The following is a 57,671-nucleotide window of genomic DNA, read 5'->3' as shown; positions in this document are numbered from 1 at the left end:
TGGAACTGCCGTTGAAGAATGGCTGCATTCAACGTTTTTACCGGTGCACAGGTGAGGAAACGGGCCAGTAATTCGCTGGCGTCAGAGAATAATATCGGGAGTTGCCTGGTTGTGGTAATCATCACGAGCCTCAAGCGTGCGGCGGCCTATTGAGGGCAACCGCACAGCAATCATCAGAACCTGACCCAATCGCCCTGGCCGTTATTGGTATCTATCGAACAATAACGTTATTTAGCGAAAATACATTGAAAATAAAAAGTAAAGATAACGATAAAAAAAGCCCCTCGCACTGCATGCTCAGGGCAAATACCTGGGTTGACATCACTCACTCAGGTTATCTATTTTCTCCCTTTTTTTGACAGCATGAGTTGGGAGTTCGCTCACTTTGTAATAAACGGGAATGACATCAGGATAATTGATGACATAACCCTGACCTCTTATATTAAGGATAAAATCCCTGGGTAACCCCAGCAGGCCAAGTTTATTATTAAGATTGTGCAGGACTTGCCATAATCTTTGCGCAGAGGGGCTCAGATTATGCGCTTCCCAGATTTTCTCAAATAATTCTTCTTTCGGTATCGGCTGGCTCCTGGCATTTATTAATAAATACAGGAAAAGCCTGAGCATTGTTTCATTAAAGTAAATTGACGCAAAAACGATGTTTTTCTCGGTATGGCTACCAGTAAGCCGATACAGTCGGCGATTAGAAATGTCAAAATGAATTTCAGCACCAATCATAAATCCATATAGACGATAGCCCATAACTTATACCCACGTTAAATGAAGACGAACATGCACCTCTACATATAAGCGTTGAGATAATCCATACCGTTTGTATGGTGGATTATATGACTGCTATAAATGCTTTCCAATCTTCATCCCAATCTACTATGAGGAAGCGGTCGTTTAGTATTCGTTTATGGTAGATTTAAGGTTATAAATGAAATTCACGATTTATTATTCTTCCTATGCGAAATTTTTAGCACATAGGCCATGTTTTCACATACGCGATCGAACGCTCAATTCTTAATGTCGAATTTTTAACATTTTAAAGAATTAAATTCTGAATCCGTGGGGGATGGGGAAGTGATCATGGTTTCTTCTGAGACAAATCCGCTGTCGAAGAAAAATGAGTTATTCAGAAAGTTTATCCCGGATTTCTTTCGGCACCGCGATCGCTGAATTAGATTGCAGATAATACCGGTAAACGCCACCAGCTATATTTTTACCTGGAGTGGCGCACCGGTTTTCTATTGCTCAAAAGCTGAATAAGATACGAGCGATTTACAGGAACATTCCGCCCGATACTTCGATACGCTGCGCTGTCATCCAGGCCAGCTCATCACTGAGCAACGCGGCAATCGCGTCGCCAATATCATCCGGCAAGCCCGCGCGTCCCAGCGCCGTTTGCGATGCCACATATGCATTCAGCTCTTTATTATTCCGCAGTCGACCGCCGCCAAAATCGGTTTCAATTGCCCCAGGCGCGATGATATTTACTGAAATACCCCGCTCTCCCAGTTCTTTCGCCTGATAACGCGTCAGTACTTCCATCGCCCCTTTCATTGAGGCATAGGCGGCATACCCTGGCAGTGCAAAACGCGCCAGTCCCGATGAAACATTCAGGATCCTGCCGCCATTCTGGATCAACGGCAACAGACGTTGGGTCAGGAAGAAGGGGCCCTTAAAGTGAATTTTCACTAATTGATCAAACATCGCTTCGGAGGTATCGGCAAAAGCGCCATACAGACCAATTCCGGCATTGTTCACTAAATAATCAAACGCTTCACGATTCCACATGCTCTTCAGCTGCGCTTGTACCTCATGGGTAAAGGACTCAAAGCCAGACACATCGCTGACATTCAGTTGTATTGCCGCAGCTTTTCTGCCTTTTTGCTCAATTTCAGCAACCACATCCAGCGCCGCCTGCTGCTGGCTGTTGTAGGTAAAGATAATGTCCGTTCCTCTGTCAGCCAGCTTAAGTGCGGCGTTTTTACCGAGCCCACGACTACCACCAGTCACTAATGCGATACGTTGCGTCATAAGAAACCTCATTTCCGACGTTGTGATGATTGAGATAAAGCTTATTAGGTGATAGAAAAACAATAAATGTCGTCTGTTGCGCATTACTGTTTCATTTGGAACAACAATAGGGCATAAGAATGGATAAAATTCACGCAATGCAGTTGTTCATCCGCGTCGCAGAACTGGAGAGCTTTTCGCGTGCGGCAGACACCCTTGGTCTTCCTAAAGGTAGCGTATCTCGCCAAATCCAGGCCCTGGAAAATCATCTGGGCACGCAGTTGTTGCACCGCACTACCCGCCGCGTTCAGCTCACACAAGACGGTATGATCTATTACGAACGCGCAAAAGATTTGTTGAGCAATCTGGATGAGCTGGATGGACTATTTCATCACGATCCGTCCAGCATCAGCGGCAAGCTGCGCGTCGATATGCCGGTTGGCGTGGCGAGAAATCTGGTGATGCCCCGCTTACCCACTTTCTTGCATCAGTATCCCGGCCTTGAGCTCGAACTCAGCAGCAGCGACCGCCTGGTGGATCTGGTCCGCGAAGGTTTCGACTGTGTGGTACGCGTAGGCACGCTGAAAGATTCAGGGCTGATTGCGCGCCCACTGGGGAAACTCACGCAGATTAACTGCGCCAGCCCGCAGTACCTCGCCCGCTTTGGTTATCCGGAAAGCCTGGAGGATTTAGCTTCACATGCAGTGGTGCACTACTCGGTCAATTTGGGAACGCGTGCGCAAGGCTTCGAAGTGGCGACAGAAAACGGCACGCAATGGGTTAAAACCGGCGGCATGCTAACGGTAAACAGTACCGAAACCTATCACGCGGCATGCCTTGCAGGTCTGGGCATTATTCAGGTACCGCGCGTTGGCGTGCGTGATGCCCTGCGCGCCGGTACGCTGGTCGAAGTGTTGCCGCAATATCGCGCCGAGCCAATGCCGGTCTCTTTGCTTTATCCGCATCGACGCAACCTCTCTCGCCGGGTACATCTGTTTATGGAATGGCTGACTGGCGTGATGAAAGACTATGTGGACTGACAAGCTATACTGTCCTGAGAATGAACAGAACAAGGATTATTGCCCTGATGACGCAGGAAAAAGAGATTAAACGCCCCATTCAGGAACTTGAGCACGCCCCCATCCTAAAAATTGAGCCCCTGGAGCAGGAAAATACAGAAACCAATGGTAAGACCAACCGGGCGTTGAAAACTGCCCTGACCTTCGCTGAAAAAGTTCAACGCCAGCCCATGATTGCCCATCTGATTCGGGCTGCGGAGCGGTTTAACGATCGCATGGGAAATCAGTTTGGCGCCGCGATTACCTACTTCTCGTTTCTGTCGATGATCCCGATCCTGATGGTGTCGTTTGCCGCCGCGGGTTTTATTCTCGCTTCGCATCCTACGCTGTTACAGGATATCTTCGGCAAAATTCTGCTCAACGTCAGCGATCCGACGCTCGCCTCTACGCTGAAAAACACCATTAATACTGCCGTACAGCAACGTACCACCGTCGGTCTGGTGGGGCTTGGCATCGCGCTCTATTCCGGCATTAACTGGATGGGAAACCTGCGCGAAGCAATTCGTGCCCAGTCGCGGGATGTCTGGGAGCGTGCCCCGCAGGATCAGGAAAAAATTTGGGTCAAATATCTGCGTGATTTTATCTCATTGATTGGCTTACTGATTGCGCTGATTGTTACTCTGTCCATTACCTCCATTGCCGGCTCCGCCCAGCAGATGATTATCTCTGCGTTGTATCTCGACGGTATCGAATGGCTGAAGCCCGCCTGGCGGCTGATCGGCCTGACCATCTCTATTTTCGCCAACTACTTGCTGTTCTTCTGGATTTTCTGGCGGCTACCGCGTCACCGACCGCGTAAAAAAGCGCTCATACGCGGCACATTTATCGCGGCTCTGGGGTTTGAAGTCATCAAAATGATCATGACATATACCCTGCCGTCACTGGTGCAATCGCCGTCAGGCGCGGCGTTTGGTTCCGTGCTTGGATTGATGGCGTTCTTCTACTTCTTCGCTCGTCTGACTCTGTTTTGCGCTGCCTGGATTGCCACGGCGGAATACAAAGACGACCCGCGTATGCCGGGGAAAACGCAGTAGCCACCGCCGGATTAGTTGTTAATTGCCGGATGGCGACGCACGCGTCTTATCCGGCCTACGGGTGAGTTTTGTAGGCTGGATAAGCGCAGCGCCATCCGGCAATTATAATGCCGCCCGATCTCACCGATTTAGTGAATAAATCCAACCTGTAACTTTTATTTAACCAAAAACTAGTTTTATCATCTAAGTTTTAAATTATGTGAAGCATTTCATGGAAGTGAAATCTCAAGCCTAAAAATTATCCCCTTTTTGCTCTATTTTTGACCATTCTCAAAGTTTGTTACAGATTGAAATGTCGCTTTTGCTGTGCGTAATATGGCCTTTCGTTCGGCCAAAAATAAGAAAATATTATGCAAGCAACAGCCACAACACTCGACAACGAACAGGAACACACCCCGGTCAACTCGCGCAATAAAGTCGTCGTCGCCTCGCTCATTGGCACCGCCATTGAGTTCTTCGACTTCTATATTTACGCCACCGCCGCGGTGATCGTGTTCCCGCATATCTTCTTCCCGCAGGGGGATCCGACTGCCGCGACGCTACAGTCCCTGGCGACTTTTGCTATCGCCTTTGTGGCACGACCGATTGGTTCTGCGGTATTCGGGCATTTCGGCGATCGCGTCGGCCGTAAAGTCACGCTGGTTGCCTCACTGCTCACCATGGGGATCTCGACGGTTGTGATTGGCCTGCTGCCGGGCTATGAAACAATCGGCATTTTCGCCCCCTTGCTGCTGGCGCTGGCGCGTTTTGGTCAGGGTTTAGGTCTGGGCGGTGAATGGGGCGGCGCGGCGTTGCTGGCGACGGAAAACGCACCTCCGCGCAAACGCGCGCTGTACGGATCATTTCCGCAGTTGGGCGCGCCTATCGGCTTCTTCTTCGCCAATGGTACCTTTCTGCTGCTCTCCTGGCTGCTGACCGACGAACAGTTCATGAGCTGGGGTTGGCGCGTACCGTTCATCTTCTCTGCGGTACTGGTGATTATCGGTCTGTACGTTCGCGTTTCGCTGCATGAATCCCCGGTCTTCGCCAAAGTAGCCGCGGCGAAAAAGCAGGTAAAAATCCCGCTGGGTACCCTGCTGACCAAACATGTTCGCGTGACGATCCTCGGCACATTCATCATGCTGGCGACCTATACGCTGTTCTATATCATGACCGTCTATTCGATGACGTTCAGCACCGCTGCCGCGCCTGTGGGACTTGGCCTGCCGCGTAATGAAGTGTTGTGGATGCTGATGATGGCGGTGATTGGCTTTGGCGTCATGGTGCCGGTGGCGGGCCTGCTGGCCGACGCATTTGGTCGTCGCAAGAGCATGCTCATCATCACCACGCTTATCATTCTGTTTGCGCTGTTTGCCTTTAAACCACTGCTCGGCTCTGGCAATCCGGTGCTGGTTTTCGCCTTCCTGTTGCTGGGCTTAAGCCTGATGGGGCTGACATTTGGTCCGATGGGCGCGCTGCTGCCGGAGCTGTTCCCGACCGAAGTGCGCTACACAGGGGCGTCGTTCTCGTACAACGTTTCGTCGATTCTTGGTGCTTCCGTTGCCCCATACATCGCTGCATGGTTGCAGGCGAACTATGGTCTGGCGGCAGTCGGTACGTATCTGGCATCAATGGCGGCGTTAACGTTAATTGCGCTGCTGTTAACCCATGAGACACGGCATCAATCGCTGTAATTTGATGGCCTGATGGCGCTATGCTTATCAGGCCTACAAACTGCAATCCCCCGTAGGCCGGATAAGGTGTTTACACCTCATCCGGCGCTCTCATCACTTCTTCATCTGCGACAGGATTGTCCGGCACTGATTAGCATCCCCTTCAGAAGGTGAAATCAGCGCCAGCAGGGCCGCCGCTGGCGTCACCAGCGTTGCCAGCGCAGCAGCAACCGCACCGCGCGCAATCAGCGGTCCGGCCTTCACGCCTGCCTGCGGATTCTTAAAGGTGCCGCGAACATACAACGGCGAACGCAGAGTAATAATACGAATCCCTTTACTCTCCGGATCGATAGTTAAATCCAGTTGCTCCGACGCAAAGCTTGCCGTACCGGTGACATTAATGACTGCGTTTTCCGTATCAAAAGCAAAAATCTGCGGACGCGCCACGCCGTTAACAATATCCAGATTCGCCGCCGCGCAGTTCACCCGCACTTCGTCATCGCCAAATATCTGCCCGACAAGATAGTTCCCCAGATTCAAGCCCACAATTTCCATCAGATTCCGGCTGATCAAACCGTCATTCATCAGCAGTTTCAGGTTGCCATTGCTGTTACCCAACAGCGCCGCCACCGAGTTTCCGCTCCCACTAAACCTGGCGTCACCGTTCATTTCACCAAGCGTTTTTTGCATCAGTTCCACATCCGGCATCAGTGCTTTAAGCTTCAGGCGGCGAGCCTGGATATCCGCCTGCCCCCGCATCGGCTTTTTATCCCCTTCCAGATGGATGCTGGAAACAATGCTGCCTCCCGCAAGACCAAATTTCAGCGGTTGCAGACGCAGGTCGGCATTTTTCAGGATGATATGAGTGGAGAGATCGCTGATCGGTAGGCTACTGCCATGCTCAATACGCCGTCCTTTGAAACGCACGTCAGCGTCCATTACGTTCCATTTGTCAGTTTCAAAACGGTCATACGGCAACACCTTGTCCGCAGGCTGAACGCTCTTCTCACCTTTGCGCTGTTCAGATTGTTTTGCCCGTTCCGCCCCTTTGCCTGAATCCACCCCGATCAGCGGCCCCAAATCGGCCAGCCTCAGCTGGCGTGATTCCACATCGCCCTTCAGCATTGGTCGCGGCTTGCCGGTGGTGTAGGCCAGCGTTCCGTGAATATCGCTGTCGCCAATGCGGCCATTGAAATCGCGATAATCAAAAACAGAGGATTTATCCGGGTCAATTTTCGCCACCAGACGTCCGTCGGTTTCAAACGGCGGCGTATCCGGGAGCAGCACGCCGGTCAAATCGTATAAATCCCCTAGCGAATCTCCCGAGAATTTAAGTCGTAGATCCGCCCCGCCCATGTTCATCGGATCGTTTATCGTGCCGATAAACGCTACGCGCGTATTGCCCGAACGGAAATCAGCCTGAATCGGGAAAGGCGTATCTTCACCACGCAGCGCCAGCATTCCGCCAATTTTTCCGCTACCGCTTAGCGGTTCGCCGTTATATCGCCCTTGCGCTTTCAGACCAAACACGTAGTCCTCGACGTGGGCGTTGCTCTCTTTACCTTTTGCGCCGGTCACTTCGCTAAAGGGCAACGGTTTGCCCAGCGGATCGACCAGGATCTCAATCTCCGACTTCGTCACCTTATCGTTAATGGCGATGCGTCCCTGGTCAAACAGAATGTTATCCAGCCGGAACGACCACGCGGATGGCGGCGCATTAGGATCGCGGTTTTCGTCCCCAGCTAAGTTAAAGGTCCAGTTATTGTTTTTCTCCGACAGGCGGATCAGCCGCGCATCGGGTTTGACCAGCTTGACCCACGGGAGCCAGACGTTTTTTGTCAGCAGTGCCAGTGGGGCGAGCGTAGCTTCAACACGCGGGAGATGCACCATGGTAACGTCAGGAATGTCTGGCGGGTTGCCGAGGATGATATCTTCAGCATGAACATGCGGCCACGGAACCCAGCTACGCCAGCCGGTTTCCTGCTTCTGGCGTTCCCAAACCACGCCCAGGTCACCCCGTATAGCAAAGGGCCGGTTGAGTTCTGTAGAGACTTTCTGGTTGATGGTCGGTTTGAGCCGGTTCCAGTCAAATGTCGCAATCACAATGATGAGTACGACGATCAACAACAAGAAAACCCCTATTACTGAAGTGGTTATTTTACCTGTTTTCGTCATGTCTAACCTCTCTACTTCCTTCCTTGCCTGTCCTAAAGATAGTCCAGCAGGATGAAAAGGAGGTGTGCTACGTCCTCATCAAAGCGACAGGATCACCTCTTCAAGCGTGTCCAGAGGCACTGGACGAGAGAGAAAATAGCCTTGTGCGGCAAAAGCCGGTGAGTTTTGCACATCGCGCCACTCTTCCAGCGTTTCAACGCCTTCGACAATCACGCCGCGGCAATAGCGGTTCATCAGCTGTAATAGTAGTGTGAAGAGATTACGTCCCTCCGGCGTCTTGCGCAGCATGACGAACAGGTCTCGCGCCACTTTGATATAGTCATAATTCACTTCACTAAGCGCCGAGAAGTTCGCCATTCCGGTACCAAAATCATCCAGCCAGAGCGGGCCAAACTCGCACATTGAGGCGAAGGACGACCCCTTCGGTAAGCGGATATGTTCCACTAGCTCAAAACGCAGCCACGGCAGGCCTTCAATGATTTTCAGGATTTCGGGATCCTGGCGCATCGCTATGAGCGTTGGTCCGTCGACGTTCACGGAAGCCAGCAGGTTGTTGGCTCTGAAAAAGTCCCCTTTCAGCTCAAGTTGAAGAAGTTGCTCTATCACCACATCAACACGATGTCGGACGGTTACTTCGGCAAAATAGCGGTCTGGCGCAATACGTTGGGATGGATTATCAGGATGGCTCACGACAGTCAGCAGTTCAACGGCCATCAGTCGTCCGTTGGTCTGGTAAATTGGCTGGTAGGTGTAAGCACGCTCGCACTGCAGCCAATAGCGTCTCTCCTGCAAGTTTTCAATACTCGCATCGAGCGTAATGAGCTGCTGGGTAACCTGCTTTATCATCTGAGATGTCCTGTAAATAAGAGTGTGACTGACCGGACTCGTCAAAGGTTATCGGCGCTCAGACGCAGAACTTTACGTTCAGCTGTGCGCAAAAATAAAAACTAAGCGGCAAAAACAACGCAGAACACGTGCTGGCTCAAAAAAATAATGGAACGTTGTTTTAATATAGTTGACCACTTAACACCCACAGCGCACACTAACGCTAATTTTTTTCAGAGCAGGTTACGACTATGTCCAGAAAGATTGCCGTGATTGGCGAATGCATGATTGAGCTGTCACAGAAAGGCGCTGACGTTCAGCGCGGATTCGGTGGCGACACGTTGAATACATCCGTTTATATCGCCCGTCAGGTCGATGCTACGGCACTTTCCGTACACTATGTGACTGCACTGGGTACCGACAGTTTTAGCCAACAAATGCTGGAGTCCTGGCAGGGTGAAAACGTGGATACCTCATTAACCCAGCGCATGGAAAACCGCCTGCCGGGTCTCTACTACATTGAGACCGACAGCACTGGCGAGCGCACCTTCTATTACTGGCGTAATGAAGCCGCCGCAAAATTCTGGCTGGAGAGCGAGCAGTCTGCCGCGATTTGCGAAGAGCTGGCGACATTTGATTACTTGTATCTGAGCGGAATCAGCCTGGCGATTTTAAGCCCGGCAAGTCGTGACAAGCTGCTGTCGTTGCTGCGTGAATGCCGTGCCAACGGTGGAAAGGTCATTTTTGATAATAACTACCGCCCACGTCTGTGGAGCAGCAAAGAAGAAACCCAGCAGGTGTATCAGCAGATGCTGGAATGCACCAATATCGCATTCCTGACGCTGGACGATGAAGACGCGCTGTGGGGTGAAAAACCCGTTGCTGAGGTGATTGCCCGTACTCACGCAGCTGGTGTACAGGAAGTGGTTGTGAAGCGTGGCGCAGACTCTTGCCTGGTTTCCATCGCGGGCGAAGCGCTCATCGACGTTCCGGCCGTTAAATTGCCGAAAGAGAAGGTGATCGATACCACTGCGGCCGGAGACTCCTTCAGCGCCGGATATCTGGCGGTACGTCTGACCGGTGGCGATGCTGCTGAGGCCGCAAAACGCGGCCACCTGACAGCAAGCACCGTGATTCAGCATCGCGGGGCGATTATCCCACGCGACGCTATGCCGCAATAACGTCGATTATCCGGTCTGCATACCGTAGGCCGGGCAAGCGAAGCGCCCCCGGCATCTCCAATGCCGGATGGCGGCGTAACCGTCTTATCCGGCCTACAGGTTATTGTACCGGCGGGATATCCGTCACTTCAGGGTGTGATTCATCCGTTTCAACAGATGTTGCCGCTGCGGTAACGGGCGCCATAATGCTATCCCACGTCGCCTGCAGATCCTTCATATTGAATTCAGGTTCACCCTTCGGCTGCAGCAGAATTAACGCCATATCTTGCGACAGCTGCTGTCGCAGGTCCTGATTCAACATCTCAACGCTCAGGCTGTTGAGGAAGCTCTGGCGTAAACGCTGATACTGTTCAGGCGCAATATCCACCACCTGATTTTGCAGCGAGCGCAAACGCTGGCTGATCAAAATATCGGTATCGGTACGACCATAGGTGGCAAACAGCTTCTGCAGTTCCAGATTCTTTTGCGCGACCAGCGCATTGAACTCTTCTTCCGGAAGTCCCTTATCACGCACTTTCGCCAGCTCACGTGCAACCGTACCCAGATTGGCGTTCAGCTTATCGTTTGGCGACTCAACGTTAATCGCACACTGCGCGCGCAGGAACAGCACCCGGCAGTCAAATCCGAGGCCAATGTCTTTGGCATTGTTTTTGGTTAGCTCTTGCTGAATGTGCCAGAACAGCGCCTCACGAGCTAAATCAGCGCGCCAATAACGTAACAACGCGGCAGATTCACGGATCGGTTGCCACGGCGTATCCCACATAATAGACAGGCGATCCTGGCGTACCGCATCGGTCATAATGCTTACGGCTTCTGCTCGCAGCGGAGAGAGCGTAGGTACCGGTGCAGGCGTTTCGCGTTTTCCTTTTAACTCGCCAAAGGTTTTATTGATTTGCTCAGCTACGCTGCGTGCATCAACGTTACCGACGATGATCAGCGTCATCGCGTCCGGGGTATACCATTTCTGGTAGAAAGACTGAATTTTCGCCGCATCTACAGGCGTTTTCAGCGGATCGGCGGGATCGTGTCCCAGCAGAGTCGATCCCTTCAGACGGTAACGCCACCACCCTTCTTTGGTATCTGACGGCCAGGTTGCAACCATATCTTCGCTGCTCAGCGCATGATTGACCGTTTCAGAGGTGATGCTCAGATTGCCGGAGATATTCGCCAGGTAAGAAAGTGACTCTTTCAGTAGATCGTTACGGCTGTTTGGCAGACTGAGGTTGTACAACGTGGAATCATAGGAAACGATAACCGGCGGCATGGGACGTTTGGGATCGAACCCCTGCTGCCACAATGAACGGGCTTGCGTGGCATCGAGGCCACCGCTTTGCGTCAGCGCGATACGTGGGATCGCATGGCTGAAACCACTCTGTTGCGTACTTTCGGTGAGTGAACCGGTATTAACCAGCAGGCGGACCTCAATACGGTCGCTGGGGCGCTGGGGAGTGGCTAACACTTGCCACTGTAGACCATTTGCCAGCGTGCCCTGTTGCCACGCCGGGTCAGGCTGGAGCGCATCTGCCTGCACATAGCCGGCAGTGGCCATCATCAGCAAGCCGCCCGCTAAAAGTCGAATTTTTGTGCCCTGCATGTGAACCCCTGATCAACTATCCTGGAAATAAAAAGACAGCCCTCGAAAGGACTCTCTGAATATGACGTTAAAAACACTTCGTGTTAGACCGCGAGAACATAAAAATGTCACGGAAGAAGTGAAAAAATCCCGAGCCGCCGAATCGACGGTTTCAGGCACAGGGGGTAATTATGCGCAAACGCCCGCAGTCCTGGAAGGGACTACGGGCATAAGTGACGAGATTAAGAGGATAAATCGTGCGTTTTGCCATCCGGCGCACGATTATTCAGCACATCGTCCAACTTTTTATGGTCCAGTTCTTTGACCCATTTAGCGACGACGACAGTTGCCACACCGTTGCCGACCAGGTTAGTCAGCGCACGTGCTTCAGACATAAAGCGGTCAATACCAAGAATCAGAGCCAGACCCGCAACCGGCAAATGGCCCACAGCAGAGATCGTCGCGGCCAGAACAATGAAGCCACTGCCGGTCACACCCGCTGCACCTTTTGAGGAGAGCAGGAGCACCACCAACAGGGTTATCTGATGGAAGATATCCATATGGCTGTTGGTTGCCTGAGCGATAAACACCGCCGCCATCGTCAGATAGATTGATGTCCCATCAAGGTTAAACGAGTAGCCCGTGGGTATAACCAACCCGACAACCGATTTCCGGCAGCCCAGTTTTTCCATCTTATCGAGCATACGCGGCAGCGCGGATTCAGAAGAAGACGTACCCAGTACGATCAGCAGTTCTTCACGGATATAGCGGATGAATTTGAAAATGCTGAAGCCGGTTGCGCGAGCAATGGAGCCCAGAACCACAATCACAAACAGAATACAGGTGATGTAGAAGCAGATTATCAGCTGACCCAGTTGCACCAGCGTTCCGACGCCATATTTACCGATGGTAAAGGCCATAGCGCCGAAAGCACCGATCGGCGCCAGACGCATGATCATATTGATGATGCCGAAAATAACCTGCGAGAAGCTTTCAATCACGTTGAAAATCATCTGGCCTTTGCTGCCCAGACGGTGCAGCGCAAAACCAAACATTACCGCAAACAGTAATACCTGCAGGATGTTACCGCTGGCGAACGCGCCAATCACGCTACCCGGGATAATATCCATCAAGAAGCCTACGATCCCCTGGTCTTTTGCCTGTTCAGCGTAAATGGCAACCGCTTTAGCGTCCAGCGTCGCCGGATCGACGTTCATTCCGGCACCGGGTTGCACCACGTTGACGATGATAAGGCCGATGATCAGCGCAATCGTACTGACAATTTCAAAATAGAGCAGTGCAACCGCACCGGTGCGGCCTACTGCTTTCATACTTTCCATGCCTGCAATGCCGGTCACGACAGTACAGAAGATGACAGGTGCGATGACCATCTTGATGAGCTTAACGAAAGCATCACCAAGCGGCTTCATTTGGGCGCCTAATTCAGGGTAGTAATGGCCAAGGAGAATACCAATGGCAATTGCTGTCAGGACCTGAAAGTAAAGGCTTTTGAATATAGAGGTCTTCATAGGGTGTCCTTAAAGTAAAAACCACAGGTCTTGTAAGGTTTTGTTTAACCTGCGGCCTTAAAGTAACACCCACTCAACATGACAGAAATGCACCTGGATCATAATTGATACAAAAATGTTAAAAATTTTGAGCTGGCTCGCACAAGCGAGACCTTTTTTAACTTTTGTAATCAGCGCTTTCCGGTGCCAGATAACGTTCTTCAAAGATATTTGCCGGAACGGGTCGGGCAAACAGGAATCCTTGCGCCACTTCCACCCCGGCTTTTGATAACCATTCGCGTTGCGCTTCGGTTTCAACGCCTTCGGCGATCATCTGCAAGTTGAGGCTATGTGCCAGCTGAATGATGGCGGAGATCATGCTGCAATCTTCGGGCACGCCATCGACAAACATCTTATCGATTTTGAGTACATCCACCGGCAGCGACTTCATATGCTGTAGCTGTCGCAGACCCGCATACCCCATGCCAAAGTCGTCCAGGGCGATGCGCACGCCCGCGTTGCGCAGCGGTCGCAAAATGGCCACTGCGGCGTGGGGATCGTCAATATGCCGGCTTTCAGTCACTTCCAGAATCAATGTGCCTGGCTTAATGCGATAGCGCGTTAACAACTCCAGCAGATCAGACACCATACTTGGGTGCATCAACTGGAGAGCGGATAAATTCACCGAGAGCGGCAGCATGAGACCGCGTTCTTGCCAGGCTGACAGCTGGCGGCATGTTTCTTCCAGCACCCAATAACCGACGGTCACCATCAGACCACAAGACTCAATTCTGTCGATTAACCCTTCCGGCAGCTCCCAGCTACCGTCCGGCTGCTGCATCCGCAACAATGCTTCTGCGCTCAATACCTTGCCGCTGGACATCTCAACCTGGGGCTGCATCCAGAGCGCAAATTGCTGGTTATCCATGGCGGTTAAAATATCGTTCTCTTGGGTTAAACGCTGCTGCGCCTCTTCCATCTGCAACGGATCAAAGAACTGAATTTGGTTTTTACCTTTATGACGCGACGTTAACACGGCTGACAGGGCGCGGCGGTAGAGCTGCTCTGCGGTTAAATCACCATAAAACATCGCCACCCCAATGTTGCAGGTAGGACGTAGTTGAATACCCTGAATCGGTAACCGCTCATTAACGATAGTGAGTACTTGCTGACCTAGCGTAATAGCGTGCCAGGGTTCTTTTACACCATGGGCGATAATGGCAAAGTCATAGCCACTCACCTGAGTAAGCACCATCCTGGGAGACAATACAGACTTCAGTTTTTCGACCAGCGTAAGTAACAGGATTTCTCGCTGGGTTTCGGTTAACACACCCGCGGTGTCACGTAGGGTTTCGCAGGTGACAATCATCAGCGCCGTCGTCTGTTGGCGGGTAACAACCTGCTCCAGCAGCCCCATTAAAAACGACTTATTGGGCAGTTCGGAAACCGGGAAACGCATTGCTAAGTCGCTTTGATCTTCGCTATGTCGCTGAATCAACTGCTGATTAAGATTGTAGCTACGCACCAGCATACCAATCTCATCATCCTGATGTAGACGCGGCAATGCCAGTTGATAACCAATCAGGTCCTGCTGTTGAATGTCGTTCAGCTCACGGGCAATTTTACGTAAGGGGTGCACAATCAAGCGGTTAATGCACCAGGAGATAGCGACGGTCAGTATTAGCGACAAAAGTAAGTAAATGGTCACTAACGTCGAGAGCGTACTCATCACGAATTTGTACATGCGGTACGAATCCGCCTGTAGCACCAGATACGCCAGCGGTTGTGGGTTAGCGGAACGTTCAAGAGAATAGATAGGCAGCGAAATTTGTACCGGAAGCTCAAACAGGCGAGTCACCGTAACCGGAACCGGACGTTCAGGTATAAAGCTCATCCGCAGCGCCTGAAACTGATTAGGCAGCACCACATCGGCGCGACTTACCACGCCTGCTGGCCGAATACTTCTTAAAATAGCTTCCGCTTCGGGAATATCCCCTTTCAGGATAGTGTTCGACAGAGGTTCACGAACGGAGCGAGCGATACTTTCCAGTTGCGTAGCCGTGTTATAGCGGTTTTGCTGGACCAGATGGAACAACAAAACGGTGCAAAAAATAAAAACGAACACCATAACAACGGCCGCAACCATTGCCATCTGCTTAATTGTTAACGAGCGACTGACACGCAAACTGACTCTCCACGGATAGACGAAACTGCCGTCAGAGTATACCCGATCGTAGCGGTATTAAGAGAGGCGGTATCTGAAAACTTCCCAGCGTGCATTATCGCGACAGGATAGGCACCTGGCGACGAGATTTATCTGCATTTAAGCCGAAAAAGGCCGCAAGGTTAACCCCTGCGGCCTGGTTCGGGCGCATGTTGCCATTACGGCAGGCAGACGCCCGCAAAGTGCATTACTTCCTGTTACGCAGCCAGTTCACAATCAAGCTGGCAATAATGCCAGCGATAATTGGAGCCGCTAAATCGTGCCAGAAAGCCACGCCTAACTGTGCGAGCGTCATATAGCCGCCTGTGTTGCAATGGCAACTGTTCGCGGCTATTCTTGAACTGTTGAGGATCAAGGTTAGCCCCCGTTTTGTTGCCAGGTTTATACCGAACAACGTGCGGGGGTTTTCTCTTTCCAGCAACCTATGCCGCCGGGGATCAAGCCCCCGCAACATCGCGCCTCACCGGGTAAACCCGGCTTGCCGCTGATTCTACGGTAACACTTCCGTCTCATCACCCCGGAGTGATCCAGTCTGCGTAAAGCCTCGCAATTACGGCTTAATAAATCCGCCAAGCGCTGGAAAGTTTCTTGCCAACTGGCAACTTTCCTGACGGCTACCCGCACGATAAAACCACTAACGCATTGATATCTATTGGTTTATTTTCTGGCACAGCGATTGCTATATGACTGTGAGCTGTTCTGTTCCGAATCAAAGGAGATATCATGTCTGACTGTCGTACTTACGGATTCAACACCCAGATCGTTCACGCGGGGCAACAACCCGACCCTTCAACTGGCGCGCTCAGTACGCCTATTTTCCAGACTTCAACGTTTGTTTTTGACAGCGCCGAACAAGGTGCCGCCCGCTTTGCGCTCGAAGAGTCCGGGTACATTTACACCCGTTTGGGTAACCCCACCACCGATGCGCTGGAGAAAAAGCTGGCGGTACTGGAACGAGGTGAAGCCGGACTGGCAACCGCGTCCGGTATTTCAGCTATCACCACAACGCTGTTGACGCTTTGTCAGCAGGGTGACCATATCGTTTCCGCCAGCGCGATTTACGGTTGTACCCACGCGTTTTTGTCGCACAGCATGCCAAAGTTTGGGATTAACGTCAGCTTTGTCGACGCGGCAAAGCCTGAAGAAATCCGCGCCGCCATGCGCCCGGAAACCAAAGTTGTATATATCGAAACGCCCGCTAACCCGACGCTGTCGCTGGTCGACATTGAAACGGTAGCCGGTATCGCCCATCAGCAAGGCGTATTGCTGGTGGTGGATAACACCTTTATGTCGCCGTACTGTCAGCAGCCTTTGCAACTGGGCGCGGATATTGTGGTGCACAGCGTCACCAAATATATCAACGGTCACGGGGATGTGATTGGCGGCATCATTGTTGGTAAGCAGGAGTTTATCGACCAGGCGCGGTTTGTTGGCCTGAAAGATATCACCGGCGGCTGCATGAGTCCTTTCAATGCGTGGTTGACGCTGCGCGGCGTTAAAACGCTGGGCATTCGTATGGAGCGTCACTGTGAAAATGCGCTGAAAATCGCCCGCTTCCTCGAAGGGCATCCGTCCATTACTCGGGTGTATTATCCAGGCCTGTCATCGCATCCGCAGTATGAGCTGGGCCAGCGACAAATGAGCCTGCCAGGTGGAATTATCAGCTTCGAAATCGCCGGCGGCCTCGAGGCTGGCAGACGGATGATCAATTCTGTAGAATTATGCCTCCTCGCGGTCAGTCTCGGTGATACCGAAACCCTCATTCAGCACCCAGCGTCTATGACACATTCGCCCGTTGCGCCAGAGGAACGGCTTAAAGCAGGTATTACCGACGGGCTTATCCGTCTTTCTGTGGGTCTTGAAGATCCAGAAGATATTATTAACGACCTTGAACACGCCATCAGAAAGGCAACATTCTGACCAATATGGCCTGAACCGACGCCGTTCGGTTCAGGTTGTTGAGAATCAAGGCACAACAGTCTGGCAATACGCGCAATCCTCTTTCGGGGAGAACGTGTATTTTGGGCAGGGGGTTCTATGCAGGACAACACATTACAATTAAGCAACAATACAGCAACCGCCGTACCATTCTCAAAAAAAATACCGTTTACGAAATACGATTTTGGCTGGGTATTACTGTGCATAGGCATGGCCATTGGTGCCGGAACGGTACTGATGCCGGTACAAATTGGCCTAACAGGCATTTGGGTATTTATTGTCGCCTTTATTATTGCTTATCCGGCAACTTATATTGTGCAGGATATTTATTTAAAAACATTATCAGAAAGTGAAACCTGTAATGACTACACGGATATTATAAGTCATTATCTGGGAAAAAACTGGGGCGTATTTCTTGGTGTCATCTATTTTCTGATGATTATTCACGGCATATTTATTTATTCCTTATCGGTGGTTTTTGACAGCGCCTCATATATCAAAACCTTCGGCTTGACCGAGTCCGATCTTTCACAGTCGATAATCTACAAAGTGGCCATTTTTGCCGTGCTGGTCGCCATTGCTTCCGGGGGAGAAAAACTGCTGTTCAAAATCTCCGGCCCGATGGTAGTGGTCAAAGTGGGTATCATCATCGTATTTGGTTTTGCGATGGTTCCGCACTGGAACTTCGCTAATATCAGCGCCTTCCCTGAAGCCTCGGTGTTCTTTCGCGATGTGCTGCTGACTATCCCGTTCTGCTTCTTCTCCGCGGTGTTTATTCAGGTGTTGAACCCTATGAACATCGCTTACCGCAAACGGGTGGCGGACCGGGTACTGGCCACACGTATGGCTATACGCACGCATCGGATCAGTTACATTACGCTGATTGCGGTCATCCTGTTTTTCTCTTTTTCTTTTACCTTTTCCATTAGCCATGAAGAAGCCGTTTCGGCCTTCGAACAAAATATTTCCGCACTGGCGCTGGCGGCACAGGTCATTCCGGGACAGATTATTCATATCACCTCAACGGTATTAAATATCTTCGCCGTATTAACCGCGTTCTTTGGTATTTATTTGGGATTCCACGAGGCGATCAAAGGAATTATTCTTAACGTACTGAGCCGCGTTATTGACGTGGAAAAAATTAATCCTCTGGTGCTTACGCTGGGTATTTGTACCTTTATTGTTATCACCCTGGTGATTTGGGTATCGTTTCGCGTATCAGTACTGGTGTTCTTCCAGTTAGGCAGCCCGCTGTACGGGATTGTGTCGTGTATTATTCCGTTTTTCCTGATCTATAAAGTCACACAACTGGAAAAACTACGCGGGCTGAAAACCTGGCTAATCCTGCTGTACGGGATCCTGCTGTGCCTGTCGCCATTACTGAAGCTGATTGAATAACCCGCGTAAACTGCGCCGTCAGCTCCTGCCGGCGCTTAGCTCACACTCTCCAGTTGATAGCTGCGAATTTTATTCAGTACCGTGGTATGTGATACCCCCAGCGCTTTGGCGATATGCCGCGACGACACATTCTCTTCCATCATTTGTTCAATAAGCTGGCGTTCCGCATACAAAACCTGCTCTTTAAAAGGACGTTCTGTCGGGCCTTGCTCAGCGGCGGGCAAATTCACCATCCCTAATTCTTCGGGCGTAATGACATCGGATTCCGCCATTAGCATCAGACGAATAATGGTATTTTCCAGTTCGCGCACGTTTCCCGGCCAGCTGTGATGGTGCAAGGCATCAAAACAAGCTTTATCCAGAATGATCCGCCGCTGGAATTCCTTTGCGTATTTCTGCACAAAGTGGCGAATCAACAGACTGATATCCTGCGGACGCTCCCGCAAAGGCGGAATAGTCAGGGAAAGTACATTGATGCGGTAATAGAGATCTGCGCGCAACAGACGTTGTTCCACCATATCTTCCAGATTGGCGTTGGTTGCCACAATAATGCGTACATTAACCGGAATAATTTGCGCCCCACCAACGCGACGGATCCCGCCATCCTGCAGGACGCGCAATAATTTAGCCTGTAAGCCCAGCGACATTTCACCAAATTCATCGAGAAAAAGGGTGCCTTTATCGGCCATTTCAAACAGCCCTTTTTTGCCTTTACAATCCGCGCCGCTAAAAGCCCCTTTCTCATAGCCAAAGAATTCACTCTCCATAAGCGACTCAGGTAGCGCAGAGCAGTTGACTGGAATAAACGGATAAAAACGTCGCTGCCCGGAATTATGGATAGCCCGGGCCAGCAGCTCTTTGCCGGTACCCGTATCGCCACGGATCAGAACGGTATATTTGCTGTCAGCAATTTTTATCGCCTTTTCGATAAGCGCGTGCATGCTCTGGCTGCTGCAAATAATGTCAGAGAAATAACGCGGGCGTTCCGGCTCCGGCGTTGACAGCTCGCTTATCTCCTCACAGAGGTAAGCGACATTAATAATATCGGCGCGCTGGCTTAAACAGAATTGCACACAGGAAATATCCTGTAGCTGGCGGCACCAGGATTTAATCAGGATCCGTCCAGGTGTGACTTTCATGGAGATGATATTGATATCGCAGCAGGAAAATTCCTTCAGGACATCCTCAACCATCGACAGACGATCAATTGTTTTAATATCCCAGCGTATCGTGACCACATTTGCTCCTGATAGTTAGCAACTGCGAAATAGATATTTCTGTGACGAGAGGAAAACTGACTACATTTTAGACGCTGTGGAATAATGTTCTGCCAGAGGACTCACATTGTGGACGGAAAAACAAAATATAAAAAAACCGGAGCACAAGGCTCCGGTTATCGGGTCATAACCCACGTTTATTGCTGTGGGTTTTCGTCCTGGTCAACGGCGAAACAGGCCACCAGCTGACCGCCATAGTCTTTTAACTGTGGCTGAAGCTGAGTACACGGACCAAATCGACGACGGCAACGGGCGTTGAATGCGCAGCCTGGTGGCGGATTCAGCGGGCTTGGCAGCTCACCGGTCAGCTTGATACGCTCGCGGCGATCGTCCGGGTTCAGGCGCGGCGTTGCGGAGAGCAGCGCCTGAGTGTACGGATGCCGTGGATTATTGAAGATCTGATCCTTGGTTCCTTTTTCCACACAGCGGCCTAAATACATCACCATCACTTCATCGGCAATGTGCTCTACCACCGACAGGTCGTGCGAGATAAAGACGTATGACAGCCCCAGTTCCTGTTGCAAGTCCATCATCAGGTTCAGCACCTGCGCACGTACGGAAACGTCCAGCGCCGAGACCGGTTCGTCAGCAATCACCACATCCGGGTCAAGCATCAGACCGCGGGCAATGGCGATACGCTGACGCTGGCCGCCGGAGAACATATGCGGATAGCGGTCGTAGTGCTCGGTTTTCAGCCCCACTTTCGCCATCATCGCCAGCGCTTTTTCACGACGCTCCTCTTTGCTGAGCGTGGAGTTGATCAGCAACGGCTCTTCCAGAATCTGCCCTACTTTTTTACGCGGGTTCAGGGAACCATAGGGGTTCTGGAACACTATCTGGATTTTCTGCCGACGCAGCTTCTGCGCCTGCGGGTCATGCTTGAGTAAATCCTGTCCCTGGTAATACAGCTCACCGCCAGTCGGGATTTCAATCATCGTCAGCAGACGGCCAAGGGTGGATTTCCCACAGCCCGACTCACCTACCACCGCCAGCGTTTTACCGCGCTCCAGAGTAAAGGAAACGCCATCCAGCGCTTTCACCAGGCGTTCCGGGGCGAACATGCCCTTCTTCACCGGGTAGTGTTTTTTCAGGTCAATTGCCTGCAACAGCGGCTGTTGCGCGGCGGCCTTTTGCGTACTCATAGCCCAGGCCTCCCGGCATCATCAAGTGGGTAGTGGCATTTCGACTGACGACCGCCTTCCAGCAGGTTCAGTTCAGGTTCTTCAGCGCGGCATTTGTCGGTCGCATAGGGGCAGCGTGGATTCAGCAAACAGCCGCTCGGGCGGTCATATTTACCGGGAACCACGCCCGGCAGTGAGGCCAGACGCGCTTTGTCCTGAGCAAACTCCGGCAGCGCGCGCAGCAGCGCCTGGGTGTAAGGATGACGCGGCGCGCGGAAGATATCCTGCGCGGCTCCGGTTTCCACTACCTGCCCAGCGTACATCACGATGATTTTGTGCGCCGCTTCAGCTACCAGCGCCAGATCGTGCGTAATTAAGACCAGCGCCATGTTCTCTTTTTGCTGCAATTCCAGCAGTAGCTCGATGATCTGCGCCTGAATGGTCACATCCAGCGCCGTTGTCGGTTCATCGGCAATCAGCAGCTTCGGACGACAGGCAATCGCCATCGCGATCATCACGCGCTGACTCATCCCACCGGACAACTGGTGCGGATAGACATCCAGACGCGAGGCCGGATCGGGGATCCCCACCAGCGTCAGCAGATCAATTGCCCGCTGAATACGCGTTTTTTTGTTGCCGCCCTGGTGCACCTTGATGGCTTCCATAATCTGGTAGCCGACGGTGTAGCAGGGGTTAAGGCTGGTCATCGGGTCCTGAAAGATCATTGCCACTTCCGCACCCACCAGTTGGCGACGCTCTTTCTCAGAGATGCGCTTCAGGTCGCGACCATTAAACTCCAGATTTTCGGCCATAACGCGGCCAGGGTAGTCAATCAGTCCCATAATCGCCAGCGAGCTGACGGACTTACCAGAACCAGACTCCCCAACAATGCCAACCACCTCACCCTGATTCACACTGTAGCTAATGCGGTCTACGGCGCGGAATTCGGAACCTACGTCGCCGAAATGCACCGATAATTTATCTACATTTAATAACGCCATCTCGAACCTCTTACTGCTTCAGTTTGGGATCGAGCGCGTCACGCAGACCGTCACCCATCAGGTTAAATGCCAGCACCGTCAACAGGATCGCCAGCCCCGGGAAGGTCACAACCCACCAGGCGCTTTGGGCAAACTGCAGAACGTCAGAGAGCATGGTGCCCCATTCCGGCGTAGGCGGCTGTGCGCCCATCCCCAGGAAGCCGAGGGCAGCCATATCGAGAATGGCGTTAGAGAAGCCAAGCGACGCCTGAACAATCAGCGGCGCAAGACAGTTAGGCAGAATATTGACGAACATCTGGCGCATCGCGCCGGCTCCCGCCACGCGGGATGCGGTGACGTAGTCGCGGTTAACTTCCACCAGCACAGCGGCGCGCGTCAGACGCACATAGTGCGGCAATGCCACAAACGTCAGCGCCAGCGCAGCGTTGCCTATCGAGGGGCCAAATACCGCCACCAGCACCAGCGCCAGTAACAGGCTCGGCAATGCCAGCATGATATCGACCACACGCATGATGACGTTATCGACAATTCCACCAAAGTAGCCGGCGATCAGCCCAAGAACCACGCCCATCAGCAGGGAGAGTACAACCACCAGACAGCCAACCAACAGCGACAGACGCGCACCGTACATCAGGCGGGACAGCACGTCGCGGCCCACATCATCAGTACCAAACAGATGCGCCATGGAACCGCCTTCCTGCCACGCAGGAGGAGCTAGTAGCGTATCGCGGAACTGGTCTGCCGGGTTGTAGGGTGCAAGGACGTTGGCAAAGACCGCAATCAGGATCATTACCACCACATACACCAGCCCAACAACCGCGCCTTTGTTGCGTTTAAAATAGTGCCAGAACTCCTGCAGCGGCGTCATCGGCACCGGTGCAGCAATAACTTTGTTTTCAGTAACCTGTGACATGATGGCCCCTTACTTCTTATGCCGAATACGCGGGTTCACCACGCCATACAGCAGGTCTACCAGCAAGTTGACGAGGATAATCATCGTCGCGACCAGCAGTACCCCGCCCTGCACTACCGGATAATCACGGCGTTGCAGCGCATCGATCAGCCAGCGTCCCAGCCCCGGCCACGAGAAGATAGTCTCGGTCAGGATTGCCCCAGCCAGCAACGTACCAACCTGCAGGCCGATAACGGTTACAACGGGCAGCATCGCGTTACGCAGAGCGTGAATGATGATGACGCGCATACGGGTCAAACCTTTAGCGCGCGCGGTACGAATGTAATCCTCGCCCAGTACTTCCAGCATCGACGAACGTGTCATACGCACAATGACCGCCAGAGGAATGGTACCCAGCACCATCGCAGGCAAGACCATATGCGCCAACGCATCGATAAAGTTGCCCTCTTCACCCCAGATGGCGGTGTCTATCAACATAAAACCGGTCAGCGGATTGGAATCATCAAGGAACACCATGTCGCTCACCCGCCCAGAAACTGGCGTCAGGTTCCACTGCACGGAAACCAGCATGATCAGCATCATGCCCCACCAGAAAATCGGCATGGAGTAACCGGTCAGCGCCAGGCCAACGGCGGTGTGATCGAAAATGGAGCCGCGCTTAACGGCAGCAAGTACACCCACCGGGATACCCACTGCGACGGCGAAAATCATCGCGCAGACGCCGAGTTCCAGCGTGGCTTTGAATCGAGGTACGAACTCTTCCCACACCGGTAAGCGGCTTTTCAGTGAGATACCTAAATCGCCATGCATAACCCCCCAGATATAGTGGAGGTACTGCTGCCACATAGGCTTATCCAGACCGAGTTCAGCCAGCAGTTGAGCATGACGCTCAGGGGAGATCCCACGTTCACCTGCCATGATCATAACCGGATCGCCGGGGATCATATGGACGAAGGCAAAGGTGAGAAGAGTGATACCGATAAACGTGGGGATGACGAGTCCCAAACGTCGGAGAATGAACTGCAACATAACCCGGATTCTCTCTAATGACGCACGGCCTGGAACCGTGAGTCTGCATTGCTCACAAATCTTATCCCACGCAAACTGCATCGTGGGTAAAGCATTACGCCGGATGGCGCTGCGCTTATCCGGCCTACACAATACCGGGGCGCAGCGCTTCCTTGATTGCTTTTAATTATTCGACAGAGACGTTTTCGAAGTGGTGTTTGCCTAATGGATCAACCACATAGCCTTTTACTTCTTTACGCACTGGTTCATACACGGTGGAGTGAGCAACAATCAGAGCCGGGGCCTGATCGTGCATAACAACCTGAGCTTGCTTGTACAGTTCAATACGTTTGTTGTGATCGTCGGTCGCACGCGCCGGCTGGATCAGGTCTTCAAACGGCTTGTAGCACCAGCGAGAGTAGTTAGAACCGTCTTTCGCTGCCGCACAGCTGAACAAGGTCGCGAAGAAGTTGTCCGGATCCCCGTTGTCACCGGTCCAACCCATCATCACCGCCTGATGCTCACCCGCTTTGGCGCGTTTCAGATACTCGCCCCACTCGTAGGTCACAATCTTGGCCTGAACGCCAATTTTCGCCCAGTCAGCCTGAACCATTTCTGCCATACGACGTGCGTTCGGGTTATATGGACGCTGTACCGGCATAGCCCACAGCTCAACGGTAAAGCCTTTGTCCTGACCAGCTTCCTTCAGCAGCGCTTTGGCCTTCTCAGGATCGTAGGTGTAGTCTTTAACGTCGTCGTTATAGCCCCACATGGTCGGTGGGATCAGGTTTTTCGCGGCAACGCCAGCACCCTGATAAACCGCTTTGATGATCGCTTCTTTGTTTACCGCGTAGGTCAGCGCCTGACGGACTTTCACATCATCAAACGGTTTCTTCTCGGTGTTGAAAGAGAGGTAGCCAACGTTCAGACCGGCCTGCTCCATCAGGTTGATATTTTTATCCTGCTTCATGCGTGCGATGTCAGCCGGGTTCGGGTACGGCATCACCTGGCACTCGTTCTTCTGCAGTTTGGCGTAACGCACAGAAGCGTCAGGCGTAATGGAGAAGACCAGACGGTCGATCTGCGGCTTAGTGCCCCAGTAACCTTCGAATGCTTTATACAGAATACGAGAGTCTTTCTGGTACTGCTGCAGCTGGAACGGACCGGTACCGATTGGGTTCAGATCCACTTTCTCCGGGGAACCGGCTTTCAGCATGTTGTCCGCATATTCTTTGGAAAGAATAGAAGCGAAGTCCATCGCCAGGTCAGCCAGGAACGGTGCTTCCGGGCGAGTCAGCACGAACTGAACGGTTTTATCATCCACTTTTTTCACTTCGGAGATCAGGTCTGGCAGACCCATCCCTTCGAAGTATTCATAGCTGCCGCCAGAAACTTTATGGTACGGGTTCTGGGCATTTTTCTGACGATCGAAAGAGAACACCACGTCATCGGCGTTTAAATCGCGCGTCGGTTTGAAATCTTTGTTGTCCTGCCACTTCACGCCCTGACGCAGGTGGAAGGTATAGGTTTTACCGTCTTCGCTGATTTCCCACTTCTCAGCAAGTCCCGGGATCACTTCAGTTGTGCCGGTTTTGAACTCGACCAGGCGGTTATAGATCGGCACGGAGCTGGCATCATAGGTGGTACCAGAGGTGAAAAGCTGCGGGTTAAAGCCTTCAGGAGATCCTTCTGAACAATAAACCAGAGTTTTAGCCTGTACGCTTGCTGCGACGGTCATAGCCACCAGGCTCAGACCAAGCTTCAGCATCCCTGACTTCTTCAAGGAAATACTCATTCTTCTGCTCCAAATGTGATGTTTGTTGTTTTACCCTTTGCAATGGGTTTGCACCGCCTGGCCTTTTTTGTTTTTTACCCGGCCGGGTCAGCGTTAAGAGGATGGGGATTCCGTTCACATAAGCGACTGAGTTGCAGTGCGGATTCTCCATGAAATGCCCCTCATACCCTACAATCTGTCAACAGAATGTGAAAACGTCAATACAGGTAACCGCGATTTACACCAACGGTGAGAATTGGCAAACAAAGATTAAAAAAAGTGCAAGCGGGTATTTTCAGCAGGGAAATTTGTGCTACGCGCACTATGCCAGAATAAACATCTTCATACTTCGCAACATTTGGAGATTAACATTTATGCAATTTATTCAAATTTTCCCAATGAATGCTGCATATCTGAGCGATTAATGCCATGAACGTTAAAACGCACAGCGGAAAATGCCAGCGCCAGCCATAAGTAGCGCAAAAAAAGTTTCAAGCAAACATAAAAAAAGGCAATGGAATATGTCACAGAATCGTTAACTGTCAGTGGGAAGTGATGCACAATTTTTGCAGATAAAAGGAAGGTCAAAGGTGGGGTTGGAATAACGCCATACACGCCGGGATGAAACTGAGTCTGTAGGCCGGATAAGGCGCTTGCGCCGCCATCCGGCCAATGCCAAAACCGTGCAATGTTTTGCCTGATGGCGCTTCGCTTATCAGGCCTACAAAGCAAAAAACCCTGCTCGTTGAGCAGGGTTTTAAATTTGGTCGGTGATAGAGGATTACTCGCCACTACGTGGCTCGCCCTGCGGGCCGTTGCTGACGCAACGTTCTCTCGCTACGCTCGAGTCGAACCTCTTACCCCCGGAGGTTCTCATCCTCCTGGGCTATAAAACAAAAAACCCTGCTCGTTGAGCAGGGTTTTGAATTTGGTCGGTGATAGAGGATTACTCGCCACTGCGTGGCTCGCCCTGCGGGCCGTTGCTGACGCAACGTTCTCTCGCTGCGCTCGAGTCGAACCTCTTGCCCCCGGAGGTTCTCATCCTCGTCAATTCCGGAAAGCAAAAAGCCAGCCCGAAGGCTGGCTTTTCTAATTTGGTCGGTGATAGAGGATTCGAACCTCCGACCCCTTCGTCCCGAACGAAGTGCGCTACCAGGCTGCGCCAATCACCGAATGCGGGGCGCATCTTACTGCTCAGCCGCGCGCCCGTCAATCCCTTAGTATCAAAATGCCATTTGATCGGCGAGAAAGTCAGCAGCTCTGTTACTGGACTGTAACCTTCTTCGCGTCCGGGATACGACACCAGTTGTTATTCTCGTTAATACCGCCATTTGGCGAGGTATAACCAAGGCAACCCAGAATGGTATCGTACAGTTCCACATGACGACGCGGCACCTTCATCTCAGCTTCTTGCTTCAGGTGCGCAAATGCCTTCGCATGGTCAGGGTCTTCCAGATATTTGTCTGACATCCACACCATCATAGGAACGCGGAACTGCTCAGGCGGCGCCATTTTACGCGGCGTACCGTGCAGGTGCTCACGTTCGTTAATTGACTCACCGTGATCGGCGGCGTAAAACACGATCGCTTTCTTATCGCGCAACTGATCAAACACCTGGGTAATAAAGTGATCAACGTAGGTTACCGAATTATCAAATGAATTAATCATCTCAGCTTTCGAGCAGCCACTATCAACATTGACACACTCCGGCTTCCACTGTGCATATTCGCGGGTGTAGCGCTGGGTGTAGTTAAAATGCGAGCCCTTGGTGTGCAGAATAATCAGACGCTTTTCGCCATCATCAGTCTTCTGTAAAGATTGCTGCATCTCATTAATCAGCAGCATATCGTCAACGTTTTTGCCACGGTTACGCGGCTCAGCGCCAATCTGCTCACGGTAGGCAATGTTCTCTGCCATAGTATTGCTGTAGAACCACATCTCGCTTTGCATCGCGTAAAGATCGGTCTTGAACCCTAACTGGCCGAGCACGGAAAAGACGTTTTGTTCTTTCAGAGTACGCTGCGGGTTTTCTTCCGCCCCGCCCTCGCGCACAAACATACAGCGCAGCGAAAGTTTAGTTGCCGTGTCACAGGAATATCCTCGGAACGCGGCCAGATTTTTCTCCTGCGCAAGCCTTGGCGTGGTATTGCGCTCATAGCCAAAAATCCCCATATGATCCCAGCGGGTCGTTTCGCCGATAATAAAGACCACGTAGGTGTCGTCGAGGTTTTTGGGCGCAACATAGGTAAACGTCTTCGCCGGGTTCATCAGCGATTTGTTGTCTGAAGATTCATCCACCTGCGCCCAGGCGTACAAACCCAGCGCAGAGAGCCAGTTTGACGGCAAATAGGAGTTCGCAACGACTCCGCCGTAGCTGGGTAAATCGATCCCTGTTTCACGCTCAACGCTTTTTTGTTGCATGCTGAGCAGACGAATGGGCGCCCACACCATCAGGCCAGCCAATAAAACCGCCGCTACGCTACGCCATCTCATGCCTGGCGTACGAATCTGTTTCATCAGGGTATAACGACAGCGGTTACTCCAAATCAACACCAATGGGATAATACTGACTGAAACCAGCCAAACGATAAAATGCCAGCCGACGACTTCTTTTGATAAATCAATATCGGTGGTCATGACCGAGGCAATAATACCGTAGCCAATGACCACGTTCAGGAAGGTCATGTAATAGCTGGCGCCGGCAGAACAGAGCACCACAAACGTTGCCAGTACACGCCAGGCGCGTCGGCCAAATAAAGAGAGAACACGGAGTAAAAAGAAGGTCACCAGCACAGTGCCAGCTAATTCAACAACCGCAGAGAGTCCTTTCCAGACGGTAAACTCGTGCGCATATCCGCTAAAGCGACGGAAAAACACAGCGCAATTCATAAAAAGACCGATATAGATCGCCAGCAAGAAACTCAGCTTCTGCTGCGTCATCGATTTGATATATCTCATGCAAACAAACCCTGGAGGAAGGGATAAAAACACCCTGCGCAAAAGCCTGTCAGGCCATACAGGGGAAAAGTGCGACAAGTGCAGATAATAAGAAAATTCTACAGCGCAGGTAAGTAGACCACAGGAGGGAAGAAAAGTGCTTATAGAGAATGCAAACGGCGCATATATTTTTGTAAATATATGCGCCGGGCATTAATCAGACCACTAATAGATTCAGGCGTGTGCCTCGGTATAGACGCTACGCTGCGGCTGACGAATAGTGGTAGAAAGCGCCAGCGAGATAATTAACAGCGCAAAGATAACGCAGAAGGTCACATAGAATCCGCCGAACAGCGAGGCGATAATGGAACCACAAATGCTGCCGATACCGAAACCTAAGTAAATGACACCGTAGTTTTTAGCCAGGTTGTTCAAACCGAAGAACTCACTCACCAGTGACGGGAACACGGTGATGGTGCCGCCAAAGTTAAATGCCACACAGGCAATCGCCGTAAAGAAGGTCACATCATTCAACGGCGCGAACAGCAGTGCGGCCATACCCACCAGCGAAACGACCTGACCAATGGTGATAACGCGAATACGAGAGATTTTGTCGGACAGAATCCCCAGAACCAGACGACCGGACAGGTTAGCGATAGAAATCACGGTCACCGCGTTTGCCGCCGTTGCCACATCCATATGTGCCAGACTTTGTGCGATATCTTTCGCCACGCCAATTACGTACAGCCCGCTCATACATGCCGTCAGGAACATGACCGCCAGCATCCAGTACTGCGGTTTACGCATGGACTGCGCCAAGGTGTAGTCATTCTCAACCACGCCATTTTTCGTTTTCACTTCCTGATTCGGCGCGTCTTTCATCAGCGTGGAGCCAAAGACGATCATTACCAGCACAATCGCGCCCCAGATCATGAAGGTTTTTTCCAGACCCACGGTGCTCAACAGTTGGCTATCGATGAATTTAAAACCGAGGCTGCCAAGACCGTAAGAACCGATAGCGAAGGCGGAAATCAGCCCTTTACGCTCCGGGAACCATTTTACACAGTTGGAAAGTGTTAACAGGTAGCCTGCGCCATCCGCCAGACCAACCAACACACCAGCGCTCAGCCACAGCATAATCAGGCTGTCAGAGTGGGCGGTTAAGAAGAAGCCCACACCGAGTAAAATACCGGAGGCCATGGTGACGCGTTTCACGCCAAAACGTTCCTGCAGTTTCCCGGCGACGGAAGAAGAAATTGCCAGCCCGAGGCTCAGCAGGCCAAAGGAAAAGGCAACCTGACTCACCGGCGCATCAAGCTTAGAAGAAAGCGCACCGTTAAACAGGCTCCAGGTATAAACAGAACCTAAAGCAAATTGGGTAATGATGGTGCCGATCAGTGTCAGCCAGCGGGTACGCTGATAATCAGAAGTTTTCATGGCAGTCTTCCTGCATAAACAAAAGGGGAAATTCTCTGCCAACAACCATACCGAAGCGTTTTTATGAGCAGGGGAAAACGGCATGAAATGCCGCCAGGACGGAATGAAATGCCTGGAATGCGGAATGAATGACGAGACAAAAAGTCGGGTTACTGAATTTTATCGCATGAGTTAGTACACGCTATCGCTGGAGTGCGTGTGATTGTTGATCTCAACATGTAATCAAGATGTTTATGTGATGATTGTTTACGTTAAAATTTGGCGCTCACTCCCATGGTGTACATATAGTCGCTGTTGTTGGTGCTATTTTCCGCCTGCGACAGCGCCGCGTAAGCCGCCATGTGCGGGTTCAACAGCATATCCGCACCGACGGTAACATCTACCCAGTTACCGTCCTGACCCGCCGCCGTCATGCGACTGAGACCCGACTGCGCCTTCCAGATATTTTCGCCAAACTGCTGGTTATAGCTGATTTGCGCCCACGGTCGCACATCACCGAACTGCGAATTGACTCGCCAGCCCAACGAGCTCACGCTGGCATGCCACAGCGGATCGTTCTGCGTTACCGACGTCGCGCTATCGCCAAATTCGTTGTAAGTGGATGTGGTGGAACCGTCATAATGCAGCGCGGCAACCGGACCGGTTGTCACCTGCCTTGAAAGCGGGAAGTTCCAGCCCATACTCATGCCGCTGGTGGCATCCATAGGTGTCTCATCCGCCAGATTCACCACGGGCCCCGCCACGTTCTGAGTGGAACGAATACGTTCTTCCAGAATGTCGTTATAACGTGGTTGGTGATCGCTGTCCCATGTATAACGTTCAGCCGTATGCCCTGACAGCGCATCAACGATATATTCTTGTTGCCAGCCATATGCTGTATTGATGGACAGCGCACAAACTATGACGCTCGCCAGAGTTAACCTTTGGCGACCACTACTGTTTCTTATAAGCATCAACGCGACTCCAGAAAAGAGCCGAATTCGGCGATATTATTGTCATTGTGTGAAGTATTTGGGCCAGCAGGCCTTGTATTAAATATTGTCTTTTTAGCTGGCGCGTCAAGGCGGGCCGAATGAAATTTTTACGCCAGTAAAAACAGCGAGGAAGAATATGCAGCGTTGCGGATGGGTCAGTCAGGATCCACTTTACATTGCCTACCACGACAAGGAATGGGGCGTCCCCGAAACCGATGGCAAAAAGCTGTTCGAAATGATCTGCCTCGAAGGCCAGCAGGCCGGGTTATCGTGGATTACCGTACTCAAGAAACGGGAAAATTATCGCCACGCTTTCCACCATTTTGACCCGGAAAAAGTGGCGACCATGACCGAAGAGGATGTGGAAAGGCTGGTACTGGATGCCGGCATAATTCGCCATCGCGGAAAAATTCAGGCCATTATCGGCAACGCTCGCGCCTTTCTGACGATGGCACAAAACGGAGAGTCGTTTAGCGAGTTCGTCTGGTCATTTGTTGATAACCAACCACAAGTGACCCGCGCCGCCAACCTGAGCGATATTCCCACCTCCACGCCTGCGTCAGACGCGCTATCTAAAGCGTTAAAAAAACGCGGTTTTAAGTTTGTCGGCACCACCATTTGTTACTCCTTTATGCAGGCATGCGGCCTGGTCAATGATCATGTCACCAGCTGCATCTGTTATCCGGGAGAACAACATGATTCGTGAATCAAAGGCTGAAGATATACCAGCGATTCTGACGCTGTGGATGGAAAGCACAATCCATGCCCATCCGTTTATCGAAGAGCGCTACTGGCGCGAAAGTGAATCCGTGGTGCGGGATGTTTATCTGCCAGCCGCGCAAACCTGGGTGTGGGAAGAAGAAGGCGAGCTCAAAGGTTTTGTCAGCGTCATTGATGACCGCTTCCTCGGCGCGCTGTTTGTCGCGCCTGCCGCCATCAGAAGCGGGATCGGCAAAGCGCTGGTGCAGCATGTGCAGCAGCGCTTTTCGTTACTCAGCCTGGAGGTCTACCAGAAGAATCAATCCGCGGTGAACTTCTACCATGCGCTGGGTTTTCGCATTGAAGACGGCGCATGGCAGGAAGAGACTCACCATCCCACGTGGATTATGGGCTGGCAGGCGGATCAAACGCCGTAAGCGTCAACGTGGGTCCGCTGTATTTTTCAAGCCACGCCAGCGCGGTGTTGCCCGCGCAGCCATTCCCCAGCTTCGAGCTGGGGAGATCTTTGGTCAGCACGTTGACGGCGCCATTTTTACAAATACCGTTCGCTGCGAGATCCAAATCAGGCCAGGCGCCTTCATGAATACAGATAACGCCAGGTTTGATGCCCTCCGTCACCACAGCCCCCGCCAGAACTTGACCACGCTGGTTCCACACCCTGACCGTATCGCCATCCGCAATGCCGCGTGCGTGGGCATCCTGCGGATGAATCGTTACCGGCTCACGATCCGCTACCGCGTACTGCTCACGTAGCGCACTGTAGTTAAGCTGACTATGCAAACGGTGCGCCGGATGGGCGGAAAGCAGCTGTAGCTGGTCCGGTTCGGCGTTACCGAACCACTCATCCGGCTCCAGCCACATCGGGTGCCCCGCACAGTCCGCGTAGCCGTAACCAGCAATCCTCGCGGAGTAGATTTCAATTTTTCCGCTGTCCGTTTTCAGCGGATGAGCCTGCGGGTCGCGGCGAAAATCCGCAAAACGGATAAACTGCGCGCTGGCGGCATTTTCCGGCATTTCGATCAGGGCGTTGCGCTGCCAAAACTCGGCGAAAGGCGGCAATGTCACCTGCTGACTGGCCCCACGTTGCCCGGCAATATTGTAAAACGTCTCCAGCCATTCCAGCTCGCTTTTGCCTTCGGTGAATCGCTCGTAACCGCCCTCTTCCCAGCGTTCACTCAGCTCGGCAAAAACATCATAATCATTTCGCGCTTCGTCCTGCGGCGGCACAACCTGCTTCATCGGCACCAGGTGCTGGTTGCTGTAGTCGCCGGTCATGGTCAAATCATTGCGCTCAAAGGAGGTGGTCGCCGGCAGTACGATATCGGCATGCTTCGCTGCGGCGGTCCAGAAACACTCCGAGATAACCACCAGCTCCGGTTTTTGCCAGGCGCGAATTAAACGGTTAGTGTCCTGATGATGGGTGAAGTTAGCGCCACCAGCCCACCACAACATGCGGATGTCCGGGAAATGGCGGTCCATGCCGTTGTGCTGGTAAAAACCACCGGGATTTTCCAGCGCTTCAACAATTCGCGCCACCGGGATTTTATCTACTGCGTCGGTACCACCTTTAACGCTGCCCTGCATTGAAGCCAGCACCGCAGCCCGGCGCGTTGGGTTGCCACCGTTGGCAAAATGGTACGACAGCCCAAAACCGCCGCCTGGCGTCCCGATTTGCCCGAGCATGGCGGCCAGGGTGACGATCATCCAGTGTTTCTGCTCACCATACTGTTGGCGCTGCATCCCCCATCCGGCCATCAGCATGGTGGTATTTTGGTGAAATATCGCCGCAAGTTCGCGTATTTTTGTTGCGGGTATACCGCAAATCTCCGCAGCCCACTCTGCCGTTTTCACAACATCATCAGATTTACCCAGCAGATACTTTGCAAAACGGTCATAGCCGGTGGTACACCGGGCGAGAAAATCCTCGTCATGCCAGCCGTTTTCCACCAGCGTATGCGCGATGCCCAGCATCAGCGCCACGTCGGTCCCCATATGCGGGGCAATCCATTCCATCTTTTCGCCAAAGAATTCGACGCTTTCCGATCGCATCGGATCGATACAGATCAACCGTTTACCGCTGTCGCGCAAAGCCTCAAAGTAAGCAAGCCCCTGCTCATCGGACGCATTCCAGGCAATCTTCAATGTATTCAGCGGATTAGCGCTCCATAACACCACCACCTCGCTGTTCTCAAGCACCACAGGCCAGCTGGTTTGCTGCTGGTAAACTTCGTTACCGCCCACCACGTACGGCATGATCGCCTGCGCAGCCCCCGTCGAATAATCTCCCAGATGCCCGGTATAACCGCCTGCCAGCGCCATATAGCGTTGTAGCAGGGTTGCCGCTTTGTGTAACACGCCGTTAGAACGCCAGCCGTAGGAACCGGCAAAAATCGAGGCCGGGCCGTAGCTGTCACGGATGCGTTTATGCTGCGTATGGATAAGATTCAGCGCGTCGTCCCAACTGACGCGAACAAATTCATCCTGCCCACGCACGCCCTGGGGATTCTCCGGCGAGGCGAGAAAGCCTTTACGCACCATTGGAAAACGTACCCGCGTTTTACTGTGAACCTGGTCGCGCACCACGGTTTGCAAAGAGTTGGGATGGGAAGTGGGCAGCGCGCCACGCGAGGAGAAAACCGTCTCACCATCGGTGTCGACGAGAATTGGTCCCCAGTGGGCGGCGGTTAACACCGAGTAATGTGCGGGTGAATTAGCCAAGATGGCGCTCCTGAATGCGATGTGACGGCTTATTTATTATGCCGTTCAATGTTACTTACAAATTTCAGAGTCTTCCCTGGAATTTTCTTCATGTTCACACGTCATAATCAACCGCCACGGTCGCTGTGGCAAAGAAGAAAAAGTCATTAAGGAATTAAGATGAAGAAACGTGTTTTTGTTATTGCTGCCATTGTGAGCGGCGCCCTGGCGGTTTCTGGCTGCACAACAAACCCTTACACCGGCGAACGCGAAGCAGGTAAATCCGGCATTGGCGCGGGTATTGGCTCTCTGGTCGGCGCGGGCATTGGCGCACTCTCTTCTTCGAAGAAAGATCGCGGTAAAGGCGCACTGATTGGCGCAGCGGCGGGTGCGGCCGTTGGCGGCGGTGTCGGTTATTACATGGACGTGCAGGAAGCCAAACTGCGCGACAAAATGCAGGGAACGGGCGTCAGCGTGACGCGTAGTGGCGATAACATCATTCTGAATATGCCGAATAACGTCACCTTCGACAGCAGTAGCGCCAACCTGAAACCTGCTGGTGCCAACACCCTGACCGGCGTGGCAATGGTACTGAAAGAGTACAATAAAACCGCCGTCAACGTGCTGGGCTTCACCGACAGCACCGGCAGCCAGGATCTGAATATGCGTCTGTCTCAGCAACGCGCGGACTCCGTGGCCAGCGCCTTAATCACGCAAGGGGTTGCCGCTAATCGTATCCGCACTCAGGGCATGGGTCCGTCAAATCCGATCGCCAGCAACAGCACGGCGGAAGGTAAAGCGCAAAACCGTCGCGTAGAGATTACGTTGAGTCCTATGCAGTAATCGTTGAGCCGGGTGGCGGCTTCGCCTTACCCGGCCTACGTTCGACATGTAGGCCCGGTAAGCGCAGCGCCACCGGGCAAATTACTTGCTTCGTCAGATTTTCCCGCTAAGGTATTCACACGAAATTCAGGGAAATCAGCGATGAGCAAATCAACACGGGCAACCATCAGCGATGTGGCGAAAGCCGCAAAAACCGGCAAGACCAGCATTTCACGCTATCTCAACGGTGAAAAGCACCTGCTTTCCGACGCGCTACTGGCCCGCATTGAACAAGCCATTGCCGATCTCGACTACCGTCCCAGCCTGATGGCAAGAGGCCTGAAACACGGTCGTACCCGCCTGATTGGCCTGATCATCGCCGATATTACCAATCCCTACTCCGTCAACGTGTTAAGCGGCATTGAAGCCGCCTGCCGCGATAAAGGCTTTACCCCGCTGGTGTGTAACACCAACAACGAAGTGGATCAGGAACTGCATTATCTCGACCTGCTGCGCAGCTACCAAGTCGAAGGGATTGTGGTCAACGCCGTCGGGATGCGCGAAGAGGGGCTGAACCGCCTGCAGCAGTCTGCGCTGCCGATGGTGCTGATTGACCGTAAAATCCCCGATTTCGCCTGTGATATGGTCGGGCTGGATAACACCCAGGCGGCAACGGTTGCCACGGAACATCTGGTCGAACAAGGTTTTGAAGCCATCCTGTTCCTCAGCGAACCACTCGGCATGGTGAATACCCGCCGCGAGCGCCTGAGCGCTTTTCGCGCCACCCTCGCACAGTACCCCGGCGTTATCGCGCAAAATGCCGAAGTCCCGCTCACGGACAATACGCAGTTGGACGAAACCCTGCGCCAGTTCCACCAGCAGCACCGGGGAATGCGCAAAGCTGTTATCTCAGCTAATGGCGCTCTCACACTGCAGGTTGCCCGCGCCCTGAAACGCATTGGCCTTAACTGGGGCAGCGATATCGGCCTGCTCGGTTTTGACGAACTGGAATGGGCCGAACTGGCGGGCGTTGGTATTACCACGTTGAAACAACCTACCTGGCAGATTGGCTACACCGCCGTTGAGCAGGTTGTACGCCGGATCGATGGCGGCCCTGCTGCCATTCAGGAACAGGTCTTCTCCGGCGAACTGATCGTTCGCGGCTCTACCGCCCGTTAAATTTCCTTCGTGATGGTGATCATAAATTCAACATCATAAGCTTTTCTTTGGAACCGGTTCCATCTAGCGTTATAGCAAGAACGCTAGTCTGGAGTTTCCATGAAAAGAAAAATTATGGTGGTCACCGCCGCTTACGGCCACGACCAGGTACGGGCCGCTGGCGGGCAAACGGCAATGCTGCCCATTATCGCTGAAGCCGGTGCTGACGGCGTCGAAATCCGCCGCGAATTGCTGACCGACGCCGAGCTGCACACGCTGTCTACGGTGGCATCTGCTATCGAAATCTTCGGCCTGCTGGCCTGTTACTCAGCGCCTGAGCCGTTGTTCCTTGAGGACGGTAGCCTCAATCCCCGACTTCCTGCGCTACTTGAAGAAGCACAGGCCCTGCAGGCTCTGTGGCTAAAAGTCTCCCTCGGCCATTTCTCCCATACCGAACAGTTCAACGTGTTACGTGAATGGCTGGACAACAGCGGAATGGAACTGGTTGTCGAAAACGATCAGACCGCCTGCGGACGCCTGAAGCCGATGCAGCGCTTTAACGAAGCCTGCCAGACGCAAAATCTGCCGATATCTCTGACCTTCGATATGGGCAACTGGCTGTGGGTGGGCGACTCCCCGGAACAGGCGGCGCAGAAACTGGCGTCAACCGTTGGGTATATCCATGTCAAAGCCGCCGTTGCACATCGCGACAGCTACCGTGCCGTACCGCCTGATGCAGCCGATCCGCGCTGGCTGACGCTGTTGAAAACGCTGCCGGGCGATGTTCCACGCGGCATTGAGTTTCCCCTGGAAGGGCAGGATTTGGCGGCGGTTACCCGCCGTTACATCGAGTTGTTACGCGAGGAGTAACGCATGAAAAATTCACTGGATGTGGTCACTATTGGTGAAGCGATGGCGATGTTTGTCGCCACGCAAACCGGCGAACTGGCGGATGTGGAGCAGTTTATCAAGCGCGTTGCTGGCGCTGAACTCAATGTGGCGACCGGTCTTGCCCGGCTGGGCCTGAAGGTCGGTTGGGTAAGCCGTGTAGGCAACGACAGTTTTGGCCGTTTTATCGTTAAGTCGCTGGAAAAAGAAGGGATTAATGCGCAGGGAGTCACCCAGGACGGGCGTTACGCTACCGGCTTTCAGCTTAAATCTAAAGTCGAAAATGGAACCGATCCCATTGTGGAATACTTCCGCAAAGGTTCCGCTGCCAGCCACCTCAGCATTGAGGATTATCACGAAGCCTACTTCGCCAGCGCGCGCCACCTACACCTGAGCGGCGTAGCGGCGGCGCTTTCTGCCAGCTCTTATGAACTGTTAGCCCATACCGCCCGCACACTGAAAGCACAAGGGAAGACCATCTCGTTCGACCCGAATTTACGCCCTGTGCTGTGGAAAAGCGAAGCCGAGATGGTGGAAAAACTGAACCGTTTGGCATTCCAGGCCGACTGGGTTTTGCCTGGATTAAAAGAGGGCATGATTTTAACCGGTCAGCAAACGCCTGAAGCCATCGCCGACTTTTATCTGCGCCACGGGGTGAAGGCCGTGATCATCAAAACAGGGGCCGATGGCGCCTGGTACAAAACCGCCGGCGGTGAACAAGGCTGCGTCGCACCGGTAAAAGTCGACAACGTGGTCGACACCGTCGGCGCAGGCGATGGCTTTGCGGTCGGCGTTATCAGCGCCCTGCTGGAAGGTCGCTCGCTGCATCAGGCGGTGACCCGCGGCAATAAAATTGGCGCTCTGGCCATTCAGGTTCAGGGCGACAGCGAAGGATTACCCACACGTGAACAATTAGGGGAATAAATTCCCGGTCAACTCTGTCTCTGTACCCTACATTCAGAGGCGGCGTAACAGCATAATCAGAGGGCAGTCTATGAATAGCTCAACAAATGCAGCAAAACGCTGGTGGTACATCATGCCAATCGTGTTTATCACGTACAGCCTGGCGTATCTCGACCGCGCGAACTTCAGCTTCGCCTCCGCCGCCGGTATCAACGAGGATCTCGGCATTACTAAAGGGATCTCTTCCCTGCTGGGCGCGCTGTTTTTCCTCGGCTATTTCTTCTTCCAGATCCCAGGCGCGATTTACGCCGAGCGTCGCAGCGTAAGAAAACTGATTTTTGTCTGTCTGATCCTCTGGGGTGGATGCGCATCACTGACCGGCATGGTCAGTAACATTCCCATGCTCGCCGCCATTCGCTTTATTCTCGGTGTCGTTGAAGCTGCCGTGATGCCCGCAATGCTGATTTATATCAGCAACTGGTTTACCAAATCCGAACGTTCACGCGCCAACACCTTCCTGATCCTTGGCAACCCGGTCACCGTGCTGTGGATGTCCGTGGTTTCCGGGTATCTGATCCAGGCGCTGGGCTGGCGGGAAATGTTCATCATCGAGGGCTTCCCGGCCATCATCTGGGCGTTCTGCTGGTGGGTGCTGGTAAAAGACAAACCGTCTCAGGTCGGTTGGCTGTCAGAATCTGAAAAAGCCGCCCTTCAGGCACAACTGGAAAAAGAGCAGCAAGGAATCAAAGCCGTACGGAACTATAGCGAGGCTTTCCGCTCACGTAACGTCATCCTGCTGTGTATGCAGTATTTCACCTGGAGTATTGGCGTCTATGGTTTTGTCCTGTGGCTGCCGTCGATTATCCGCAACGGCGGTGCAAATCTGGGGATGGTTGAGGTTGGCTGGCTGTCATCCGTACCTTATCTGGCGGCGACTGCGGCGATGATCCTCGTTTCCTGGGCCTCCGATAAACTGCAAAATCGTAAGCTGTTTGTCTGGCCACTGTTACTGATAGCTGCTTTCGCTTTTATCGGCTCCTGGGCCGTGGGCGCAGACCACTTCTGGATTTCTTACACGCTGTTGGTTATTGCGGGTGCGGCAATGTATGCCCCTTATGGTCCTTTCTTTGCCATCATTCCTGAAATGCTGCCGCGCAACGTTGCCGGGGGTGCAATGGCGCTGATTAACAGTATGGGCGCGCTAGGCTCATTCTTTGGTTCATGGTTTGTCGGCTACCTCAATGGCGCTACCGGCAGCCCGTCCGCCTCGTACATTTTTATGGGGGTAGCGCTTTTTGTCTCAGTATGGCTAACTCTCATTGTGAGGCCGAGTCCTGCCATTGAACACACCGTCGACACTGTGGCAGAACCGCGTAATCAAGGCGGAGGGCGCTGGGCATAGTGAACTATGCCCAAGCCAGACAACGAAGAGTTCGTGGTTCTGACGCGTGTCCCGAAGGGCTGGGGCTATTTTTGCCCATTGCGGCGTTACTCCCAGCTCGTTTGGTTCACCAAACTTCTCTGCTCGTGCCTTGCACTGGGCAAAAATAACCGCCAGCGACGTGCGTGTGCAACGGCAGGACTCGGCCTGAGCCTGCTAATAATCAACAGCTACCTATTGGCGCACGCCACGCTTAAATTTTAACTTACGGAGATTCGCATGAAGCCGTCCATTATTCTCTATAAAGCGTTACCTGACGATTTACTGCATCGCCTGGAAGAGCATTTTACTGTGACTCGTGTGCCTAACCTGCGCCCGGAAACGGTCGCACAGCACGCCGAAGCGTTTGCCAATGCGGAAGGTCTGCTGGGCTCCAGTGAAGCCGTCAATACCGCGCTACTGGAGAAAATGCCGAAACTGCGTGCGACCTCCACGATTTCCGTCGGCTATGACAACTTCGACGTCGATGCCCTTAACGCGCGTAAGGTACTGTTGATGCACACGCCAACCGTACTGACAGAAACCGTCGCCGATACGGTGATGGCGCTGGTGTTAAGCACCGCTCGCCGCGTGGTAGAAGTGGCTGAACGGGTGAAGGTCGGTGAATGGACCAAAAGTATCGGGCCGGACTGGTTCGGTACGGATGTGCACCACAAAACGCTGGGGATTGTCGGCATGGGCCGTATTGGCTTGGCGCTGGCACAACGTGCGCATTTCGGCTTTAGCATGCCGATTCTCTATAATGCGCGCCGTCATCATCAGGAAGCAGAAGAACGTTTCAACGCGCGCTACTGCGATCTTGATACGCTGTTACAAGAATCCGATTTTGTCTGCCTGATCCTGCCGTTAACCGACGAAACGCATCATCTGTTCAGCACCGAACAGTTTGCCAAAATGAAGTCTTCCGCCATTTTCATTAACGCCGGACGTGGGCCGGTGGTCGATGAAAAAGCACTGATTGCCGCCCTGCAAAACGGCGAAATTCATGCCGCTGGCCTGGATGTGTTTGAGCAGGAGCCATTACCGGCAGACTCACCGCTGCTGTCGCTGCCAAACGTGGTTGCTGTGCCGCACATTGGTTCAGCCACGCACGAAACGCGCTATAACATGGCGGCCTGTGCGGTGGATAACTTAATCGATGCGCTGCAAGGACGCGTTGAGAAGAACTGCGTAAACCCGCAGGTCGCGCGATAAACAAAAGGCCGGGTAGCGCTTACGCTCACCCGGCCCTTCATATCTTACAGCGGCTTAATTACTGAGCGGCATTCACCGCAGCAGTCCAGGCCTGGTTAAATGCTTGATGTTGAGAAGCCAACGGGCCAATCAGCGTGTTGTACTGACTTGCCTGCTGTGACGTTGGGAACTGGATACCGTTGGCGACAAAGCTCACCTGCGTATCCTGCTGCGCCACAAAATCACCAACCTGCACTAACTGCTGCGTGAAGATTTGCGCTGCAGGGATCAGCGGCTGTAACGCCTCTGCAGGTACAGTGACGACTTTATTGTAAACCTGGTCAAAGACCGGCTTCAGATCTTCGCCCTGCTTCAGCGCGCCATGCGCAGCATCTGCCTGTAGTTTCGCATTCTGCAACTGTTGCCCTAATACACCTAGCGCACCATTTGCCTGACGCAGCGGCTCACGCTGAGTCACATAATCCTGAGGAACACGAATCGCATTTACGCTATCAACCACCGGACGCAGACCGGAGTCCATCGCCTGATTAACCTGCTGCGAATAGCCATACAGAATCGCGTAATCGGACACAAACGGGCCAAACTGTTTTTTCTGATCGGCGGTCAGCGTTGGTAAACGCTCTCCGCTACGCATTGCAGTATTCTGCAGAAAATCGATAAACGCTTTGCGTTGATCGCCTTCTTTATCAAAACACCCACTCAGGCCAACTACCATTAAGAGCGCCAAAACAGGCGCAAACCAGCGAGAGCAGGACTTACCTGTCGCCATTTTAATACTCCTTTCACCCAAAAATGCGCACAACGACACCCGCGTGCCTGACGTTAACAAGGATAGTCCAGGTCAGCCCCGCAAGATACCCTTTCCGCATAATCTTGTGGGGGAAAATAACCGTTCCCACCACCGTTCGTTTTGCTAAACAATGCTGCATTTACTACTCGGCGTCATATTTTAGTCATCTTTACAATCGGAATCGATCGTTCGGAGATCCCGACCTTTATCAGTTCGTTAGCCAGCAATAGATTGTTGCCCACCGTTTGCTGAAACGAATCCATCTCTCAAACCCCGAATCCGACTTCATTTTTTCCGACTACTCTTAATGAGCTTCGAAGAAATTCACGATCCCGCTGTGTGATTTGTAGGAGTTCTCAATGGAATACAAAGATCCTATGTTTGAACTGCTGAGCAGTCTGGAGCAGATTGTTTTTAAAGATGTATCGCAGACGGTCACTCTGCCGCAAAAAACCAACCCTTTCACCGAATTTGAACAGTTACGACGAGGGACGGGTTTAAAAATAGATGATTTTGCCCGAGTAATGGGCGTGACAGTCGCGATGGTTCATGAATGGGAGTCTAAACGCGTAAAGCCTTCCACTACCGAATTGAAGTTAATGCGCCTGATCCAGGCAGATCCAAGATTAAGTAAGCAACTGATGGATTGAACTATTTTTCAATTTTGCTTAAGAACGGTCCTGTAACGGGGCCGTTCCCTTACGAAGGTTATCCACAAAAAAGAAAATAGTAGTTGCATCCACATGCGTAAAATGAGTTAATGCCCTCAACGGTTTGACGTACAGACCATTACAGCAGTTAGTAAGGCAAGTCCCTTCAAGAGTTATCGTTGATACCCTTCGTAGTGAGCATTTCCTTTACTGTTAAAAAATCTGTAAAGCACGCCATATCGCCGAAAGGCACACTTATTTTTTAAAAGGTAATACACTATGTCCGGTAAAATGACTGGTATCGTAAAATGGTTCAACGCTGACAAAGGTTTCGGCTTCATCACTCCTGACGATGGCTCTAAAGACGTGTTCGTACACTTCTCTGCTATCCAGAACGATGGCTACAAATCTCTGGACGAAGGTCAGAAAGTTTCCTTCACCATCGAAAGCGGCGCTAAAGGCCCGGCAGCTGGCAACGTAACCAGCCTGTAAGCTTAAAAAGCTCAAGATTCTGAATCCCTGCCAAACGGCGGGGATTTTTTTTATCTGTACTTCTTAAAACGCCTCGCCCACACGCGTCTTTGCATTACTTTACCCGTCGCCCCTTTGACCTTTCCCTAAGGGCAAGCTTTATAGTGAGCCAGTCTGTATTCCACAACGTTCACAAGGAATTGAAGCTATGTCGAAATCCTCATTGCTGCTGGTTTTAGGTTTACTCACCACCGGTAGCGCGTTCGCCGCAACCCCTGAAGCCACTTTTTTGGCGGAACACGGGCTCAGCGGAAAATCCGTCGAGCAAATCGTCGAGGCCATTGACCAGTCTCCCCAGAGCCGCCCACTGCCCTACTCGGCATCCGTCACCAGCACTGAACTGAAGCTATCTTCAGGCGATCAGATCTATACCCTGCCGCTCGGTGACAAGTTCTATCTGTCATTTGCCCCTTATGAATGGCAAACACATCCTTGCTTCAACCACAGCCTTTCCGGTTGCCAGGGCGAAATGCCGGAGAAGACATTCAATGTCAAAGTGACGGATAACAAGGGTGACGTAGTGCTACAAAAAGAGATGAAGAGCGGTCGAAATGGCTTCGTCGGGGTTTGGCTACCGCGCAATATGGCAGGCACCATCGCAGTAAGCTACAACGGCAAAAAAGCGGAGTATCCCATTAAGACCATGGAAGACAGCCAGACCTGTCTGACTAAATTACAGCTGCGCTAACAACATAAAAAAATGCCGGATGGCGCAATGCTTATCCGGCCTACTGGTGTTTATCTCGTAGGCCGGATAAGGCGAAGCTGCCATCCGGCATTTTCTAAGTCAGCTCAGGACCGTTACTGCAGCAGCGAAATATCCGCCACGCGCAGGAACAGTTCGCGCAGTTTTTCGAGCATGGAGAGACGGTTGATACGCAGATCTTTATCTTCTACGTTGACCATCACTTTCTCGAAGAACGCATCAACTGGCTCACGCAGTTCCGCTAACTCAACCAGCGCTTCCTGGTAATGGCCAGCGGCGAAAACAGGCTCCAGCTTATCGCGCAGCACCACAACCTGCATCGCCAGCGCAATTTCTTCCGGCTCTTTCAGCGTTGCCGCATTCACACGGTCATTCAGCGTTTCTTCAGACTTCGCCAGAATATTTGATACGCGCTTGTTCGCGGCAGCCAGCGCGGACGCGGCCTCCAGGGTACGGAAGTGCGAAACCGCCTTCATACGTGCGTCGAAATCAGCCGGACGAGTCGGACGACGCGCCAGCACGGCCTGAATGGTATCGACGGTATAACCTTCGTCCTGATACCAGGCGCGGAAGCGACCAAGCATAAAGTCGATAACGTCATCCACCACGTTGGCGTTGGTCAGCTTGTCGCCATACAGACGAACAGCCTCTTCCGTCAGCGTTTGCAGATCCAGATTCAGGTTCTTCTCAACAATGATACGCAGCACGCCCAGCGCAGCACGACGCAGCGCAAACGGGTCTTTATCGCCTTTCGGATGCTGACCAATACCGAAGATACCCGCCAGGGTGTCCATCTTGTCAGCAATCGCCACGGCACAAGCCACCGGATTAGACGGCAGGTCATCACCGGCAAAACGCGGCTGATACTGCTCGTTCAGCGCCACAGCAACATCTTCCGCTTCGCCATCGTGACGCGCGTAGTGCATTCCCATCACGCCCTGGGTGTCGGTGAACTCGAAGACCATGTTGGTCATCAGGTCGCACTTGGACAGCAGGCCAGCACGCGTTGCGTGGTTAACGTCAGCGCCAATTTGACCAGCAATCCAGCCCGCCAGCGCCTGGATACGGTCAGTCTTATCGCGCAGCGTACCCAGTTGCTGTTGGAACAGCACGGTTTGCAGACGCGGCAGATGGTCTTCCAGGCGTTTTTTACGGTCGGTATTGAAGAAGAACTCAGCATCCGCCAGACGCGGACGAACGACTTTCTCGTTACCGGAGATAATCTGGGTCGGATCTTTCGATTCAATGTTGGCAACGAAGATAAAGTTCGGCAGCAGTTTGCCGTCATTCGCGTATACCGGGAAGTACTTCTGGTCACCTTTCATGGTGTGTACCAGCGCTTCAGACGGAACAGCGAGGAATTTCTCTTCGAATTTCGCGGTAAGCACTACCGGCCATTCTACCAGCGAGGTGACTTCTTCCAGCAGGCTTTCGCTCAGATCGGCGTTGCCGCCAATCTTACGCGCCGCTTCTTCAGCATCGGCTTTGATTTTCGCTTTACGCTCAGCGTAATCCGCAATGACTTTGCCGCGCTCACGCAGGATTTCCGGATACTGATCGGCAGAATCGATAGTGAATTCCGGCTCGCCCATAAAGCGGTGTCCACGGATCACACGATCGGACTGAATGCCCAGAATCGTTGCCGGAATCACTTTGTCGCCCAGCAGCAGAGTCACGGTGTGAACCGGACGCACGAAGTGAACGTCAGACGCGCCCCAGCGCATCAGTTTCGGGATCGGCAGCTTCGCCAGCGAAGTGGCAATCATGTTTGGCAGCAGCGTTTCAGCGCTTTCGCCTTTCACATGCGCGCGATACAGCAGCCATTCGCCTTTGTCAGTAGTCAGACGCTCAGCCTGATCAACCGTGATGCCGCAGCCACGTGCCCAACCTTCTGCCGCTTTGCTCGGTTTGCCTTCAGCGTCAAACGCCTGGGCAATGGCCGGACCGCGTTTTTCAACTTCACGATCGGGTTGAGATTCCGCCAGATTCGCGACTTTCAGCGCCAGACGACGCGGCGCAGCGAACCACTCAACGTTGCCGTGCTCAATGCCAGCGTTATCCAGCTCCGCGGTAAAGTTTGCAGCAAAGGACTCAGCCAGGCTGCGCAGTGCTTTTGGTGGCAGCTCTTCAGTGCCGATTTCCACCAGAAAAGTTTTCTCAGACATGGCCGCCTCTTATTTGTCTTTGTTGCACATCGGGAAGCCAAGGGCTTCACGGGAAGCGTAGTAAGCTTCTGCCACTGCTTTGGTCAGGGTGCGAATGCGCAGGATATAGCGCTGACGCTCGGTGACGGAAATGGCTTTACGCGCATCCAGCAGGTTGAAGCTATGGGCGGCTTTCAGAATACGTTCATACGCAGGCAGCGGCAGCGGATTTTCCAGCGCCAGCAGCTGCTGCGCTTCTTTCTCGTACTGCTCGAAGCAGGTGAACAGGAAGTCCACATCGGCGTATTCGAAGTTGTAGGTGGATTGCTCCACTTCGTTCTGATGGAACACGTCACCGTAAGTGGTTTTACCCAGCGGGCCGTCGCTCCAGACCAGGTCGTAAACGCTGTCTACGCCCTGAATGTACATGGCCAGACGTTCCAGACCGTAGGTAATTTCCCCGGTTACTGGTTTACATTCCAGACCACCAACCTGCTGGAAGTAGGTGAACTGAGTCACTTCCATGCCGTTCAGCCACACTTCCCAACCCAGACCCCAGGCACCCAGCGTCGGGTTTTCCCAGTTATCTTCCACGAAACGGATATCGTGAATGGTCGGGTCCATACCCAGCTCTTTCAGAGAACCCAGGTACAGCTCCTGAATGTTGTCCGGTGACGGCTTAATCACTACCTGGAACTGATAGTAGTGCTGTAAGCGGTTCGGGTTTTCGCCATAGCGGCCATCGGTCGGACGACGGGAAGGCTGCACATAAGCAGTCGCCATCGGTTCCGGCCCCAGCGCACGCAGGCAGGTCATTGGGTGAGATGTTCCCGCGCCGACTTCCATGTCCAATGGTTGAACAATGGTGCAGCCCTGGCGAGCCCAGTAATCCTGTAAGGTCAGGATCAAGCCCTGGAAGGTCCTGGTATCAAACTTTTGCATATTATTTCGTGCTGGATACGTGTGGATTTAAAGGAAGCGATCAGTATACCCGCTGGCTGCAAGATATACAGTACGAAACGGGAAAAAGGGGGAACTTAGCGCATGGAAAGGTGCAAAAACTGCCCGTCTGCATCAAAAGAACAGACAAAACTCTCTTTACGGAAGGTAGAACCACGCATCTCATAGCTGCCCTGGAATTGCTCCAGGCCGGAGATATCAATTTTCTGCGCGCCAGTGTTGTAGCGTTGCGCCGCCTCATTTTTGCACAATGACTCCATATCCAGCGAACGTGTGGCACTGACCTTAACCTTTTGCGCTTTCTGCGCGGGTGCAGACGGTTGTGTGTCAGCGCACGCTACCAGCAAAAGGGTAGCGATTGCGGGAAAGAAATACTTCATCATCATTTTATTACCGCCTGGTTTGCTGGTCAGTCTTATTATTAGTGTCTGGAAACAGATCCTATTTTGAGAATCTCATCAGACCATCTCAAGCTTTAGCGTAAGAACTCGGATTATTCCAGTGAGCTACGTTCGCAAAATATCGGTCAGACTTTTTTTAATGGACACAGAGGAACTGATGCAGCCCAAAATTTTCTGGATTGATAACCTGCGCGGGATAGCCTGTTTAATGGTCGTGATGATCCACACCACGACCTGGTACATCACCAATGCGCAAAGCGTCAGCCCGTTGAATTGGGATCTGGCTAACGTGCTCAATTCAGCCTCTCGCGTCAGCGTCCCGCTGTTCTTTATGATTTCGGGTTATCTGTTTTTTGGCGAGCGTAGCGCCAAACCGCGCCATTTCCTGCGCATCGCGCTCTGCATTCTGTTTTACAGCAGCGTGGCGCTGGCCTATATCCTGCTGTTTACCTCGATCAACGCTGAGCTGTCGCTGAAGAACCTGCTGCAAAAGCCGGTGTTCTATCATCTGTGGTTTTTCTTCGCGATCGCCGTCATCTACCTGGTTTCTCCGCTGATACAGGTGAAAAATATCAGCGGCAAGATGCTGCTGGCGTTGATGGTGGTGATAGGCGTGATTGCCAATCCCAACACCGTCTCGCAAAAAATTGGCGGTTTTGAATGGCTACCCATTAACCTGTACATCAGCGGCGACACCTTCTATTACATCCTGTACGGCATGCTGGGCCGGGCGATTGGCATGATGGATACGCAAAAGCGCGCGCTCAGCTGGCTCTGTGCGGCGTTATTCATTACCGCAGTATTTATTATTTCTCGTGGCACATTGCATGAACTGCGCTGGCGAGGCAATTTTGCCGACACCTGGTACCTCTACTGCGGCCCTGCGGTATTTATTTGCGCCGTCTCACTCCTGACGCTGGTCAAAAATACGCTCAGCACACGTACTCTGCCGCTACTGGGCCTTATTTCTCGCCATTCATTGGGCATTTATGGTTTTCATGCGCTGATCATTCACGCACTGCGAACCAACGGAATTGAACTCAAAAACTGGCCACCGCTGGATATGCTGTGGATTTTCAGCGCCACGCTGGCAGGCAGTTTACTGTTGTCCATACTGTTGCAGCGTATCGATACGCGCAGGCTGGTGAGTTAATCCCCCATATTTTGCAGACGTAGCAACAAAACTTGCCCCAGTAAACATACGATGAATGCCACCGGGTACAGCCCTTTTTCGAGGGGAGATAACGGGGCATTCCATACACCCACCAGCAGCAATCCTGCCGTGATGAGTGTGACCATTTGACATACAGAGGCGAAGCGTTCGTCGCTCTGATTGAGATTCACTGCACGCTGATAAACATACGCCACAAACATCCCTGTCATTAGCACGCCCAGAAAATAGCCTTTGCCACTCAATAACGGGCATGCCTGCCATAAGCCAATAACGTAAATCAGTGCGCCAGACAGGAATAATATCCATGGCAACAGCCTTGTCGTCTTCATTGGGATCTCCTTATCCATCATGGATACAATATGAATAACCCGCTAAAGACAACACAGAAAAATGGCACTACGCCGGACTTTCAGAATAAATCCATGCGTACTAACTATTTATTGGATTGAAATATACATTTGATAAATCCCCTCTGTTTACCAGAGGGGAACGAGGATCAGGACATCAGCGGTTGCAACTGCTGGTAGATTCGGCGAAAGGTTTCCCGACGTTGTTGGTAAAGCGCGTGGCGCCCGGCGTCAGGATAATGCGCTTGTTCCAGCGTAAGCTGAGGCAGAAGGTCTGATAAAGGCCGCTGCGGATTCATGGCAATTTGCGCCAGTCGCGCCGCACCAAGTGCAGGGCCGACATCACCGCCGGTACGATAATCCAGCTGCAATCCGCTGATGTCAGATAGCATCTGACGCCAGTATTCACTGCGCGCCCCGCCGCCAATCAACGTAATGCTGGCGGGCTGCACGCCGCAGGCATGTACCACGTCCATACCGTCAGCCAGCGCAAACCCCACACCTTCCAGCACCGCCTGCGCCAGTTCTGCCGGACCATGCTGATGCGTCAGACCGAAAAATACGCCCTTGGCCTGCGGATTGTTATGCGGCGTACGTTCACCGGAAAGATAAGGTAAAAACCAGACCGGCTCCGCGTGTTCATCGGCCTGTTGCGCAGCGTCAATCAATGCAGGAACGCTCGCCAGTCCGGTTAATTTTGCCGCCCAGTCCAGACACGATGCCGCACTTAACATCACAGACATCAGATGCCATCGCTCAGGCAAAGCATGGCAAAAACTGTGAACCGCACTTTCCGGTTTGCTAAGGAAACCATCACTCACCGCAAAATAGACACCGGATGTCCCCAGCGAAAGCATCGCCTGACCGGCATTCATCATGCCTACGCCAACCGCTCCCGCCGCGTTATCACCACCTCCGGCAACAACCGCAATCTCCTGCATTCCCCAGGCTTTAGCGACTTCTGGCAACAAGGTTCCGGTAATCTCGCTGCCTTCATAGAGCGCAGGCATATGTGCGCGAGTCAGTTTACAGGCAGCCAGCATGACATCGCTCCAGTCACGCTTCGCGACATCCAGCCACATTGTCCCTGCCGCATCAGACATATCGCTGGAAAAATCACCGGTCATGCGCAAACGCAGGTAATCTTTCGGCAGCAGGACTTTATCAATCTGGTTGAAAATCTCCGGCTCGTGGCGTTGCACCCACAGCAGTTTTGGCGCGGTAAAGCCAGGCATCATCAGGTTGCCGGTGATCGCACGAGACTGCGGAACCTGATTCTCCAGCATCACGCACTCTTCACCACAGCGACCATCGTTCCACAGAATAGCCGGACGCAATACCTTCTGTTGCTCATCCAGTAGCGTCGCGCCGTGCATCTGTCCGGCAATCCCCAACGCTTTCACCTCGCGAAGCGAATGCTGCTGACCCAGCGCTTTCACAGCCCGATCCGTTGCCGACCACGACTGCTCAGGGTCTTGTTCAGACCATAACGGATGCGGGCGCGAGACGGTGAGTTTCTCCGTGTGCGAAGCGACCACATCCCCCTGCTCGTTGAGCAGGATGGCCTTTACGCCTGATGTGCCAAGATCTATCCCGATATACATAAGGCATCGTTCCTTAAAGAAAGGCCCGGTAGCGCGAGCTGACCGGGCTTACGGACGTTCTCAGAAACCCGTTATTTGTCGAACAAATAATGGTTCACCAGATTTTCCAGCAATTCCTGATGACCGCTCTGGTGCACCGGCGCCAGGTTATGTTGTTCAGCGTACTGCGCAATTTCCGTCAGCGTCATCTGCCCTTTCAGAATTTGCTGGCCCAGCTCACCATTCCAACCGGCATAACGTTTTGCCACGCGCTGATCCAGACCACCGTCTTCAATCATACGGGCCGCAATTTTCAACGACAGTGCCATGGTATCCATCGCGCCAATATGACCATAGAACAGATCATATTTATCGGTACTCTGACGACGCACTTTGGCATCGAAGTTCAGGCCACCGGTGGTGAAACCGCCCGCTTTCAGGATTTCGTACATCACCAGCGCGTTCTCTTCTACGCTGTTCGGGAACTGATCAGTGTCCCAGCCCAGTTGCGCGTCACCACGGTTGGCATCGACAGAGCCAAACAGACCCAGCGCGATAGCGGTGGCGATTTCGTGATGGAACGAGTGGCCCGCCAGCGTGGCATGGTTAGCTTCGATATTCAGTTTGATCTCTTTTTCCAGACCGAACTGCTTGAGGAAGCCGTAGACGGTCGCCGCATCGTAGTCGTACTGGTGCTTGGTCGGTTCCTGCGGTTTCGGCTCGATAAGCAAAGTGCCCTGGAAACCGGTTTTGTGTTTGTGTTCCACCACCAGTTGCATGAAGCGACCAATTTGCTCACGTTCCTGACGCAGATCGGTATTCAGCAGCGTCTCATAGCCTTCACGACCACCCCACAGAACGTAGTTTTCACCGCCTAACTTGTGCGTGGCATCCATGGCCGTAACCACCTGCGTGGCGGCCCAGCTGAACACTTCTGGATCCGGGTTTGTTGCCGCACCCGCGCCGTAGCGTGGGTTGGTAAAGCAGTTTGCTGTTCCCCACAGCAGCTTCACGCCGCTCTGTTCCTGTTTTGCCGCCAGCACATCAACCATCTGCGCAAAGTTGTTTTTGTACTCTTTCAGTGAAGCCCCTTCAGGCGAGACATCCACATCATGGAAGCAGTAGTAAGGCACGTTCAGCTTGTGGAAGAACTCAAATGCCACGTCCGCTTTGCGTTTCGCCAGCGCCAGTGCTTCACCAGGCTGCTGCCACGGACGATCGAAAGCGCCCATACCGAACATATCCGCACCGTTCCAGCAGAAGGTATGCCAGTAGCAGGCAGCAAAACGCAGATGATCTTCCATACGTTTGCCCAACACGATTTCGTCAGGATTGTAATGGCGAAATGCGAGCGGGTTAGTGGATTGAGTACCTTCAAAACGAACACGATCGAGTTGGTCAAAATAAGCCGGCATAATAAGCTCCATAATCAGGTAATACGGTAAGTAAACTGCGATATGGCTATACTGGAATTTCCTGATTTATTGCTCAATTACGTTATTTCACACCGCTATTAAGAGAATACCCAAACGTGCGCTGGCTCCCAAAAAAACACGCTGAAAAACGAAATAAAAAAGCGATCGCGATCGAAGGTTAGCCATTAAACAAAAAACCGTAATGCGCAGATGAAAAATGACAATTGTCATCCCGCTGACAGTATGTAAATTTTGCCTGGCCTCAGGCAATCAGGAAATTTGTCACGCTTCATCAAGCAGTCGTACCGGCGGTTTTGCTAGTATCGACAGGCCCACGTTAACCTTTCCAGGACAGGTTCTTATGTTTGATAAACGTCACCGCATCACTCTGTTATTCAATGCCAATAAAGCCTATGACCGTCAGGTGGTAGAAGGAGTGGGTGAATATTTACAGGCATCGCAATCCGAGTGGGATATATTCATTGAGGAAGATTTCCGCGCCCGTATCGATAATATTAAAGACTGGTTAGGCGATGGCGTTATTGCCGATTATGACGATGATGACATTGCGCAATTACTTGCCGATGTCGATGTTCCGATCATCGGCGTTGGGGGTTCCTACCATCGGGAGCAAGATTATCCCCCGGTACATTACATTGCTACCGACAACCACGCGCTGGTAGAAAGCGCTTTTCTGCATCTGAAAGAGAAAGGGGTTAACCGTTTTGCGTTTTACGGCCTGCCTTCCTCAAGCGGTAAACGCTGGGCCGCAGAACGTGAATATGCCTTTTGCCAGTTGGTGGCTAAAGAAAAGTACCGAGGCGTCGTCTACCAGGGGCTGGAAACTGCGCCGGAAAACTGGCAGCACGCGCAAAATCGTCTGGCAGACTGGCTACAAACGTTGCCGCCGCAAACCGGCATTATCGCGGTCACCGACGCGCGGGCACGACACGTCCTGCAGGTCTGCGAGCACCTACATATCCCGGTACCGGAAAAGCTATGCGTGATAGGAATAGATAACGAAGAACTGACCCGTTACTTATCACGGGTAGCGCTGTCATCCGTGGCTCAGGGAGCCCGGCAGATGGGCTACCAGGCCGCAAAACTTCTGCACCGCTTGCTGGCGAATGAGGCGCTGCCGCTGCAACGCATTCTGGTTCCTCCGGTGCGCGTGGTTGAGCGGCGCTCAACCGATTACCGCTCCTTGACCGATCCTGCCGTCATTCAGGCGATGCACTTTATCCGCAATCATGCCTGCAAAGGGATTAAGGTTGAGCAAGTTCTTGATTCAGTAGGGATTTCACGTTCAAATCTGGAGAAGCGTTTTAAAGAAGAGGTCGGAGAGACTATCCACGCCGTGATTCATGCCGAAAAGCTGGAAAAAGCGCGCAGTCTGTTGATTTCTACCACGCTTTCAATCAACGAAATTTCACAGATGTGTGGCTATCCGTCTCTGCAGTATTTCTATTCAGTCTTCAAGAAAGAGTACGACACGACGCCAAAAGAGTATCGCGATGTGAACAGCGAAGTGTTGCTGTGAGGATTATTGCCGGATACGGCGAAGCCGCCATCCGGCACACAGAATTACATATGCGCGGCGATTAAACGCTGGTTATCCTGATACATTGCGAACAGATAGTTGTTGTAGCTCTGTCCTTTAGTGGAATAACCCTTCAGCTTATGGATCATCGCGGTAGCGGTGACTTCCTGATCGGCTTTACGCAGCTGCGCACGTGATTTACGGAAAGAAGAGTAAGCCGGGTGCGTGTTCAGGTTGATGACGTAAGCATTCACCGACTCTTTCACCGATTCAAACTGTGAGTAGCCTTTCACCTTACCTGGGGCATTGTTACAACGACCTTTGCCACATTTCATGCCAAACAGGTTGTTGTTGCTACGCGCCAGCTTCGACGTACCCCAGCCGCTTTCGGCCGCAGCCATGGTTGCCACCATACTGGTCGGGATAATGTCTACGCGCTCAAGCAGCGTATTCCACGGAATTTTACGCGTGTTGCCAGACCAGCTCACCTTGTAGCGCTTCGCGATGTCTTTCATACGCGTACGCTCAGTCGGTGACCAGCGGTTCTGGTACTGTTTTGAAATCAGCCAGTTACGGTCCGCAGTAATGGCAGCATTTTGACTGGTAATATAAGGCATAACCGTCCGGAGAAACGCTTTTTTCCTTGGTGTTCCGGAAGGGTATTTTCGCAAATCAGGAAGTGAACTACTCTTTGCACTATTGCGAGAATACTCTTGTTTACTGCTAACCTGTTTATTACTTGCCTTGGTTATCTGGGGCTTGTGACTCGTTGTCGCCGTGTGTGTCTTTGCCAGCACCTCACCCGAAAATGCAACGGTGAGTAACATAAGAATCATTGCCCCATATCGTCGAATGGGAGTCAATATCATTAGGTCTCCTGGTCGGATTTATACATTCCAACACCTTATATTTTTCACAAAAATGAGAGATGAATCTCAAATCATATCAAAAATAGCCGTCAAGAGCACCCAAAGGAATAGTCCAATTCTGAAACTATGTCACGCATTAACGGTTCAGGGTGCCATTAATTCGAAGAAAATGTGGAGGTTATCGCAAAATTAGTTCATTTTTTGAACGCGATCGCTCACCCTCACTTCTCCTCCTGGCGGAATCGACTCAAAGGATGAGTTTCCAGCCTGATTTCACTGGCAAACTGGCGAAAACAGCAGCACCAAGGACAGCATTATGAAACTTGCCGCCGTTGCGCTGGCGCTCATGCCCGGCATTGCCATCGCCTCATCATGGACTTCTCAGGGACTCCCCAACTTCGAAGCGGAAGGTACGGGTAAATTCGTCAGCCATGCAGCGTTGACGAAGGGTACTCGTCCTTTAATCCTGAATTTTGACCAACAGTGCTGGCAGCCTGCTGATGCGATAAAACTCAACCAGATGCTATCGCTAAAACCGTGTGAAGGCGCGCCGCCGCAGTGGCGTTTATTCAAAGACGGCGATTACACGCTGGAAGTCGATACCCGCTCCGGAACGCCAACGTTGATGCTTTCGGTAAAAAGCGCCGCAGACCCTGTCACGACCCAGATTCGCCAGTGCCCGAAATGGGATGGTTCGCCGTTAACACTGGATGTGAGCCAGACCTTTCCGGAAGGTGCCGTGGTGCGCGATTACTACAGCAAACAAACGGCAACGGTAAAGAATGGGTCGATTACCCTACAGCCTGCCGCAGCCAGTAACGGGCTGTTGCTGCTGGAACGGGCAGAAACCGATGCCCCGGCTGCTTTCGACTGGCATAACGCTACGGTGTATTTCGTTCTGACGGATCGCTTTGTAAATGGTGACCCAGGCAACGACCACAGCTACGGACGTCGCAACGACGGCATGCAGGAAATTGGCACTTTCCACGGTGGCGATTTGCGCGGACTCACCAGTAAACTCGACTACCTGCAACAGTTGGGCGTCAACGCCTTGTGGATCAGCGCACCGTTTGAGCAAATTCACGGTTGGGTCGGCGGCGGCACCAAAGGCGATTTCCCCCACTACGCTTATCACGGCTATTACACTCAGGACTGGACCACGCTCGATGCGAATATGGGTAATGAAGCTGACCTGCGTGCCCTGGTTGACGGTGCGCACCAGCGCGGCATTCGTATCCTGTTCGATGTCGTCATGAATCATACCGGCTACGCCACGCTGGCGGATATGCAGGAGTATCAGTTTGGAGCGCTGTACTTGTCGGGCGATGAACTGAAAAACACGTTCGGTGAACGCTGGACGGACTGGAAGCCAGCCGCCGGGCAAAGCTGGCACAGCTTTAATGATTACATCAACTTCAGCGATAAAGCAGGTTGGGAAAAATGGTGGGGGAAAAACTGGATCCGTACCGATATTGGCGATTACGACAATCCTGGCTTTGACGACCTGACCATGTCACTGGCCTTCCTGCCCGATCTGAAAACCGAATCCACCACACCTTCCGGGCTGCCAAACTTTTATCAGCACAAACCAGATACGCACGCTAAAGCTATTGCCGGTTACACGCCCCGCGATTATCTGACGCACTGGCTCAGCCAGTGGGTGCGTAATTACGGGATTGACGGCTTTCGGGTTGATACCGCCAAACACGTCGAGCTTCCCGCCTGGCAGCAATTAAAAACACAGGCCAGCACAGCGCTGGCTGAATGGAAGAAAGCCAACCCGGATAAAGCGCTGGATGATAAACCTTTCTGGATGACCGGCGAGGCCTGGGGTCACGGCGTGATGCAAAGCGACTATTACCGACACGGCTTTGATGCGATGATCAATTTCGACTATCAGGAGCAGGCGGCAAAGGCCGTCGATTGTCTGGCAAACATGGATGTCACCTGGCAACAAATGGCTGAAAAACTGCAGGATTTCAACGTCCTGAGCTATCTCTCCTCGCACGATACGCGTCTGTTTCGCGAAGGTGGAGACAAAGCCGCCGAGCTATTGCTGCTGGCGCCTGGCGCGGTACAACTCTTTTACGGCGACGAGTCGGCCAGACCCTTTGGACCAACAGGTTCAGACCCATTGCAGGGCACGCGCTCAGAAATGAACTGGCAGGATGTGAGCGGGAAATCTGCCGCCAGCGTCGCACACTGGCAGCGCATCAGTCAGTTCCGAGCCAGACATCCCGCCATCGGCGCCGGTAAACAGACTACGCTGACATTGAAGCAGGGATACGGATTTATCCGCGAGCATGGCGACGATAAGGTGATGGTGGTGTGGGCCGGCCAGCCCTGATCCCAACAGACTTCCCGCTGTGCATACGGCGGGAAGCCCAACACAAAATAAAAAACCAGCCAGGCAAATATCTGCAGCACAAAACATCAATCCGGTCCGCTTCCCCTGATTTGCACCCTGCCATGGGTAGCGCTATGGTTAGCCACTTTACTACTCAGTTCGACAGACCCCCTGCTATGACATTCTCACTTTTTGGCGACAAATTTACCCGCCATTCAGGCATCACCCGCCTGATGGAGGACCTCAACGACGGTTTACGCACCCCAGGCGCCATCATGCTCGGCGGTGGTAATCCGGCGCAAATTCCAGAGATGCAAAATTACTTCCAGTCTCTGCTGACAGATATGCTGGCAAACGGCAAAGCCACTGATGCGCTTTGCAATTATGACGGCCCGCAAGGGAAAACCGAGCTCCTGTCTGAGTTGGCGAAACTGCTACGTGAGAAGCAGGGATGGGATATCGAGCCACAAAATATTGCACTGACAAATGGCAGTCAGAGCGCGTTTTTCTACTTATTCAATCTGTTCGCCGGACGCCGCGCTGACGGAACAACGCAAAAAGTGTTATTCCCATTAGCCCCGGAATACATTGGCTATGCCGATTCCGGGCTAGAAGAAGATCTTTTCGTCTCCGCACGTCCGAACATCGAACTGTTACCGGAAGGCCAGTTTAAGTATCACGTTGATTTTGAACACCTGCACATCGGTGAAGAGACGGGGATGATCTGCGTGTCACGCCCGACTAACCCGACAGGCAATGTGATCACAGACGACGAGCTGATGAAGCTGGACCGGCTGGCCAACCAGCATGGGATCCCGCTGGTGATTGATAACGCCTATGGCGTACCATTCCCTGGCATCATCTTTAGCGAAGCGCGTCCGCTGTGGAACCCCAACATTGTGCTGTGCATGAGCCTTTCCAAGCTGGGTCTGCCAGGTTCCCGCTGCGGTATCATTATCGCCAATGAAAAAATCATCACTGCGATTACCAATATGAACGGCATCATCAGCCTTGCTCCTGGCGGGATGGGACCGGCGATGATGTGCGAGATGATTAAACGTAACGATCTACTGCGCCTGTCCGAAACGGTAATTAAACCGTTTTACTATCAGCGCGTTCAGGAGACGATTGCGATTATTCGCCGCTACTTATCAGAAGATCGCTGCCTTATCCATAAACCAGAGGGCGCGATTTTCCTGTGGCTTTGGTTCAAAGATTTGCCCATTACTACTGAACTGCTGTATCAGCGCCTGAAAGCGCGCGGCGTACTGATGGTTCCCGGTGACTACTTCTTCCCAGGGCTGGATAAACCCTGGCCACATACCCATCAGTGCATGCGG

Annotated in this window: 49 protein-coding genes, 1 tRNA gene and 2 other RNA genes (2 of these 52 only partly in view); 21 read left to right on the top strand and 31 right to left on the bottom strand. The window is 52.5% G+C overall.

Annotated elements, in window-relative coordinates:
* From GUC46_RS01085 to GUC46_RS01075, 3 genes are all read right to left on the bottom strand, one after another.
* Positions 1-122 carry the 5' end (the start) of an EAL domain-containing protein gene (locus tag GUC46_RS01085; protein ID WP_003846143.1) on the bottom strand. It extends 727 nt beyond the left edge of the window, so 122 of the gene's 849 nt are visible here — the first part of the coding sequence; it begins with the start codon at positions 120-122; its stop codon lies beyond the left edge, outside the window.
* 199 nt (positions 123-321) lie between these two features.
* A complete protein-coding gene (locus tag GUC46_RS01080) occupies positions 322-762 on the bottom strand; it encodes a winged helix-turn-helix domain-containing protein (RefSeq protein ID WP_003837762.1) in 441 nt (146 codons plus the stop codon).
* Between the two features lie 522 nt (positions 763-1,284).
* Positions 1,285-2,043 (bottom strand): SDR family NAD(P)-dependent oxidoreductase, encoded by a 759-nt coding sequence (locus GUC46_RS01075; protein ID WP_160179661.1) that lies wholly within the window; start codon positions 2,041-2,043, stop codon positions 1,285-1,287.
* A 119-nt stretch (positions 2,044-2,162) separates the two neighbouring features.
* Between GUC46_RS01075 and GUC46_RS01070 the strand changes: the two genes are divergently transcribed.
* The 3 genes from GUC46_RS01070 (at position 2,163) to GUC46_RS01060 (ending at position 5,808) form a co-directional block, all read left to right on the top strand.
* Complete coding sequence (locus GUC46_RS01070; protein ID WP_003837759.1) at positions 2,163-3,062, top strand: LysR family transcriptional regulator; 900 nt, start codon at positions 2,163-2,165, stop codon at positions 3,060-3,062.
* A 47-nt stretch (positions 3,063-3,109) separates the two neighbouring features.
* A complete protein-coding gene (yhjD, locus tag GUC46_RS01065) occupies positions 3,110-4,135 on the top strand; it encodes an inner membrane protein YhjD (protein WP_160179659.1) in 1,026 nt (341 codons plus the stop codon).
* Between the two features lie 350 nt (positions 4,136-4,485).
* The gene (locus tag GUC46_RS01060) at positions 4,486-5,808 is read left to right on the top strand and encodes an MFS transporter (RefSeq protein WP_003023312.1); all 1,323 of its coding nucleotides are present in this window, start codon (positions 4,486-4,488) and stop codon (positions 5,806-5,808) included.
* Between the two features lie 93 nt (positions 5,809-5,901).
* On the opposite strand, the gene GUC46_RS01055 is transcribed toward GUC46_RS01060, so the two are convergent.
* Positions 5,902-7,962, bottom strand: coding sequence for an AsmA family protein (locus tag GUC46_RS01055; RefSeq protein WP_160179657.1), 2,061 nt, complete (start codon positions 7,960-7,962; stop codon positions 5,902-5,904).
* 78 nt (positions 7,963-8,040) lie between these two features.
* Complete coding sequence (gene pdeH / locus GUC46_RS01050; protein ID WP_003023308.1) at positions 8,041-8,808, bottom strand: cyclic-guanylate-specific phosphodiesterase; 768 nt, start codon at positions 8,806-8,808, stop codon at positions 8,041-8,043.
* Between the two features lie 230 nt (positions 8,809-9,038).
* Between pdeH and GUC46_RS01045 the strand changes: the two genes are divergently transcribed.
* On the top strand, positions 9,039-9,968 hold the full coding sequence (locus GUC46_RS01045) for a sugar kinase (protein WP_016151138.1): 930 nt from the start codon (positions 9,039-9,041) through the stop codon (positions 9,966-9,968).
* Positions 9,969-10,068: 100 nt separating this feature from the next.
* Here GUC46_RS01045 and GUC46_RS01040 read toward each other — a convergent pair whose 3' ends face one another.
* The 4 genes from GUC46_RS01040 to GUC46_RS01025 all read right to left on the bottom strand — a co-directional run bounded on the left by GUC46_RS01040 (position 10,069) and on the right by GUC46_RS01025 (position 15,568).
* The gene (locus tag GUC46_RS01040; RefSeq protein ID WP_044713960.1) at positions 10,069-11,562 is read right to left on the bottom strand and encodes a pitrilysin family protein; all 1,494 of its coding nucleotides are present in this window, start codon (positions 11,560-11,562) and stop codon (positions 10,069-10,071) included.
* A gap of 221 nt (positions 11,563-11,783) precedes the next feature.
* Entirely contained in the window at positions 11,784-13,070 is a 1,287-nt protein-coding gene (dctA, locus tag GUC46_RS01035; RefSeq protein ID WP_160179655.1) for a C4-dicarboxylate transporter DctC, read from the bottom strand.
* A 157-nt stretch (positions 13,071-13,227) separates the two neighbouring features.
* Positions 13,228-15,234 carry a biofilm formation regulator HmsP gene (hmsP, locus tag GUC46_RS01030; RefSeq protein WP_003846127.1) on the bottom strand — a complete coding sequence of 669 codons (2,007 nt, stop codon included), beginning with the start codon at positions 15,232-15,234 and terminating at the stop codon, positions 13,228-13,230.
* A 226-nt stretch (positions 15,235-15,460) separates the two neighbouring features.
* Complete coding sequence (locus GUC46_RS01025) at positions 15,461-15,568, bottom strand: type I toxin-antitoxin system toxin Ldr family protein (RefSeq protein ID WP_003023297.1); 108 nt, start codon at positions 15,566-15,568, stop codon at positions 15,461-15,463.
* 428 nt (positions 15,569-15,996) lie between these two features.
* Between GUC46_RS01025 and megL the strand changes: the two genes are divergently transcribed.
* Together megL and GUC46_RS01015 are read left to right on the top strand one after the other, a co-directional pair.
* Positions 15,997-17,193 carry a methionine gamma-lyase gene (megL, locus tag GUC46_RS01020; protein ID WP_121572099.1) on the top strand — a complete coding sequence of 399 codons (1,197 nt, stop codon included), beginning with the start codon at positions 15,997-15,999 and terminating at the stop codon, positions 17,191-17,193.
* A gap of 117 nt (positions 17,194-17,310) precedes the next feature.
* Positions 17,311-18,609 (top strand): aromatic amino acid transport family protein, encoded by a 1,299-nt coding sequence (locus tag GUC46_RS01015; protein ID WP_016151142.1) that lies wholly within the window; start codon positions 17,311-17,313, stop codon positions 18,607-18,609.
* A gap of 35 nt (positions 18,610-18,644) precedes the next feature.
* On the opposite strand, the gene GUC46_RS01010 is transcribed toward GUC46_RS01015, so the two are convergent.
* The 13 genes from GUC46_RS01010 to GUC46_RS00950 all read right to left on the bottom strand — a co-directional run bounded on the left by GUC46_RS01010 (position 18,645) and on the right by GUC46_RS00950 (position 31,030).
* On the bottom strand, positions 18,645-19,847 hold the full coding sequence (locus GUC46_RS01010) for a sigma-54-dependent Fis family transcriptional regulator (RefSeq protein WP_130715263.1): 1,203 nt from the start codon (positions 19,845-19,847) through the stop codon (positions 18,645-18,647).
* 176 nt (positions 19,848-20,023) lie between these two features.
* Positions 20,024-21,028, bottom strand: a complete 1,005-nt coding sequence (gene dppF / locus GUC46_RS01005) for a dipeptide ABC transporter ATP-binding subunit DppF (RefSeq protein WP_003024319.1) — start codon at positions 21,026-21,028, stop codon at positions 20,024-20,026.
* Complete coding sequence (dppD, locus tag GUC46_RS01000) at positions 21,025-22,008, bottom strand: dipeptide ABC transporter ATP-binding protein (RefSeq protein WP_003024317.1); 984 nt, start codon at positions 22,006-22,008, stop codon at positions 21,025-21,027. Before dppD ends, dppF begins: the two co-directional genes overlap by 4 nt.
* 10 nt (positions 22,009-22,018) lie before the next feature.
* Complete coding sequence (dppC, locus tag GUC46_RS00995; RefSeq protein ID WP_003837734.1) at positions 22,019-22,921, bottom strand: dipeptide ABC transporter permease DppC; 903 nt, start codon at positions 22,919-22,921, stop codon at positions 22,019-22,021.
* A 9-nt stretch (positions 22,922-22,930) separates the two neighbouring features.
* On the bottom strand, positions 22,931-23,950 hold the full coding sequence (gene dppB, locus GUC46_RS00990; RefSeq protein ID WP_003837733.1) for a dipeptide ABC transporter permease DppB: 1,020 nt from the start codon (positions 23,948-23,950) through the stop codon (positions 22,931-22,933).
* Positions 23,951-24,116: 166 nt separating this feature from the next.
* Entirely contained in the window at positions 24,117-25,724 is a 1,608-nt protein-coding gene (gene dppA, locus GUC46_RS00985) for a dipeptide ABC transporter periplasmic-binding protein DppA (protein ID WP_003837731.1), read from the bottom strand.
* On the bottom strand, positions 25,639-25,875 hold the full coding sequence (locus tag GUC46_RS00980) for a hypothetical protein (RefSeq protein ID WP_127674029.1): 237 nt from the start codon (positions 25,873-25,875) through the stop codon (positions 25,639-25,641). Before GUC46_RS00980 ends, dppA begins: the two co-directional genes overlap by 86 nt.
* Before the next feature lie 592 nt (positions 25,876-26,467).
* Positions 26,468-26,601, bottom strand: a non-coding RNA gene (locus GUC46_RS00975) — RtT sRNA.
* A 31-nt stretch (positions 26,602-26,632) separates the two neighbouring features.
* Positions 26,633-26,766, bottom strand: a non-coding RNA gene (locus GUC46_RS00970) — RtT sRNA.
* 32 nt (positions 26,767-26,798) lie between these two features.
* Positions 26,799-26,875: transfer RNA gene (locus GUC46_RS00965), tRNA-Pro, on the bottom strand.
* A 91-nt stretch (positions 26,876-26,966) separates the two neighbouring features.
* Positions 26,967-28,661: a kdo(2)-lipid A phosphoethanolamine 7''-transferase gene (gene eptB, locus GUC46_RS00960; protein WP_130715264.1), complete on the bottom strand. Its 1,695-nt coding sequence runs from the start codon at positions 28,659-28,661 to the stop codon at positions 26,967-26,969.
* 213 nt (positions 28,662-28,874) lie between these two features.
* Positions 28,875-30,077, bottom strand: coding sequence for an MFS transporter (locus GUC46_RS00955; RefSeq protein ID WP_003024301.1), 1,203 nt, complete (start codon positions 30,075-30,077; stop codon positions 28,875-28,877).
* A 251-nt stretch (positions 30,078-30,328) separates the two neighbouring features.
* Positions 30,329-31,030 (bottom strand): autotransporter outer membrane beta-barrel domain-containing protein, encoded by a 702-nt coding sequence (locus GUC46_RS00950; protein WP_003846109.1) that lies wholly within the window; start codon positions 31,028-31,030, stop codon positions 30,329-30,331.
* A gap of 157 nt (positions 31,031-31,187) precedes the next feature.
* Here GUC46_RS00950 and tag point away from each other — a divergent pair, with 157 nt between their 5' ends.
* Both tag and GUC46_RS00940 read left to right on the top strand, forming a co-directional pair.
* Positions 31,188-31,757 (top strand): DNA-3-methyladenine glycosylase I, encoded by a 570-nt coding sequence (gene tag, locus GUC46_RS00945; RefSeq protein ID WP_003837723.1) that lies wholly within the window; start codon positions 31,188-31,190, stop codon positions 31,755-31,757.
* A complete protein-coding gene (locus GUC46_RS00940; protein WP_003846105.1) occupies positions 31,747-32,187 on the top strand; it encodes an N-acetyltransferase in 441 nt (146 codons plus the stop codon). Before tag ends, GUC46_RS00940 begins: the two co-directional genes overlap by 11 nt.
* Here GUC46_RS00940 and GUC46_RS00935 read toward each other — a convergent pair.
* A complete protein-coding gene (locus GUC46_RS00935) occupies positions 32,156-34,489 on the bottom strand; it encodes a molybdopterin guanine dinucleotide-containing S/N-oxide reductase (protein WP_160179653.1) in 2,334 nt (777 codons plus the stop codon). The two genes, GUC46_RS00940 and GUC46_RS00935, sit on opposite strands and share 32 nt — an antisense overlap.
* 159 nt (positions 34,490-34,648) lie before the next feature.
* On the opposite strand from GUC46_RS00935, the gene GUC46_RS00930 reads away from it, so the two are divergent.
* The 6 genes from GUC46_RS00930 to ghrB all read left to right on the top strand — a co-directional run bounded on the left by GUC46_RS00930 (position 34,649) and on the right by ghrB (position 40,874).
* Positions 34,649-35,311, top strand: coding sequence for an OmpA family lipoprotein (locus GUC46_RS00930; RefSeq protein ID WP_003837719.1), 663 nt, complete (start codon positions 34,649-34,651; stop codon positions 35,309-35,311).
* A gap of 141 nt (positions 35,312-35,452) precedes the next feature.
* Positions 35,453-36,469, top strand: coding sequence for a LacI family DNA-binding transcriptional regulator (locus GUC46_RS00925; protein ID WP_044700393.1), 1,017 nt, complete (start codon positions 35,453-35,455; stop codon positions 36,467-36,469).
* A 99-nt stretch (positions 36,470-36,568) separates the two neighbouring features.
* On the top strand, positions 36,569-37,318 hold the full coding sequence (locus GUC46_RS00920; protein WP_149911611.1) for a sugar phosphate isomerase/epimerase: 750 nt from the start codon (positions 36,569-36,571) through the stop codon (positions 37,316-37,318).
* Positions 37,319-37,321: 3 nt separating this feature from the next.
* On the top strand, positions 37,322-38,260 hold the full coding sequence (locus GUC46_RS00915) for a sugar kinase (RefSeq protein ID WP_138828015.1): 939 nt from the start codon (positions 37,322-37,324) through the stop codon (positions 38,258-38,260).
* A gap of 70 nt (positions 38,261-38,330) precedes the next feature.
* Positions 38,331-39,641 (top strand): MFS transporter, encoded by a 1,311-nt coding sequence (locus GUC46_RS00910; RefSeq protein WP_044700397.1) that lies wholly within the window; start codon positions 38,331-38,333, stop codon positions 39,639-39,641.
* A 258-nt stretch (positions 39,642-39,899) separates the two neighbouring features.
* Positions 39,900-40,874 (top strand): glyoxylate/hydroxypyruvate reductase GhrB, encoded by a 975-nt coding sequence (ghrB, locus tag GUC46_RS00905; RefSeq protein ID WP_016151146.1) that lies wholly within the window; start codon positions 39,900-39,902, stop codon positions 40,872-40,874.
* A gap of 58 nt (positions 40,875-40,932) precedes the next feature.
* On the opposite strand, the gene GUC46_RS00900 is transcribed toward ghrB, so the two are convergent.
* On the bottom strand, positions 40,933-41,643 hold the full coding sequence (locus tag GUC46_RS00900; RefSeq protein ID WP_003837709.1) for a DUF3053 domain-containing protein: 711 nt from the start codon (positions 41,641-41,643) through the stop codon (positions 40,933-40,935).
* A gap of 380 nt (positions 41,644-42,023) precedes the next feature.
* Between GUC46_RS00900 and GUC46_RS00895 the strand changes: the two genes are divergently transcribed.
* The 3 genes from GUC46_RS00895 (at position 42,024) to cueP (ending at position 43,533) form a co-directional block, all read left to right on the top strand.
* Positions 42,024-42,314, top strand: coding sequence for an HTH-type transcriptional regulator (locus tag GUC46_RS00895; RefSeq protein ID WP_049002068.1), 291 nt, complete (start codon positions 42,024-42,026; stop codon positions 42,312-42,314).
* A gap of 279 nt (positions 42,315-42,593) precedes the next feature.
* Positions 42,594-42,806: an RNA chaperone/antiterminator CspA gene (gene cspA / locus GUC46_RS00890; RefSeq protein WP_000014594.1), complete on the top strand. Its 213-nt coding sequence runs from the start codon at positions 42,594-42,596 to the stop codon at positions 42,804-42,806.
* Between the two features lie 187 nt (positions 42,807-42,993).
* Positions 42,994-43,533: a copper-binding periplasmic metallochaperone CueP gene (cueP, locus tag GUC46_RS00885; protein ID WP_003024269.1), complete on the top strand. Its 540-nt coding sequence runs from the start codon at positions 42,994-42,996 to the stop codon at positions 43,531-43,533.
* Positions 43,534-43,646: 113 nt separating this feature from the next.
* Here the strand turns inward: cueP and glyS are convergent, their stop codons facing one another.
* The 3 genes from glyS to GUC46_RS00870 all read right to left on the bottom strand — a co-directional run bounded on the left by glyS (position 43,647) and on the right by GUC46_RS00870 (position 47,041).
* Positions 43,647-45,716, bottom strand: a complete 2,070-nt coding sequence (gene glyS / locus GUC46_RS00880; protein ID WP_160179650.1) for a glycine--tRNA ligase subunit beta — start codon at positions 45,714-45,716, stop codon at positions 43,647-43,649.
* Between the two features lie 9 nt (positions 45,717-45,725).
* Entirely contained in the window at positions 45,726-46,637 is a 912-nt protein-coding gene (gene glyQ / locus GUC46_RS00875) for a glycine--tRNA ligase subunit alpha (RefSeq protein WP_001168551.1), read from the bottom strand.
* A gap of 95 nt (positions 46,638-46,732) precedes the next feature.
* Positions 46,733-47,041 carry a YsaB family lipoprotein gene (locus GUC46_RS00870; RefSeq protein WP_032937205.1) on the bottom strand — a complete coding sequence of 103 codons (309 nt, stop codon included), beginning with the start codon at positions 47,039-47,041 and terminating at the stop codon, positions 46,733-46,735.
* Between the two features lie 172 nt (positions 47,042-47,213).
* Here GUC46_RS00870 and GUC46_RS00865 point away from each other — a divergent pair, with 172 nt between their 5' ends.
* On the top strand, positions 47,214-48,209 hold the full coding sequence (locus GUC46_RS00865; protein ID WP_003837703.1) for an acyltransferase: 996 nt from the start codon (positions 47,214-47,216) through the stop codon (positions 48,207-48,209).
* Here GUC46_RS00865 and yiaB read toward each other — a convergent pair.
* The 3 genes from yiaB to xylA form a co-directional block, all read right to left on the bottom strand.
* Positions 48,206-48,559 (bottom strand): inner membrane protein YiaB, encoded by a 354-nt coding sequence (gene yiaB / locus GUC46_RS00860; protein WP_003837701.1) that lies wholly within the window; start codon positions 48,557-48,559, stop codon positions 48,206-48,208. The genes GUC46_RS00865 and yiaB overlap by 4 nt on opposite strands.
* Positions 48,560-48,726: 167 nt before the next feature.
* Complete coding sequence (xylB, locus tag GUC46_RS00855) at positions 48,727-50,181, bottom strand: xylulokinase (protein ID WP_130715269.1); 1,455 nt, start codon at positions 50,179-50,181, stop codon at positions 48,727-48,729.
* Positions 50,182-50,252: 71 nt separating this feature from the next.
* Positions 50,253-51,575, bottom strand: a complete 1,323-nt coding sequence (gene xylA, locus GUC46_RS00850) for a xylose isomerase (protein WP_003024252.1) — start codon at positions 51,573-51,575, stop codon at positions 50,253-50,255.
* Between the two features lie 361 nt (positions 51,576-51,936).
* On the opposite strand from xylA, the gene xylR reads away from it, so the two are divergent.
* Positions 51,937-53,115, top strand: a complete 1,179-nt coding sequence (gene xylR / locus GUC46_RS00845; RefSeq protein ID WP_003024250.1) for a D-xylose utilization transcriptional activator XylR — start codon at positions 51,937-51,939, stop codon at positions 53,113-53,115.
* A gap of 44 nt (positions 53,116-53,159) precedes the next feature.
* Here the strand turns inward: xylR and GUC46_RS00840 are convergent, their stop codons facing one another.
* A complete protein-coding gene (locus GUC46_RS00840; protein ID WP_003024247.1) occupies positions 53,160-53,984 on the bottom strand; it encodes a protein bax in 825 nt (274 codons plus the stop codon).
* 316 nt (positions 53,985-54,300) lie between these two features.
* Between GUC46_RS00840 and malS the strand changes: the two genes are divergently transcribed.
* Complete coding sequence (malS, locus tag GUC46_RS00835) at positions 54,301-56,331, top strand: alpha-amylase (protein ID WP_130715270.1); 2,031 nt, start codon at positions 54,301-54,303, stop codon at positions 56,329-56,331.
* Between the two features lie 176 nt (positions 56,332-56,507).
* Positions 56,508-57,671 carry the 5' portion of a valine--pyruvate transaminase gene (avtA, locus tag GUC46_RS00830; RefSeq protein ID WP_003837697.1) on the top strand. The gene runs 87 nt beyond the window's last position, so 1,164 of the gene's 1,251 nt are visible here — the first part of the coding sequence; the start codon lies at positions 56,508-56,510; the stop codon falls past the right edge of the window.

It is taken from the genome of Citrobacter sp. LUTT5 (assembly GCF_009905315.1).
GTDB classification, from domain to species: Bacteria; Pseudomonadota; Gammaproteobacteria; order Enterobacterales; family Enterobacteriaceae; genus Citrobacter; species Citrobacter freundii.
Note: the sequence above shows the minus strand (reverse complement) of the source record. Positions and strands in the feature narration are given on the sequence as shown.

What these genes read in the sequence shown, in the direction of transcription:
- GUC46_RS01080 (WP_003837762.1), bottom strand. Translation starts at nt 762, where the DNA reads ATGGGCTATCGTCTATATGGATTTATGATTGGTGCTGAAATTCATTTT.
- GUC46_RS01075 (WP_160179661.1), bottom strand. Translation starts at nt 2,043, where the DNA reads ATGACGCAACGTATCGCATTAGTGACTGGTGGTAGTCGTGGGCTCGGT.
- GUC46_RS01070 (WP_003837759.1), top strand. Translation starts at nt 2,163, where the DNA reads ATGGATAAAATTCACGCAATGCAGTTGTTCATCCGCGTCGCAGAACTG.
- yhjD (WP_160179659.1), top strand. Translation starts at nt 3,110, where the DNA reads ATGACGCAGGAAAAAGAGATTAAACGCCCCATTCAGGAACTTGAGCAC.
- GUC46_RS01060 (WP_003023312.1), top strand. Translation starts at nt 4,486, where the DNA reads ATGCAAGCAACAGCCACAACACTCGACAACGAACAGGAACACACCCCG.
- GUC46_RS01055 (WP_160179657.1), bottom strand. Translation starts at nt 7,962, where the DNA reads ATGACGAAAACAGGTAAAATAACCACTTCAGTAATAGGGGTTTTCTTG.
- pdeH (WP_003023308.1), bottom strand. Translation starts at nt 8,808, where the DNA reads ATGATAAAGCAGGTTACCCAGCAGCTCATTACGCTCGATGCGAGTATT.
- GUC46_RS01045 (WP_016151138.1), top strand. Translation starts at nt 9,039, where the DNA reads ATGTCCAGAAAGATTGCCGTGATTGGCGAATGCATGATTGAGCTGTCA.
- GUC46_RS01040 (WP_044713960.1), bottom strand. Translation starts at nt 11,562, where the DNA reads ATGCAGGGCACAAAAATTCGACTTTTAGCGGGCGGCTTGCTGATGATG.
- dctA (WP_160179655.1), bottom strand. Translation starts at nt 13,070, where the DNA reads ATGAAGACCTCTATATTCAAAAGCCTTTACTTTCAGGTCCTGACAGCA.
- GUC46_RS01025 (WP_003023297.1), bottom strand. Translation starts at nt 15,568, where the DNA reads ATGACGCTCGCACAGTTAGGCGTGGCTTTCTGGCACGATTTAGCGGCT.
- megL (WP_121572099.1), top strand. Translation starts at nt 15,997, where the DNA reads ATGTCTGACTGTCGTACTTACGGATTCAACACCCAGATCGTTCACGCG.
- GUC46_RS01015 (WP_016151142.1), top strand. Translation starts at nt 17,311, where the DNA reads ATGCAGGACAACACATTACAATTAAGCAACAATACAGCAACCGCCGTA.
- dppF (WP_003024319.1), bottom strand. Translation starts at nt 21,028, where the DNA reads ATGAGTACGCAAAAGGCCGCCGCGCAACAGCCGCTGTTGCAGGCAATT.
- dppD (WP_003024317.1), bottom strand. Translation starts at nt 22,008, where the DNA reads ATGGCGTTATTAAATGTAGATAAATTATCGGTGCATTTCGGCGACGTA.
- dppC (WP_003837734.1), bottom strand. Translation starts at nt 22,921, where the DNA reads ATGTCACAGGTTACTGAAAACAAAGTTATTGCTGCACCGGTGCCGATG.
- dppB (WP_003837733.1), bottom strand. Translation starts at nt 23,950, where the DNA reads ATGTTGCAGTTCATTCTCCGACGTTTGGGACTCGTCATCCCCACGTTT.
- dppA (WP_003837731.1), bottom strand. Translation starts at nt 25,724, where the DNA reads ATGAGTATTTCCTTGAAGAAGTCAGGGATGCTGAAGCTTGGTCTGAGC.
- GUC46_RS00980 (WP_127674029.1), bottom strand. Translation starts at nt 25,875, where the DNA reads ATGGAGAATCCGCACTGCAACTCAGTCGCTTATGTGAACGGAATCCCC.
- eptB (WP_130715264.1), bottom strand. Translation starts at nt 28,661, where the DNA reads ATGAGATATATCAAATCGATGACGCAGCAGAAGCTGAGTTTCTTGCTG.
- GUC46_RS00955 (WP_003024301.1), bottom strand. Translation starts at nt 30,077, where the DNA reads ATGAAAACTTCTGATTATCAGCGTACCCGCTGGCTGACACTGATCGGC.
- GUC46_RS00950 (WP_003846109.1), bottom strand. Translation starts at nt 31,030, where the DNA reads ATGCTTATAAGAAACAGTAGTGGTCGCCAAAGGTTAACTCTGGCGAGC.
- tag (WP_003837723.1), top strand. Translation starts at nt 31,188, where the DNA reads ATGCAGCGTTGCGGATGGGTCAGTCAGGATCCACTTTACATTGCCTAC.
- GUC46_RS00940 (WP_003846105.1), top strand. Translation starts at nt 31,747, where the DNA reads ATGATTCGTGAATCAAAGGCTGAAGATATACCAGCGATTCTGACGCTG.
- GUC46_RS00930 (WP_003837719.1), top strand. Translation starts at nt 34,649, where the DNA reads ATGAAGAAACGTGTTTTTGTTATTGCTGCCATTGTGAGCGGCGCCCTG.
- GUC46_RS00925 (WP_044700393.1), top strand. Translation starts at nt 35,453, where the DNA reads ATGAGCAAATCAACACGGGCAACCATCAGCGATGTGGCGAAAGCCGCA.
- GUC46_RS00920 (WP_149911611.1), top strand. Translation starts at nt 36,569, where the DNA reads ATGAAAAGAAAAATTATGGTGGTCACCGCCGCTTACGGCCACGACCAG.
- GUC46_RS00915 (WP_138828015.1), top strand. Translation starts at nt 37,322, where the DNA reads ATGAAAAATTCACTGGATGTGGTCACTATTGGTGAAGCGATGGCGATG.
- GUC46_RS00910 (WP_044700397.1), top strand. Translation starts at nt 38,331, where the DNA reads ATGAATAGCTCAACAAATGCAGCAAAACGCTGGTGGTACATCATGCCA.
- ghrB (WP_016151146.1), top strand. Translation starts at nt 39,900, where the DNA reads ATGAAGCCGTCCATTATTCTCTATAAAGCGTTACCTGACGATTTACTG.
- GUC46_RS00900 (WP_003837709.1), bottom strand. Translation starts at nt 41,643, where the DNA reads ATGGCGACAGGTAAGTCCTGCTCTCGCTGGTTTGCGCCTGTTTTGGCG.
- GUC46_RS00895 (WP_049002068.1), top strand. Translation starts at nt 42,024, where the DNA reads ATGGAATACAAAGATCCTATGTTTGAACTGCTGAGCAGTCTGGAGCAG.
- cspA (WP_000014594.1), top strand. Translation starts at nt 42,594, where the DNA reads ATGTCCGGTAAAATGACTGGTATCGTAAAATGGTTCAACGCTGACAAA.
- cueP (WP_003024269.1), top strand. Translation starts at nt 42,994, where the DNA reads ATGTCGAAATCCTCATTGCTGCTGGTTTTAGGTTTACTCACCACCGGT.
- glyS (WP_160179650.1), bottom strand. Translation starts at nt 45,716, where the DNA reads ATGTCTGAGAAAACTTTTCTGGTGGAAATCGGCACTGAAGAGCTGCCA.
- glyQ (WP_001168551.1), bottom strand. Translation starts at nt 46,637, where the DNA reads ATGCAAAAGTTTGATACCAGGACCTTCCAGGGCTTGATCCTGACCTTA.
- GUC46_RS00870 (WP_032937205.1), bottom strand. Translation starts at nt 47,041, where the DNA reads ATGATGATGAAGTATTTCTTTCCCGCAATCGCTACCCTTTTGCTGGTA.
- GUC46_RS00865 (WP_003837703.1), top strand. Translation starts at nt 47,214, where the DNA reads ATGCAGCCCAAAATTTTCTGGATTGATAACCTGCGCGGGATAGCCTGT.
- yiaB (WP_003837701.1), bottom strand. Translation starts at nt 48,559, where the DNA reads ATGAAGACGACAAGGCTGTTGCCATGGATATTATTCCTGTCTGGCGCA.
- xylB (WP_130715269.1), bottom strand. Translation starts at nt 50,181, where the DNA reads ATGTATATCGGGATAGATCTTGGCACATCAGGCGTAAAGGCCATCCTG.
- xylA (WP_003024252.1), bottom strand. Translation starts at nt 51,575, where the DNA reads ATGCCGGCTTATTTTGACCAACTCGATCGTGTTCGTTTTGAAGGTACT.
- xylR (WP_003024250.1), top strand. Translation starts at nt 51,937, where the DNA reads ATGTTTGATAAACGTCACCGCATCACTCTGTTATTCAATGCCAATAAA.
- GUC46_RS00840 (WP_003024247.1), bottom strand. Translation starts at nt 53,984, where the DNA reads ATGATATTGACTCCCATTCGACGATATGGGGCAATGATTCTTATGTTA.
- malS (WP_130715270.1), top strand. Translation starts at nt 54,301, where the DNA reads ATGAAACTTGCCGCCGTTGCGCTGGCGCTCATGCCCGGCATTGCCATC.